A 56,106-nucleotide genomic window follows, 5' to 3' on the forward strand; every position below is an offset into this window, starting at 1 on the left:
GTCGACAACATCCTGCGCCCCGTGCTGGTGGGCAAGGACACGCAGATGCCCGACTACATCGTGCTGATGTCCACCATCGGCGGCATGGCGATCTTCGGCATCAACGGCTTCGTGATCGGGCCGGTGATCGCGGCGCTGTTCATGGCGGCCTGGAGCCTCTTTGCGGACTCGGGCCATGTGGGCACGGGGCACGCGGTCGAAGAGGCCGCGCAGGCTCCGAAGGACGGGCAGGACAAGGCCTGACACCGGTCGCGGCCCTTCCCGGGCCGCGGCGTTCACTCCCTCTGCGCGCATTTCGCGCGCGCATTCGCGCATTCCGTCGCATGGCGCTGGGCACCGCCCGGCGACTGCGGGATCGTCGGGCCCTCCACCCACCACGAGGCCTGCCATGCACCTTCCCGCTTTCCTCTCCCGCCCCGCCGCGCGCGGCCTGATCGCCGCTGCCGCGCTCGCCCCGCTCGGCGCCCTGGCCGCCGACCTGAACCTGCGCATCGCCGACGGCCCGGCCGCCGGCGCCACGCTCTACGTCGCGCTGTACAACGACGCCGCCAGCTACGCCGAGAGCAAGGCCCTCGCCTCGCAGACCGCGCCCCTGCGCGAAGGCAAGGCCCGCTTCGTCTTCACCGACCTGGCGCCGGGCCGCTACGCGCTGCGCGTGTTCGCCGACGAGAACGGCAACGGCAAGCTCGACACCAACCTGGTGGGCATGCCGATCGAACGCTACGGCTTCTCGAACGACGCCAAGGGCAACCGCGGTGCACCCGACTTCGAGGCCGCGGCGCTGCGCATCGACGCCGACGCGCAGGCCGTCATCCACCTGCGCTGAGGAGACACGGCCATGGAACGACGCGAACTCCTGCACCTGCTGGCCACGGCCGGCGCCCTGCCCCTGCTCGCCCCGCTCGCACGCGCGGCCGGCACCACCGACGACTGGCAAGCCCAGTTCGAAGCCGCCGACGCGCCCTGGAAGATCGGCTTCGCCACGCCCCCGGGCGACCTGCCCCTGACCCGCGCCACCGTGCGCGGGCGCTTTCCCGACGCCGTCGCCGGCACGCTGTTTCGCATCGGCCCGGCCGGCCACGACCTGGGCGGCGAGCGCTACCACCACTGGTTCGACGGCGACGGCATGGTGCACCGCTTCGTGATCGAAGGCGCCGACGTGCGCCACCAGGGCCGCTACGTCGCCACGCCCAAGCGCGTGGCCGAGGTGAAGGCCGGCCGCCACCTCACCGAAGCCTTCGGCACCATGCCGCCGGGCGTGGAGCCGCCCACCTCGGCCGACGCCATCAACGTCGCCAACACCAGCGTGCTGCCGATGCAGGGCGAGGTGCTGGCGCTGTGGGAAGGCGGCTCGGCCACGCGCATCGATGCGCGCACGCTCGACACGCTGGGCGTGAAGACCTGGCGCGCCGACCTCGCGGGCATGCCCTTCTCGGCCCACCCCAAGGTCGACCCGGACGGCACGGTGTGGAACTTCGGCGTGAGCTCGGGCCAGAGCCTGCTGGCGCTGTACGAGATCGCGCCCGGCGGCGCGCTGCGCCGCGCGGCCGTGGTGCCGGTGCCCGAGCTGCCCATGGTCCACGACTTCGCCGTGACCGCGCGGCACCTGGTGTTCCTGATGCCGCCGCTGGTGTACGACAGCAAGCGCAAGGAGGCCGGCGCGAGCTTTCTCGACGCCCACGTCTGGCGGCCCGAGCTCGGCATGCGCGCGCTGGTGGTCGACAAGCAGGACTGGGACAAGCGCCAGCTGTTCGAGCTGCCCGCCGGCTTCCTGTTCCACGTCGGCAATGCCTGGGAAGAAGACACGTCGCGCGGTACACGCATCCACATCGACTACGTGCGCACGCAGAACGCCGAATCGGTGTTCACCAGCAACCGCGAGGTGATGCGCGCGCGCCGCGTGCGCCGCAACGAGCCGCGCCTGACCGTCGCCACGCTCGACCTGGGAACGGGCAAGGCCACGCAGCGCGAACTGCCGCTGGAAGCCGAGTTCCCGCGCATCGACCCGCGCCGCGTTGGCCTGCGCCACCGCCAGGTCGTGCACGCCACGCAGACGCGCGCCGACATGCCCGGCTTCGGCGCGGTCGCGCGCACCGACATCGAGAGCGGACGCAGCCAGCGCTTCAGCTACGGCGCGCAGGCCATCGTGGAAGAGCACGTCTTCGTGCCGGATGGCGCGAAGGCCGGCTGGGTGCTGGGCACGGCGCTGGACTTCGGCCGGCAACGGACGGTGTTGTCGTGTTTCGCCGCAGACCACCTTGCGGCGGGTCCTGTAGCGCAGGCGACGCTGCCTTACGCGCTGCCGCTGGGGTTGCACGGCGCCTTCGTGAAGGCCTGAACGACTGACCGCTGCAGCCACGCGCACGCGGGGCCTGCAGCGCTCTCGCGTTCAGGCGGCCTTCGCGATCGGGATCGTCATGCCCCGGTGCACCTCCACCTCGCCGTGCCTGGCCAGCAGCTGCATCAGGTGCTTGCGGATCAGCATGCCCGGCCGATCGGACTCCATCGAATACTCCACGCCGCGCCGGCGCGTGTCGACCAGCGCATCGGGGTCGGTCGATTCGAGGATGTCCTTGTCCTCGCGCGTGATCTCCTCGTCGAAGTCGATCAGCATCTGCGCCGCGCAGTCGGCCTCGGTGTCGTTGCGGAACAGCCACTGGCACAGCTGCATGCGCCCGTCGTCGATGGGCGTGAAGCAGTTGATGATGATGTGGCGGATGCCGCTCGGGTACTCGATGTCGAGGCGGCGCGCGAACGGCAGGAAGTAGGCGTTGCGCATGTGACGCGTGGTGATCGCATCGGTCACGCCGCTGATCGCGTGGAACTTCACCGGGTTGGTCGCTTCGATCACCGTTTCGGCGTAGAAGCCCGACTCGTTTTCCACCAGCTCGTACTTGCTCGGCTTCGGGCTTGCGGCCACGCCGAAGGTGGCGCGGTGCACGAAGCTGAAGTGCGAGTTGTCGAAGGAATTTTCGAGCGCGCGCATCGGGCTGGTCTGCCACTCCTCGTAGAACTGGAAGATGGTGCGGTAGCCCGGGTCGTCGAACTCGGGAATGGCCGGGATGTCGGCAATGGGGTCCTCCAGCGCCACCCAGGCGTAGCCGTAGCGCGCGGTGCAGGGGTAGGCGGTGGTCTTGTACTCGGGCGAGATCTTGCGGTCGGGCTCGTACTGCGGGATGCGCACCACCTGGCCGCTGCGGTCGTAGGTCCAGCCGTGGTAGCCGCACTGGATCGCGCCCTGCCCGCAGGCCTTGCCTTCGCCGTCCACGCACCAGCCCTTCGAAAGCTTCGCGGTGCGGTGGCAGCAGCGGTCGCGCAGCGCAGCCGGCTGGCCGTCGGCGTCGAGAAAGAGAACGATGTCTTCGCCCAGCAGCCGGAAAGGCTTGGGGCCATGGGCCAGTTCGGTGAGCGGCATGACGGCATGCCAGAACTTGCGGAAGACGGGTTGTCGGGTGACGAGCATGGGCGAACTCCTTCGTTGTTGCGTGGGGGGACGAACGTGAAAGAGCAATTTCCTGCTTCGTCGGCATGCCGGATGAAAGGCATGCACGAGGCTGAACGCTTCTACTCTGCGCCGATCGACTTGCAATTAGCGCGCCCGGATTGTGGCGCGCCCTTGTCGCGCGTCCAACCCCCACGCCGCCATGCCCGAGCGCCGCACCCTGGCATGCCTCATGCAAGACAGCGAGCAAGAGTAGAAGCGTTCAGCAGCGCACGCACCATCCCCGTGCGCCCGCCCGGAAATTGCTCTTGAGGCGCCTCCCGCCCGCGGTGGGAGGCATCCGTCAAGACCACCGACTCCGAGGCCCCACCATGCAACGCCGATCCTTTCTTGCCGCCGCTGCCGCCACCCTCGCCGCCCCTGCCGTGTTCGCGCAGGGCGGCAAGCTCACACCGCTGAAGTTCACGCTCGACTTCCGCATCAACGGCCAGACCGCGCCCTTCTTCCTGGCCCAGGCCAAGGGCTACTACCGCGACGAAGGGCTGGACGTGACGATCGACACCGGCGCCGGCTCGGTCGCGTCGATCACCCGCATCGCGAGCGGCGTGTACCAATTGGGCCTGGGCGACATCAGCTCGCTGGTCGAGTTCAATGCACAGAACCCGGGCACGCCGGTGGTGCAGGCCGTGTACCAGTACTACAACCGTGCACCGTTCGTGATCATCGGGCGCAAGGACCGCGGCGTGACGACCGACTTCAAGAGCCTCACCGGCAAGAAGGTGGCGGCCGCCGCCGTCGAGTCCACGCGCCGCGCCTGGCCGATGGTGGCGCGCAAACAGGGCATGCGCGGCGACGCCTTCCAGTGGCAGACCACGGACTTCAGCGCGCGCGACAACGTGATGGTGCGCGGCGACGTCGATGCCGCCACCTACTTCCACGACTCGGCCGTCTCGCTCTTCGCGCGCATGAAGGCCGACGAGCTCTCGGTGCTCAAGTACGCGGACGCGGGCGTCAACCTGTACGGCAACGCGATCCTGGCGAGCAGCAATCTCATCGCGCAGAACCCGAAGGTGGTGGCGGCTTTCTTGCGCGCCACCAACCGCGCCATCGTCGAGACCTTTGCCAACCCGGTGCCCAGCATCGCGGCCATGCGCCAGCGCGAACCGATCCTGGACGAGAAGGTCGAACTCGAACGCTGGGGCCTCACGGCGCAGTACGTGGGCGCGGCGGACACGCGCGGCCACGGGCTGGGCGACATCCGCAAGCTCACGCTCGAACAGCAGGTCGACGAGGTGGCCGACACCTTCGGCCTGAAGACGCGGCCCTCGGCCGATGCCCTCTTCAATAGCTCGATGCTGCCTGCGCGCAGCGAGCGCCTTCTTCCCGCACCCAAGGCATGACCCCTCCTGAAAACCCCACTCCTTCCCTCCCCGAAGAAACCACGCTCGACGAGCGCGACGGCCGCTACCTGCGCAAGGCCATCGTGTGGTCGCATGCCGCACGCCGGCGCGGCAACCGGCCCTTCGGCTCGGTCATCGTCTCGGCCGCCGGCGAAGTGCTGGCCGAGGCCGCGAACAGCAACGCCGAGACCGGCGACTGCACCGCGCACGCCGAAGTGAACGCGCTGCGCGCATTGGCCGGCCGCGGCCTCACGCGCGAGGAACTGGCCGGCGCCACGCTCTATGCCTCGGGCGAGCCCTGCGTGATGTGCGCGGGCGCGATCTTCTGGTCGAACATCGGCCGCGTGGTGTTCGGCATCGACGCGCAGCGGCTGCGCGTGTTCCGCGGCGAGCGGCAGGACCAGCGCGACGCAGAACTGTCGTGCCGCGACGTGTTCCGCGCCTCGCCGCATGCCATCGAATGCATCGGGCCGGCATTGATCGACGAAGCTGCCGCCGCGCATGACGGCGCCTGGAAGACCTAGACTCCCCGCATGCCCTGGCACGCCCGTCTCCACCTCGCCTACCAAAAAGAAGCCGACCGCAGCGTCGCCCGTTTCCGCCACGACGGCCCGCTGCGCATCCTGCAGAGCCTCTACCCCGAGGGCGATGCCGTGTGCCACAACGTGCTGGTGCACCCGCCGGGCGGTCTCGTGGGCGGCGACACGCTCGACATCGACATCGAGGCCGCCGATGGCAGCCACGGCCTGATCACCACGCCCGGCGCTTCGCGCTTCTACCGCTCCGAAGGCGAGACCGCGCTGCAGCGCACGCGCATCCGCCTCGCACCGGGCGCGCGACTCGAATGGCTGCCGCTCGAAGCCATCTGCTACAGCGGCTGCCAGGCCGAGAACCGGCTCACGCTCGAGGTCGCACCGGGTGCCGAGATGATCGGCTGGGACGTGTGCGCACTCGGCCTGCCCAACGCCCACCAGCCCTTCGAACGCGGCACCTACCTGCAGCACATCGAGGCGCCCGGCGTGTGGCTGGAGCGCGGGCGCATCGACGCGAGCGACCACCGCCTGCTGCAAAGCCCGCTGGGCCTGGGCGGCCACCGCTGCCTCGCCTCGCTGTTCGTCGTGGCCGGCTCGCCGATGGCCAAGGCACGGCGTGAAGCCCTGCTGGCACAGGCGCGCACGCTGCTCGACGCGCACGAACTGCACGAGAGCGCGGGCGCGACCAGCCCGCATGCGGAAGTGGTGGTGCTTCGCGTGCTCGCGCCGGTGGTCGAGCCTGCGATGCAGCTGCTGCGGCAGGTCTGGCAGGCGTGGCGCAGCGAGCTGTGGCAACTGCCTGCGGCCACGCCGCGCATCTGGGCGACCTGAGAAGCGGGCGGCGGTCGCCGCTACTTTCGTGTCTTCAGGCGGTAGGTGCCGTTGAACGGATACGGGGTCGAACTGCCCTGCCCCACCGCCTGCACGTCGACCGTCAGCGTGTTGCCCGAGAAAACGAGCGCGCCCGTGAGACGCGGCCTGCGCTCCTTCTCGTAGTGCTCCCGCAGCCGAAGATCGACAGGGTGCGTGGAAGGCGCCTTCTTCTCGGCCGCCTTGTCGAATTCGCTCACCTCGTACACCGAGGCCTCGGCTGCGTCGACGCGTCCTTCGATCGACGGCACCCGGATGCGGGATTCGAGTTCGTAGCTGCGGTGGAAGATCAGCGACACAGGGTCATGCACCATCAGGCCCCGGGTGGCGTAGAGCGTGACCTCGTAGCCGTCGGCGGTCCGGGTGACGGTCGCATCCGGCTTGTTGCCTGTTGCCGTGCACCCGGCGAGCGCGAGCACGAACAGGAACCAGGACATGGCGCGCATGCGTCGGTCCGCGGGGGAAGGAGTGGGCATGCAACGGCGCGCTCGTGAAGGAGCGCCGAGTATGGCCGCGCCGCACCCGCCATCAACCGCAGGCGATCTTTCCGGACGGCGCGCTGCGCAGCCTGTTGAGAAACGCCAGCTGCACCCTGGCCGTTTCGCTGCCCTGCCCGGCGGCGCGCAGCATCCACGTGCGCGCCTCGCAGCGGTCGGCCTTCACGGCCGGGCCGTACAGCGTGGGCCCCGTCAGCAGCACCATGCCCAGCATCTCCTGCGCCTCGGGATGGCCTTCGGTGGCGGCCTGGCGCAGTTGCTCGAGCATCGTGCGGTAGTCGCGCGCGGCCTGCGCTTCGAGGGCGAGTTGGTAGCGCTGCTCGGTCTGCAGGTCGACGTTCGCGTCGAAGGGCTTGGCCGCCGCGATGGCGGCGACGAGGCACAGCACGCCTGACAAGACAATGCGCCAGCGCAGCGACCAACTGGCGATCTGGTTGAGTTCGGATGACATCGGTTTTTTCTCCACGGGTTGCGTGGCACCGATGGTCCCGCGAAGGCGCGCGCAGGAGAAACTGGAATTCACGCAGGACGCCTCAGGCGGCGCCTGAGCCCTGCGCAAAATTCGTTCAGAACATCGCCAGCACGGCCGCGTTCACCGCATAGCCGCCGGCCGTCAGGAACACGAACAGCAGCGCCCCGAGCTTGAGCGGTTGCGCCCCGGCCTTGCGCAGGCTCGCGGCGCTGGTGCGCAGGCCCATCGCGGCCATGGCGGTAGCCAGCAGCAGCGTGTCGAGCTGCACAAGCCCGGCGACGAGTGCATGCGGCAGCACGTCGAGCGAATGCACGGCGCTCACGACGATGAACAGCACGGCGAACCATGGCACGCGCACCTGGCGCCAGCACGCGCCCAGGCTCGCCGCGCCCGGCGTCGAGGCCGCCACACGGAACGACAGGCCCATGAGGAACGGCGCCAGCATCATCACGCGCAGCATCTTCTCGACCACCGCCGCGTTGGCCGCGCCCGGGCTCACGGCCTCGCCGACCGCGACCACCTGCGCCACCTCGTGGATGGTGGAGCCCGCGAAGAGGCCGAAGGCATGCTCCGTGAGCCCGAGGTACGGATAGAGCAGCGGGTACGCCACCATCGACAGCGTGCCGAACACCACCACCGTGGCGACGGCGATCGACACCTTGTGCTCTTCGCCGCGCACCACGGGCTGGGTCGCCATCACGGCGGCGGCGCCGCAGATGGCGCTGCCCGCGCCGATCAGCGCGGCGGTCTCGCGGTCCAGCCCCAGCCAGCGCGTGCCGATGCGCACGGCGAGGCCGAAGGTCAGCGCCACCATCGCCATCGCGATCAGCACGCCGGGCCAGCCGACGGCGCCGATGTCGCTCAGCGAGATGCGAAAGCCGTAGAGCACGATGCCCGCGCGCAGCAAGGCGCTGCGCGCGAAGTCCACCCCCGCGCCGGTGCGCTCCGACACCGCGGGGAACACCGTGTTGCCCGCCACCATGCCCAGCGCGATGGCCAGCGTGAGCGCGCTCAGGCCCAGGTGCACCATCGGCGGCCACTCGGCCAGCAGCGCGGCGCCAGCCGCCAGCAGTGCAGACAGCAACACGCCGGGGCCGCAGCGGCGAACGAAGGAGAAACCGGGCAGGGAGGCGGCAAGGGAGGACATGGACCCGAGCTTAGGAATCGACACCCCATGAGTCAAAGACATAAACTTCACCGATGCATGAAGTTAAGTTATGACCCTGAACCTGCACCTGGTGCGCCTGTTCGTCGCCGTGGCCGAGGCGGGCAGCTTCTCGCGCGCGGCCGAGGGCCTGTGGATCAGCCAACCAGCGGTGTCCAAGGGCATCCGCGAGCTGGAGCACCAGCTCGACCTGACGCTCATCGAGCGCGGCGCGGGCAAGGGCTTGCGGCTCACCGAGGCGGGCGCGTCGCTGCTCACGCATGCGCGCGGCATCTTCGCGATGGAGCGCGCGGCGCTGGACGACGTGCGGGCGCGCGTCGGCGTGCAGCGCGGCAGCCTCACGCTGGGCGCCAGCACCACGGTGGCGAGCTACTGGCTGCCGCCGCAGATCGCGGCCTTCTGCGCCGCCTACCCGGCGGTGGTGCCGCGCGTCACGGTCGGCAACACGCAGTGGGTGTGCGAGCAGCTGCTCGAATGCCGCATCGACCTTGCGCTGGTCGAGGGCCGCGTGGACGAAGAGCGCGTGGACGTGCGCGAATGGACCACCGACCCGCTCGCCATCGTCGCGCCGCCCGATGCCGCCCTGCCCCGGCGCGGCGTGACGGCCGCGCTGCTGGGCCGGCAGAACTGGATCCTGCGCGAGCCGGGCTCGGGCACGCGCCAGGCCACCGAGGCGCTGTGCACGGCGCACGGCATCGACGCGCCGCCGTGGATGGAAATGGCGAGCAACGAAGCCATTGCGCGCACCGTGGCCAGCGGCGTCGGCATCTCGATGCTGCCGCGCGTGGTGGTGGCCGACATGCTCGCACTGGGCACGCTGCGCGAGCTGAAGCTGCCGGGCGCGGTGCTGTCGCGGCCGCTGTACCGGTTGGCGCTCAAGAACCGGCCGCTCTCGCCGGCGGCGCTGCGGATGGCACAGATCCTCGACGCCTCCTGAAATGAAAAAAGGGCGCATCGCATGCGCCCTTTTCTTGTTGTCGGCCGGCTGCCGCTAGCAGCAGCGGCCCTTGCCCGCGCCATAGCGCGCCTCGAGCCGCTCGCGGAAGAATTCCTCGTAGCTCATCGGCGCCCGGTCCGGGTGGGTGGCCGCCATGTGCGTCAGGTAGACGTCGTAGTCGGGCAGCCCGACCATGAGCCGCAGCGACTGCTTGATCGAGCGGGCGATGTAGCGCCCGGCTTCCGGCATGGCGAGGCCCATGGCGTTCTTGCGTCCGATCAGTGGGCGGCGGACGAGGCCGCGCCCATCGCCTCGAACGGCGTCTCCTGCGTGGTCGGCCGGTTGGCCGCACGGGCCGCCAGGCAGGCCTTGATGCTGTAGACCAGCACGCTCAGCACCACGAAGATGAACAGCGCGCACAGCGCCGCGTCGAGCCGGTCGTTGAAGACGATGCGCGACATGGCTTCGGGCGTCTTGGCCGGCGCGATCAGCACGCCGTTGGCCAGGCCGTCGGCGTACTTGGCCGCGTGCGACAGGAAGCCGATCTTCGGATCGCTCGAGAAGATCTTCTGCCAGCCCGCCGTCAGCGTGCAGGCCAGCAGCCACACGGCCGGCGCCGCCGCCACCCAGGCGTAGCGCTCGCGCTTCATGCGGAACAGCACGACCACGCCCAGCATCAGCGCCACCGCGGCCAGCATCTGGTTGGAGATGCCGAACAGCGGCCACAGCGTGTTGATGCCGCCCAGCGGATCGACCACGCCCTGGTACAGGAAGTAGCCCCAGGCCGCCACGCACAGCGCGGTGGCGATCAGGTTGGCCGGCAGCGAGTCGGTGCGCTTGAGCGCGGGCACGAAGCTGCCCAGCAGATCCTGCAGCATGAAGCGGCCGGCGCGCGTGCCGGCGTCCACCGCCGTGAGGATGAAGAGCGCCTCGAACAAAATCGCGAAGTGGTACCAGAAGGCCATCATGGCCTGCCCGCCGATCACTTGGTGAAGGATGTGGGCCATGCCCACGGCCAGCGTCGGCGCGCCGCCGGTGCGCCCGAGGATGGTGGTCTCGCCCACGTCCTTGGCCGTCTGCAGCAGCATCTCGGGCGTGACGACGAAGCCCCAGCCCGAAATGGTGGCGGCGGCCTGTTGCACCGTGGTACCGACCAGCGCGCCCGGGCTGTTCATCGCGAAGTAGATGCCCGGCTCGATGCACGAGGCCGCCACCAGCGCCATCACGGCGACGAAGGATTCGGCCAGCATGCCGCCGTAGCCGATGAAGCGCGCGTGGCGCTCGTTGTCGAGCATCTTGGGCGTGGTGCCCGAAGAGATCAGCGCGTGGAAGCCCGAGACAGCACCGCAGGCGATGGTGATGAACAGGAACGGGAACAGGCTGCCCGACCACACCGGGCCGTTGCCTTGCGCGAACTGCGTGATGGCGGGCATCTGCAGCGTCGGCATCACGACCACGATGCCGATGGCCAGCGCGATGATCGTGCCGATCTTCAGGAAGGTCGAGAGGTAGTCGCGCGGCGCCAGCAGCAGCCACACCGGCAGGCTGGCGGCCACGAAGCCGTAGCCCACGAGCATCCAGGTGAGCGCCTTGCCGTCGAAGGTGAAGGCCGGGCCCCACACCGGGTGCTGGCTGACCCACTGGCCGCCGAAGATGGCCGCCATGAGCAGCACGAAGCCGATCACCGACACCTCGCCGATGCGGCCCGGGCGGATGTAGCGCAGGTACACGCCCATGAACAGCGCCACCGGAATCGTCGCGGCCACCGTGAAGCTGCCCCAGGGCGATTCGGCCAGCGCCTTCACCACGATCAGGGCCAGCACCGCCAGGATGATGATCATGATCATGAAGGTGCCGAACAGCGCGATCATGCCGGGCACCACGCCCATCTCCTGCTTGACCAGGTCGCCCAGCGAGCGGCCGTCACGGCGCGTGGAGATGAACAGGATGATGAAGTCCTGCACCGCCCCCGCGAACACCACGCCCGCCAGCACCCACAGGAGGCCGGGCAGGTAGCCCATCTGCGCGGCGAGCACCGGGCCCACCAGCGGGCCGGCGCCCGCGATGGCCGCGAAGTGGTGGCCGAACAGCACGTTCTTGTCGGTCGGCACGTAGTCCAGGCCGTCGTTGTGGCGGTGCGCGGGCGTCTTGCGGTTGGCGTCCAGCCCCAGCACCTTGTCGGCGATGAACAGGCTGTAGTAGCGGTAGGCGATCAGGTAGGTGCAGAGCGCGGCGGTCACGACCCAGAGGGCGTTGATGCTTTCCCCCCGGCTCAGGGCGACGGTGCCCAGCGCAAAAGCGCCGAGCACGGCCACGGCCAGCCACACCAGATGGCGGCGAATGTTGGGCATGCGGATGTCTCCTCGATATGAACCGGGCGAGTGTTCCCCGCCCGCCGCCGGGCCGCATCCGTCGGACTGCGCGGGCCGGGCGGGTGGAATTGCCTAATGGATAACCCCTATCCGCGCCCAAATCGCCTCCGCCCGACAGCCATCAGAAGCGCCGCAAAACCGTTGCGCTCACATTAGATGTGATAAATTCACATTCACTAACAATGTGAAACATCTCTGACGAGTCCACGATGACCCAGCATTCGCAGGCACGCGCCCCCCGCGGCTTCACATTGATCGAGGTCATGATCACGGTGGCCATCGTGGCCATCCTGGCGTCGATCGCGCTGCCCAGCTACCAGCAGTACATCGTGCGATCGAAGCGCTCGGCGGCCCAGGCGCAGATGATGGACATCGCCAACCGGCAGCAGCAGTTCCTCATTGCCAACCGCGGCTACGCCGACAAGACGGCACTGACCGCCAGCGGCTACAGCCTGCCCGCCGAGGTCAGCAGCAACTACAGCTACGACGTCGCGCTGCAGGAATCCGGCCCGCCCACCTTCACGATCACCTTCACCGCGATCGGCAGCCAGCAAAGCGACGGCAACCTCGGGCTCACCAGCGAAGGCGTGAAGACGCCGTCCAACAAATGGTGAGCCCCGCCCTGCGGCGCCAGCGCGGCGCCACGCTGATCGAGGTGCTGGTCACCCTGCTCGTGCTGGCCTTCGGCCTGTTCGGCCTCGTGGGCCTGCAGGCCCGGCTGCAGGCCTCCGAGATGGAGTCGTACCAGCGCTCGCAGGCGTTGATCCTGCTCAACGACATGGCCAACCGCATCGCCATCAACCGCCGCGTGGCGGCCAGCTACGCCACCAGCGCACCGCTGGGTGGCACCGATGCCTGCCCCACCGGCACCGGCACGCGCCAGCAGATCGACGCCAGGGAGTGGTGCAACGCGCTGCAGGGCGCCGCCGAGTTCTCGGGCAACGACAAGCTGGGCACCGTGATCGGCGGGCGCGGCTGCGTGGAAGACATGGGCAACAACGAGTACCTCGTGACCGTCGCCTGGCAGGGCCTGGGGCCGATCTCGGCGCCGCCGGCCGGCGTGGCCTGCGGCAAGGACCTCTACGACACCGGCACCAAGTGCATCAACGACCTGTGCCGCCGCACCGTGACCACGCTCGTGCGCATCGGATCGCTCTCATGAACCCGCGCCTCACCGCACGCCGCGCCCAGCGCGGGCTGACGCTGATCGAGCTGATGGTGGCCATCACCATCATGCTCATCGTGATGGCCGCGCTGCTCACGCTGTTCCTCAACGTGAGCGGCTCCCAGCGCGAGATGGAACGCGTCAACCGCCAGATCGAGACCGGGCGCCTGAGCATCTTCGTGCTCGAGAACGAGATCTCGCACGCGGGCTTCTGGGAAAACTACATGCCCGAGTTCGACGACCTCACGGTCAGCGCCGCGCCCACGCACGTGCCCACCGGCAACGTGCCCGACCCGTGCCTGGCCTACTCGGCGGCGAACTGGACCGAGGACTACAAGCGCCAGCTGCTCGACCTGCCCGTGCAGGTCTACAGCAGCGTGCCGGCCACCTGCACCGACCTGCTGACGCACCACAAGACCGGCACCGACATCCTCGTGGTGCGCCATGCCGAAACCTGCCTGCCCGGCGCGCCCCATTGCGACGCCGACGTGGCCGGCGCGATGTACTTCCAGTCGTCGCTGTGCGGCACGCAAAAGCCCTCGTCGTTCGACCTCTCGACCGGCGCCTTCGACCAGATGTTCCTCAAGGACTGCACCACCCCTTCGCCCAAGCGCAAGCTGGTGGCCGACATCTACTACGTGCGCGACTACGCCGAGGCCGAAAACGACGGAATTCCCACGCTGGCACGCTCGCGCTTCGACCTGGTGGGCGGCACGCTCGCGCAGCAGCCGCCCACGGCGCTGATCGAAGGCGTCGAGGGCTTTCGCGTCGAGCTCGGCCTGGACACGCTGAGCAAGACCGGCGCCGCCGTCAACTACACCCAGGCCATCGCCTGGGCCGATCCGGCGAACAAGTCCACCCCGTCCAACCGCGGCGACGGCAGCCCCGACGGCGCCTTCGTGCACTGCGGCGCGACCTGCACCGCCGACCAGCTGGTCAACGCGGTGGCCGTGAAGCTGTATGTGCTCGCGCGCGCCACCACCATCTCGCCGGGCCACACCGACACGCGCAGGTACCAGATGGGCGCTGCGACGCTCGCGCCGTTCAACGACCACTACAAGCGGCACGCGTTCGCGACCACCGTGCGCCTGACCAACGTCACCGGCCGGAGGGAAACGCCATGAAGCCACGCGTGCGCGCCGGCCGCTCCACCCAGACCCAGCGCGGCGCCGCGCTGATCATCGGGATGATCATGCTGCTGCTGATCACGCTCGTGGTCACCGCCGCCTTCAACCTCAGCGGCGCCAACCTCAAGGCCGTGGGCAACCTGCAGACCCGCAACGAAGCCGTGGCCGCCGCCAACCGCGCGATCGAGGAGGTCGCGGCCAGCCTGCTGGTGCCCGGCAGCGACGGCACCCCGTCGCTCGCGCCGCCGCAGGGCACCGTGAGCATGGTCGACATCAACAACGACGGCGTGGACGACTACAAGGTCACCGTCGCCCCGCCCGTGTGCGTGCGCGCCACCAAGGCCGTCGACAGCGGCGGCGGCGGCAGCACGGGCCCAGGCGGCATCACGGGCGGCGCCTCCAGCAGCGGCTCGGGGCTCGCGGCCCTGCCCGACCAGTACAACGCCGTGTGGGACATCAGCACCACCGTGACCGACACCACCGCCGGCGCCACCGGCACCACCACCTCCGTGCGCCAGGGCGTGCGGGCGCTGCTCAACAAGGCGCAGTTCGAAGCGCTGTGCGCGCCGCCGCCGGTCGCGCCAGCCGAACCCGCGCCGGCCGCCTCTTGAACCACGACGATGAACGGGTCCCCGCCATGACAAGGAAACTACTCACCACGCTGTGGGCCGCCGTGCTGCTCGCGCTGCCGATACAGGCTGCGCAGGCGGAGGACATCGATCTCTTCGTGGGCTACAACCCCGTCGCCGCGCAGTCCCCCAACGTGCTGTTCGTGCTGGACAACACGGCCAACTGGAACCAGCCCTTCACGGCCGAGATCGCCGCGCTCTCCAACGCATTCGCCAGCCTGAAGGACGCCCGGTTCAAGGTCGGCCTGATGATGTTCACGGAGACCGGCCAGGGCAACTCGAACACCGACGGTGGTTACGTGCGCGCCGCAGTCCGCACGCTCGATGCGCCCACCAAGGACAAGTACAGCGCCATGATCAGAGGCCTCGACAAGGTCGGCGACAAGTCCAACGGCGGCAAGGCCGGCAAGACCATGGCGGAGGTCTACCGCTACCTGTCCAGCGGCGCGCCGATCGCCGGCAACGGCAAGGTCAAGACCGACTACGCCGGCAACGTGAGCGGCACCGCGGCATCGAAGGCCATCTATGCGCTGCCGCGCAACGCGCTCGCCAGCTTCAACGCCAACGCCTACGTCGGCCCGAGCACCGAGAACTGCACCGGCACGTTCGTCATCTACATCAGCAACGGCGCGGCGCAGGACAACAACAACGACAACCAGCTGTCGAACGAGGCGCTGCGCGCCGCCGGCGGCAGCACCGCCCAGATCACCCTGGGCACCAGCGGCTCGCAGGACAACACGGCCGATGAATGGGCGCGCTTCCTGCAGACCAACATGGGCGTGAAGGTCTACACCATCGAGGCCGCCAAGGCCGACCAGGGCCAGGGGCCGGGCTGGACCGCGCTGATGCAGAGCGTCGCCAAGGAGAGCAAGGGCGAGTACTACGACATCACCGGCAAGCCCGAACTCGGCGCCGCGCTCGGCGAAGCGCTGGACGACATCTTCAGCAAGATCCAGTCGGTCAACAGCGTGTTCTCCTCGGTGAGCCTGCCCGTGAGCGTGAACACGCAGGGCACCTACCTGAACCAGGTGTTCGTCGGCATGTTCCGCCCCGACCAGGACGCGTTTCCGCGCTGGAACGGCAACCTCAAGCAGTACAAGCTCGGGCTGGACAGCAGCAACCAGCTGGTCCTGCAGGACGCCGTTGGCGCCAACGCCATCAACAACCAGACCGGCTTCGTGGCACCGTGCGCGCGCGCCTTCTGGACGCCGGCCCCCAGCACCACCGACACCTACTGGAGCTTCCGCAAGTCCGGCGACTGCATTGGCAAAGAGGCCGCAGACAGCCCCGACGGCAACGTGGTGGAGAAAGGCGCGCAAGGCTACATGCTGCGCGGAATTTTGCCGGACAGCCGCAACATGAAGACCTGTGCGCCTGGTGGCTGCACGGCGCTCACAGCGTTCAACGCCGGCAACACCGACATCACCCGCGCCGCCCTGGGCACGGCCGACGCCACCGAGCATGCGAAGCTGATCAACTGGGTGCGCGGCCTGGACAACCTGGGCGACGAAAGGCCCAACGCCCAGGGCAACCCAGTGCCCTCGAGCGCCATGCGGCCTTCGGTGCACGGCGACGTGGTGCACTCGCGCCCGGTGGCCATCAACTACGGCACCGACGCCGCACCTCAGGTGGTGGTGTTCTACGGCGGCAACGACGGTGTGCTGCGCGCCATCAACGGCAACCGCAACACGGCCATCGGCGGGGCCGCCGCAGGCTCCGAGCTGTGGTCGTTCATGCCGCCCGAGTTCTACGGCAGCCTCAAGCGCCTGTACGACAACAGCACGCGCATCAACTTCCCCGAGCTGCCCGTGAGCATGGGCGCGGTGGCGCCCAAGCCCTATGGCATGGACGGTCCCGTGGCCGCCTACCGCCAGGGCAGCAACACCTGGCTCTATGCCAGCATGCGCCGCGGCGGCCGGCTGATCTACGCCTTCGACGTGTCCTCGCCCGCAACGCCCACGCTCAAGTGGCGCAAGGGCTGCCCGAACCAGAACGACGACACCGGCTGCGACACCGACTTCGACGGCATCGGCCAGACCTGGTCGGCCCCGAAGGTGTTGCGCGCCAACGGCTACGGCAGCGCAAACAGTCCGCTGCTGATCTTCGGCGGCGGCTACGACAAGTGCGAAGACGTCGACACAAACAGCGCCGCCCAGGCCTGCGGCAGCGGCGTGAAGGGCAACCGCATCTACGTGCTCGACGCCGACACCGGAGCGCAGCTCAAGATGTTCACCACGGCACGCCCCGTGGTCGGCGAAGTGACGGTGGTCACCGACGCGCTCGGCGTCGCCAAGATCGCCTATGCCGCCGACCTGGGCGGCAACGTGTACCGCATCGCCATCGGCAGCGCGGCACCGTCCGCCTGGGGCATCACGAAGATTGCTTCGCTCGGCTGCGACACCGTGACCACCTGCACGCCCAACCGCAAGTTCATGTTCGCGCCCGACGTGCTGGAAGACAACGGCGCGTACGTCGTGCTGCTCGGCTCGGGCGACCGCGAGAAGCCGCTGCGCTACTACAACGTCGCGCTCGGCGTGTCCAACCGCTTCTACATGCTCGTGGACAAGCCCACCGCCGGCACCTGGCTGACCAGCGAGGCCGACCGCTGCGGCACCGGCAACGAGGTGCTGTGCCATGCCTCGCTGCAGGCCATCACCACCGCCGAGAACCCGACGTCCACCGACCTCGCCACCAAGAAGGGCTGGTACCTTGCACTGGCCGCGGGCGAGCAGGTCGTGACCGGCTCGGTCACCGCCTACGGCACCACCACCTTCAACACCCACACGCCCACCGCCCCCAACACGCAGACGTGCAAGGCCGACCTCGGCACCGCACGCGTCTACAACGTGTCGTATGTCGATGCCGCCGCCCAGGGCACCAACGGCCGTTTCCAGAACGTGGTGGGCGGCGGCCTCGCGCCCTCGCCTGCCGTATTCCGCGTGCAGCTCGATGGCAACGGCGGCATGCGCGACGTGGTGATCGGCGCCAACCCCGACTCCTTCCTCAGCCCCAAGGGCACCGCCCCCAAGGCCGCCTTCAAGCAACCCAAGGGCCGGGTCTACTGGTTCATCCAGAAGTAAAACCGTGCACCCGCGCATGCGCCACCACCACCCCAGGCAGGCCCGCACCCGGCCGCGCGGCTTCACGCTCATCGAGCTGATGGTCACGCTGGCCGTGCTCGTGGTGCTGATCGCCATCGCCGTGCCCTCGTTCGACGGCATCCGGCTGTCCACCCGCCTGAGCAGCTACAGCACCGCGCTGGTCGCGGGCAGCCAGCTGGCGCGCAGCGAGGCCATCAAGCGCAACGCCCCCGTCACCCTGTGCGCCTCGGCCAACGGCACCAGCTGCAGCACCAACGGGCAGTGGGAAGCCGGCTGGATCGTGCGCAGTGACACGCAGGTGCTGCGCGTCGAGCCCGCGGCCGCCAGCGGCTACCGGCTGCGCGAGGCCGATGGCGCCAGCGCCATCGTGTACCAGGCCACCGGCCTGGGCGCCGGCCGGAGCAGCATCACCATCTGCCGCGCCACCCCGAGCGCCGACCAGTCGCGCGCCGTGAGCATCAGCGCCACGGGACGCACCACCGTCACCCGGTCCAGCGGCGGCACCTGCGCCGCGACCTGACCCGGGCCGGCCGAGGGGGTCCGCCGGACGAACGACAATAGGGCCCTGTGGCAAGCCCGGGCGCCGGTCCCGCCTCTCTTGCCTTGACGACCTTCACCAGGAACAACGCTCCCGCATTCATGGAACACCGGCTGGACTGGGCCCTTGCCGCCTGCGCTCGCATCCTCAGGCCCGTGGTCCGGCTGGCGCTGGGCATGGGCGTCAAGCACCCGCACCTCGAAGCCCTGCTGCGCGACCTGCTCATCGAGGAAGCCCAGCGCACCTGGCGCGCCCAGGGCGTGACCAAACCCAACCTCAGCCAGATTTCGGTCACCACCGGGCTGAACCGCAAGGTCGTCACCGCCAAGGTCCGCGCCACCGTCGACCCGCTGCCGCACACCGAGCTGTCAGCGGCTGCCAAGACTTTTACGTTGTGGTTACAGATGACCACCGACGACGACACCCTGCGCCGCCTGCCCATCGTCACCGAGGGTGACGGGCCGTCGTTCGAGCGCGTGGCCCGCCTGGCCAGCCGGGGCAATGTGCACCACCGCACCATCCTCGACGAGCTGGTGCGCCTGCAGATGGTGGCCGAAAGCGACGGTAGCGCCGAACTCACGGCCGACGGCTTCGTGCCGGTGGAAGACCTGCAGTCGATGCTCGCCTTCCTGGGCGACAACGGCCGCGACCACCTGCTGGCCGCCGTCTCCAACACCCTGGGCGAGACGCCCCGCATGCTCGAGCGCGCCGTGTACGCGCGCGGGCTCACGCTGGCCGACTGCACGGCCATCGAACGCCTCGTGCGCGAACGCTGGGCCGGCCTGCACCACGAGCTGGCCCGCGAGATGACCGAGGCCGTCGACCGCGTGCCCCCCGAGGCCACCGCGAAGGCGCGCATCCGCGTCGGCATCTACACGTATTACGAAGACGAAGAAGGCGCGCCCGCCCCCGGCGCGCCCCAGCACAACGAGTCCCCCCGATGAACACGCCTCCCCTCTCCTTGCGACTCGTGCGCGGCCTGCTGATGGCCGGCGCCATGGCCCTGCTTCTGTCCTGCGGGGGAGGCGGCGGTGGAGGCGGCGGCACGCCGGGCTTCGGCACCGCCGGCACCACGGCCACCGGCAACGGCGGTGGGGGCGGCGACGGCGGCTCGGGTGACGCCGGCTCCGGCAGCGGCACGGGCAATGGCAGCACCGGAAGCACCGGTGGCGGCGGCGACAGCACCGCCGGCAACACCAACGGCGACGGCTCGGGCGTGGGCTCCGGCGGCACCGGCGTGACCGCGGACGCCGCCGGCATCGGCGCGGCCGACGGCCTGGGCAGCGTGATCCTCAACGGCCTGCGCTACAACACCGACAGCGCCACCTTCAGCCTCGAGGACACCACCGAGCTGCAGATCGGCATGAGCGCGCGCATCGCCGGCAAGGTCGACGCCGACTTCAACAACGGCATCGCCGCCACGGTCGTCTCGGCCGCCGAGTTGCGCGGCGCCGTGTCGGCCATCGACCTGAAGGACGGCAGCTTCACCGTGATGGGCGCCCGCGTGACCACCGACAACGCCACCGTCTGGGGCGACGCCAAGGGCGCCGCCGACCTCGTGGACACCGCCGTGGTGCAGGTGTGGGGCCTGCCCGCCGCCCCGGGCATCCTGCGCGCCACGCGCGTGCTGGTGGCGCCCGCCACCACCGCCCCGCTGGTGACCGGCACCGTGCAGAACCTCGACCGCGGCGGCCAGCAGTTCACGCTCGGCCTGCTGACTGTCGACTTCGGCGGCGCCGCCTTCGGCCCCGGCATCGATGCCGCGAGCCTGGCCAACGGCGCCATCGTGCGCGTGCGCGGCACGGCGGCGCCGGCCGCCGGCCGCTTCACCGCCACCCAGGTGCAGGGCTGGTACGCCATTCCCTCGGCCGACGGCATCGCGCTGCAGCTGGCCGGCGTGATCACCGACTTCGCCGCGCTGGGCGACTTCCGCGTGCTGGGCAACAAGATCGACGCGCGCAACGCCCAGATCACCGGCGGGCCGAGCGGCTCCATCGGCAACGGCGTGAAGGTCGAGGTCGACGGTTTCCTCTCGGGCCAGGTGCTCGTGGTCAAGAAACTGCGCATCCGCCACGTGCCCGGCACCGGCGGGCCGGTGTCGTTCACCGTCATCGGCGCCATCGGCGGTTACGTGTCGGCCGCCGACTTCACCGTGCGCGGCCAGCGCGTGGATGCCAGCGGCTCCGGTACCATCTTCGAAAACGGCACCGCCGCAGACCTGGGCAACGGCAAGCGCGTGACCGTCGTCGGCGACCGCGTGGTCGACGGCGTGCTCATCGCCCAGCGCGTGAGCTTCACGCAGCCCTGAGGTCCGGGCCCCGGCGGTCCGGCCGCGCAGTGCATGCACCCAGGGTGCACGCACCGCGCACCCCACAGGCCACGCCACCCATGGCGCGACCGGATCGATCGGAGCCATGGACACCCACACCACCTCTGCGCCCGCTCCCACCACGTCGCCCCGCTGCTGCATCGCCGGCGGCGGCCCGGCCGGCATGGTGCTGGGCCTGCTGCTTGCGCGCGCGGGCGTGCCCGTCGTCGTGCTCGAGAAACACCTCGACTTCCTGCGCGACTTCCGCGGCGACACCGTGCACCCCTCGACCCTCGAAGTGCTGCACGAACTCGGCCTGCTCGACGCCTTCCTGCAGCGCCCGCACAACCGCATCGAAGAGCTGCGCGGCACCTACGAAGGCCGCGGCGTGACCATTGCCGACTTCAGGCGGCTGCCCACGCACGCACGCTTTCTGGTGCTCATGCCGCAGTGGGAGTTCCTGGACTTCATGTGCGACGAGGCGCGGCGCTACCCCGGCTTCGAGCTGTGGACCGACGCCGAGGCCGTCGGCCTGCTGCAGGACAAGGGCCGCGTCAACGGCGTGAAAGTGCGCGTCGGCGCCCGGCGCCCCGACAGCGGCGGCCCGAAGGACATCGAGCTGCACGCCTCCCTCATCGTGGCCGCCGACGGCCGCCACTCCACCCTGCGCGACGCGGCGGCGCTGCCGCACATCAGCTACGGCGCGCCCATCGACGTGCTGTGGATGCGCATTCCCAAGCTCCCCGGTGACCCCGAAGCCACTGGCGGCCACATCGCGGCGGGCCACCTCCTGGTGACGCTCAACCGCGGCGACTACTGGCAGTGCGCCTTCGTCATCCGCAAGGGCGGCAGCGCCGAACTGCAGTCGCGCGGCATTGCCGCCTTCCACGCCGAGATCGCGCGCATCGCGCCCTTCTTCGCCACGCGCCTGCCCGAGGCCCTGCCCGACTGGGAGGCCGTGAAGCTGCTCGAAGTGACCGTCGACCGGCTCGAATCGTGGTCGTGCCCCGGCCTGCTGTGCATCGGCGACGCCGCGCACGCCATGTCGCCCGTGGGCGGCGTCGGCATCAACCTCGCCGTGCAGGACGCCGTGGCCGCCGCCAACCTGCTGGCCGCGTCGCTGGCCGGCAGCGCCACCGACAAGGAGATCGACAACCTGCTGCCCCAGCTGCAGCGCCGCCGCGAATGGCCCGTGCGCGTCACGCAGGCCGCGCAGCGCCTCGTGCAAGACCGCGTGCTGATGCCCGTGCTCAGCCGCAGGGCAGCTGCATCGACCGCGCCCCGCCCCATGCCCTGGGCCCTGCGCCTGCTGGGGCGCTGGCCGTGGCTGCGCACCCTGCCGGCGCGCGCCGTGGGCATCGGCGTGCGGGCCGAGCACGTGCAATCGCCGCGCGCGTGACGCGCGAATCGGGTTCGCCGGATCAGCCGGGCCGGCGCGCCTGCGTCGGCTGCCGCGACCAGTACACGCCGTCGAGCCGATCGAGCCGCACCTCGCCGCCCGTGGACGGCGCATGCACGAAACGCCCGTCGCCCACGTAGATGCCCGCATGCGTAGGCGACGCCGAGCCGAACAGCACCAGGTCGCCCGAGCGAAGCTCCGACATCGGCACCGGCCGGCCGAAGCCCGCCATGCGCGACACCGTGCGCGGCGGCACCTGCCCCACGCTGTGGCGGTACACGTAGCCGATGAGCCCGCTGCAATCGAACCCGCCTTCGGGCGAGTTACCGCCATAGCGGTACGGCGTGCCGACCAGCCCCAGCGCATGGATCGTGATGCTGTTCGACTGCTCCGGCGTCAGCGGCGGGATGTTGCTGCTGGGCACCGAACCACCGGGCGTGCGCGTCGGCGGCGGGCTCGCGCAGCCGATGGCCAGAAGGCAGGCGGTGACGGCGGGGATCAGTCGGAACAGGAGCCGCTGCTGCAGCAGCGACAGCGATGCGGGGGAATGAGGAGGCGTCGGCAATGGTGTGTCGAGCATGGGCGCAGGCCGGTCTTGCGGACGTGGCCCGACTCTAGCGCGAGTGGGCCGGATCGCAATACAGCGCCCCTTGGCGGGCGACAACGCCCTCGCCCTTCATCGCCATCAACTGAAGCCGAAGACCAGCAGCAGGTTGTTCGCAGGCATCGCGTGCCGCTCGCGCAATGCGAGACCGACGCGACGCGCCTCTGCCACCACGTCGTCGAGCCGGCGAATGCCCCAGGCGGGATTGCGCGCGCGCAGGTCTTCGTCGAACGCCAGGTTGCTCGGCGCCGTGGGACCGTGCTGCGCTTCGTCTTCGAAGTACGGCCCGTAGGTGATCAGCACGCCAGTGCCGGCACGCAGATGCCGCGCGGCACCGGCCATCAGCGCGGCGCAGGTGGGCCAGGGTGCGATGTGCAGCATGTTGGCGCAGTAGATGGCGTCGAACTTTTCTTCCTCTTCTTTGCCTTCTTGAGCGAACGCAGGGCCTTGCGAGGGCCACTGCGACGCCATCACGTCGAGCAGCAGCGGCAGGCGCAGATTGGGCAACGCGGCTTGCTCGACACGGCTGGCGATCGCGGGGAGCGAGCGGGCTTCTGCGTCGGTGGGCTGCCAGGTCCATGAGGGCATGGCGGCGGCGAACCAGGCGGCGTGTTGGCCTGTGCCGGAGGCGATTTCCAAGGCGGTGCCGCGCTCATCGAGGATGCGGGTCAGGGCATCGAGGATGGGTTGCTTGTTGCGGTCGGCTGCGGGGCTGAAAGCTATGGCGCACATTGAGTTTGAAAAAATGCATCTTCGACAGAGGACTCGGGTACTCAACGAAGCTCTTCTTGCTACAAGACGGCGGATATTTGCATTGGCGAAATTCCTAGTGATTTCGATGCAGCGCGGTCAGCCGCCACTCCTTGCAATTGTCATCGAATCCCCTGTTTTGGGGATAAGTAATCTAAACAACTGTCGCTACGATGTTGGATATACCAAGACCTTCTTCGCAACTGAAGATGCTCACTAGTTTTTGAATTACTCACCCCACACATCAAATGGATCATGCTGAAATCAACACTATCCGTGGGCAATATCAGGCGGGGATGTGGCCACAGTTCCTCCAGATGGTTCAGATTGAAGGGCTTCGAGGTTGGACAGGACAGGCAGTCGAGTTCAATTTTCCTGTAGTTGCAATCGTTGGCGAGAACGGAAGCGGGAAGAGTACCCTCATGAAGGTTGCCGCCTGCGTCTACGACAACAAGGAAAAGGAGAAGCGGTTCTATCCATCCACCTTTTTTGTCGAAACCCATTGGGACACGATTCAGGGTGTGAAGATCGACTATCGAGTAAAGCGAGGGCCGAACGTCGAGAGTTTTCGAATCACAAAACCGACAGCAAGGTGGCGCGTACCAGAAAATGGGCCTAAGCGAGAAGTCTTCTTGTTGGATATCGCAAGAACTTTGCCGTTGGATGCGTCTGTTGGGTACGCCAAGATTGCTCGATCGGCCGCGGCGGAAGTAGAAAGCGCTGATATCAGCGATGCGTTTCGTGAACGACTTTCTCACGTGTTAGGTCGCAACTATACGAAAGCACGCTTCGCAACATCTGACGTCGACAAGAAGCGCCAAATTGGACTTCTAGAACGAGAATGGGGCGAACTCTCGCAATTCCACCAGGGTGCAGGTGAAGATGCAACGCTTGACCTATTTCGAACTCTGCAAGGTTTGCCAGAAAACTCTCTGCTGCTTATCGACGAAGTTGAAGCATCTCTGCATCCTCGTGCGCAGCGACGCCTAGTTAGATTTCTGCTCTGGCTATCTCGCCAACGCCGTATCCAAGTGGTTCTTTCGACCCACAGCCCCTTCGTACTTCAAGAGCTCCCGCAAGAGGCACGCATTCTTCTACTCCCTGGCCCTCAGGGTTTAAGCGTTGTCTATGGCGTCTCCGCAGACTTCGCAATGAGCCGGCTCGATGATGAAGTTCATCCGGAGGCGCATGTTTTTGTCGAGGACCGAGAGGCTGAAATACTGCTGAGAGAAATCTTGGCATCCGATCAAGACACGTCCAAGGTACTCCCGCGCATTGAAATTAGTCCAGTCGGTCCGGCAAATGTTGTCGCAATGCTCGGGACCCTTGGGAAAGCGGGCAAGCTTCCATACAAATCACTTGCTGTCGTAGATGGCGATCACGCTGACCCAAACTGCTTTCGGCTACCGGGCACAGTCGCTCCGGAGAGAATGGTCTATGCAGACTTGAAGGAAAAAGGTTGGCCGAACCTTGCACAGCGATTCGGCATCGGAGCAGGTTCTCTCCTGACGGCTCTCGAAGATGCAATGCTTGAACCTGATCACCATAGATGGAATGCCTTAGTTGGCGATCAGATCGTGAAGAGTTCTGTAAGTGTTTGGGAAGTGCTCGCCAACGAGTGGTGTAAGTCTTGCCTCGATCCCCAGGACCGAAAGTCGTTAGCTGAAGCCCTGACCGCGGCGGCGGATGGAGGCTAATCGCTACGCTCTGAAAACGGCCTCGAGGGGCTCATGACCCCCCTCTACATACATCACCCTCCCCCACTCTCCTGAAACAACGCCGCCGCATCCCGCGCCAAATCCGAAGCGATCCAAAGCAGGTTGTCCCGATGCCCGGCCCCCGCCTCTTCGAACCATCCATCGCCGGCGCCGTGGCAGCACCACAGCAGTGAGTTCAGTTGTTCCAGCTTGCACTCCAGCAGGTCTGCTGCGCTGGGGGTGGTTGCTTGGGGAGAAGTCGGCCGGGGAGCCCGAGCCATAATTCGATCAGCCATTGATGTGCTCGCTTTCCAAAGTTATTGCACGTCATTTGGTTAGACGGTCATGGTGTTCGCGCAGCGTGGCCGTCGCCTTTTGTGCCTCACGTTCGCATCGATCGGTCTGCATCGATGGCCCGCCGTGAGGCGAAGCTGTTCATTCACTCAATCAGTCAGTCGGTGGTCCGTGGTGTGGTGTGTGCTGCCCTCCTCGCCCACATGGCGGGTCGTTTCATCACAGGGGCATTCACTGTGGAGAAGTCCTGCCCGGCACAGAGAGAAATTTCGCCGAGGAATGCGCGGTTCGCGCAAGTAATCGCGCTGCGGCAACGGCGATTCACAAAGCCCTGACAGTCGGGCCCTGAAAGCAGAGCCCGAGCCCCGCATCGACAGCAGCGCCTCAGCCCTGCCCGCCGAACTCCCGCGCGTGCTCCACCGCGTACTTGATGAGCTCCGCCTGCCCTTCGATGCCCAGGCGCCGCTTGATGCTCTGGCGGTGCGCCTCCACGGTGCGCACGCTCAGGCCGAGGTCGCGCGCGATCTGCTTGCTCGATTCGCCGCGGCCGAGCGCGCTCAAGATTTCGCTCTCGCGCGGCGTCAGCAGCGGGCGCGGGGTCTGGTTGCGAAAGAGTTTCTTCGACACGGCCGGGCTCAGGAAGGTGCCGCCCGCCGACACGGCCTCGATGGCGGCCACGATCTCCGCGGCCGGCGCGTCTTTCAGCACGTAGCCGCGCGCGCCGACCTGCAAGGCCTTCTGCACGTACTCGGGGTTGTCGTACATGCTGAGCATCACGATGTGCGGCGCGGGCTTCTGGTGCTGCGGCTGTTGTTGCAGCAGCAGCGCCGCCAGCTCGATGCCGTTCATGTCCTTCATGCCCACGTCCATGAGCACGAGGTGCGGCTGCGCAGGGCCGATGAGTGCCAGCGCCTCGGCCGCGCTGCCGGCCTCGCCCACGATCTCCAGGCCGGGCATGGCGCCCAGGCGCGCGCGCAGGCCGTCGCGCACCAGCGGGTGGTCGTCGACCAGGAACAGGCGCACAACCACGGGGGCAGCGGGAGCAGCGGCGGGGTTTTCGTTCATGGCCGCTATTCTGGCTTTGCGCGCCGCACGGGCACTTCGGCCACGATGGAGGTGTGGCCGCGGCCCGAGCGCATGCGCAGCCGGCCTTCGATGGACTCCATGCGCTCGCGCATGTTGCGCAGGCCGATGCCGCGCTGCGGGTCGAGCTGCATGGCCTCGACGTTGAAGCCGACGCCGTCGTCGCTGATCTCCAGGCGCACGGCCTCTTCGTCGAAGCCCAGTGCGATGTGCACCTGTTGCGCACGCGCGTGTTTGCGCACATTGGTCAACGCTTCCTGCGTGACGCGAAAGAGCGCGGTCTTGGCTTCTTGCGACAGCTCGAAGGGTTCGCCCTCGACCATGATGGATGCGTCCACGCCGCCTTCTTCACCGAACTCGGCGCCCAGGCGCTCCAGCGCGGCGGGCAGGCCCAGGGTGTCGAGCAGCGCGGGGCGCAGCCGGTGCGAGATGCGGCGCACCTCGGTGAGCGAATCGTTCAGCCGCTGCAGCGCCTTGCCGAGCGCGGGCGGCGGCGACTGGTGCGCGCGGTCGAGCTGCTCCACCGCCGATTCGATCAGCAGCTTGGCCGACACCAGCGTCTGGCTGGTGCCGTCGTGCAGTTCGCGCGCAAGGTGGCCGCGCTCTTCTTCCTGCGACTGCACCACGCGGCGCGCGAGCAGGCGCAGCTTGGCTTCGGCGGTGCGGTGCTCGCTGAGGTTGAGCAGCAGCCCGGCCGCACTGACCACGCCCAGGCACAGCGCGGCGATGCCGGCGATCCACAGCAGCGTGGCGGTGACGTTGGCGTTCATCTGCCGGTCGAGGGTGTCCATGGTCGACTGGATGTCGTCCAGGTACAGGCCGGTGCCGACCATCCAGTTCCAGCGCGGCAGCGCGGTGACGTAGCCGAGCTTGGGCGCCATCTGCGCGCTGGAGGGCTTGCGCCACTCGTACTCGACGTAGGCGCCGCCCTTGTCGCGCGCGCCCTTGATCAGCTCCTGGATGGTGAAGCGGCCATGCGAATCGCGCAGGTTCCACAGGTTCTGGCCCACCAGCTCGGGCTGGCGCGAATGCATGAGCGAGTTGCCGTCCATGTCGTAGACGAAGAAGTAGCCGTCGTCGCCGTAGTTGAGCGTGGCCAGGCGGCGCAGCGCCTCGGTGCGCGTGGCCTCGTCGTCCAGCCCCGACTCGTACAGCGGCAGCAGGTTGCTCACGGCCAGGTCGACGTAGCTGCGCAGCTCGCTGCGGCGCTGGGCCATGTAGCTGCGCTCGATGAGCGCCCGCTCGCGCTGGGCCAGGTCGTGCTCCTGGTGACGCACAGCCAGGGCCACGAGCACCAGCGCGACCAGCAGGGGCGCAACGGCCAGCGCGACGATCTTGGTGCGGAGGTTCATCGGGGAGGGAGACTACCACTGGGGGTGGGCAGGGAGCTGGCCTCGCGGCTTCGCGGAGAAATTCCGGGGAAGAAGGACCGGGTGACGTTGGGTGACAGTGTGCAGCGCCGAACCGGCCTACAACGCGGGGACATCAACAAACGGAAGAGGGAGCACGTATGCGCAAGACGCAAAAGACGACGGCAGCCGAGACAGAGAATGAAGGCTGGAAGCGCGGCATCGACAACGCCGACGACAAGTGGAACAGCCACGACTGCGAGATCCGCTCGGCCGTCCATGAATACGACATGCACCTCTCTCGAACCAAGGGCTACGTCCCGTTGGACTGGCGCCTGGTGAAGGCCATGCTGTGGGTCGAAACGGGGGCCAAACGGCCGCAGTGGAAGACCCGCCCGATGCAGATCGGCAATACAGGAGATCTGGGCCTCCAGGCGCTGCTGGGTGGCAAGGACGGCGGTGACCTGATCCTCCCGCCCTCTTACCGCAGAAGCCTCTCCGTCGACGGCGTACGCCGCGCGCCTGCCGACAACATCCGGGCGGGCATCGGCTATCTGCTGCTGCGCATGGCCAATTTCTCCTTTCAGAGCGTGCCCGATGCAGACACCCGCACCCATCAGGTCGTCGTGAAAGCTGGCGATACCCTGAACAGCATCGCCAGAGCGAAAGGCAGCACGCCAGAGGTGATGAAGCGGCTCAATCCGTCCGCACACATGCTTCGGCCCGGCGAGGTGCTGCACTACCAGAGGGCCTCGGTTCAGAGGGTCATCACAGGCTGGAAGCCCATCACGGTATCGGGAGCGGCAACTTACTACAACGTGGATGGCGATGCGACGTATGCAGACAAGCTCGGCTATGCCTTGGCGGCCGTTCGCAGAGGCTCCGAGGCAACCGCATGCAAGTAGGCCGAAACATCGGGCGGCGTCTCCTGGCACTCGCCTGCTCAGCAGTTATGGCTGGTCCCGCGCACGCCCACACATTCACCGGGAAGTTCACCGGCACGGGCCGGGCATGCAACGGTGTACTCCATGTGCGCAGCCAGACCATCGAATGGCGATCGAGTTTCAGCCGCTGCGCACGCAGCAGCTATGAGGTGCTGGACATGAGCCGCCCCGGCGAACCCGGGCGGATGGCTTTTCGCTTCAAGGCACGCGACGCCAAGTGCCTGTACGAAGTGGTCGCGCTCGAACAGGTGGACGGCACCGACTGGACGGCGGACGGCTATCCCTCGCTGGAGGCCTACCGAAAGAAGGACGTACCCGGCTGGCAGGACTCACCCCTGCCCGCCCGGCTCGTTCTGGAGTGCCCAATGACACAACAGCTGCGATGAGCAGCTGCGAAGCAGGTCAGTGCAGGCTCGTCGGTCGCCCCGACGCCACCCACGCATCCAGCCCTCCCGTCAGCGGCAGCGCCCGCCGCGCCCCGCGCGCCAGCAGCACGCGCGCAGCCTGCGCGGCCGAGACTTCGTTGGGGCAGTTGCAGTACAGCACCACGTCGCGGTCGGGGTCGATGGTGAGGTCCAGGTTGCGCTGCTGCAGCGCCTTGAGGGTGTACGACAGCGCGCCCGGAATGCGGCGCGGGTCGACCTGCACGCCGGCTTCGCCGCGCACGTCGATCACCAGCGGCGGCACGTCGCCGCTCATCAGGTCGAACAGCTCGTCGACGCTGATGCGCGGCATGCCGGTGAGGCGCGCGAAGGCGCGGCGGCGCCAGTAGCGCACGGCGAGCATCACGAGCAGCACCACGCCCAGCGCGGCGGTGGCGATGCCGCCGGCCTGGGCCAGCACGGCGAGCACCTGCTGGATCTGGTCGCGAAAGAGCCAGCCCAGGCCAAGGAACAGGCCCGTCCAGACCAGCGCGGCCACGATGTCGAAGCCGACAAAGCGCCGCACCGACATGCCCAATGCGCCGGCCATGGGCGGCGCCACCACGGACACGCCGGGCACGAACTTGGCGGCCACGAGCGACATGCCGCCCCAGTCGGAAATGAGCGATTCGCCGCGCCGCACGCACGAGTCCTGCGACAGCGAGATGCGGCACAGCAGCCGCATGAAGCGGTAGCCGAAGCGGCGCCCGGCATAGAACCACGCGCCGTCGCCCAGCAGGTTGGCGATCACGGCGGCCAGCACCACGCCGACCACCGACACGTCGCCCGCCGCCAGCAGCGCGCCGGTGACGACCAGCACGGCCGCGGCCGGCACGGGCAGGCCCAGGCGCGCGGCGAAGCTGGCGGCAAACACCACCAGGATCGCGTTCTGCACCAGCAGCGACATCAGCTGTGCCATGCGGGCCGCCGTTCGGTCGTTGCCGCGTGCCGCAGGGCGGCGCACCGGAAGGTGGTGTGGGAAGTCGTCATGCCGGCCGCGATTCTCCTGCATGGCCCAAGCACGTACTGCGCGCAGGCCATCCTGGGGCGCCGGCAGGCGTTCGTTCAGCGGGGGGCGTCGCCCTTGCGGTACTCGGCCGTGAGCGCGTCGAGCTTCTGCTTGAGCGCGGGGTCGAGCATGTAGCTGGCGGCAGCCACGGTGGCGTCGAGCTGTTCGGGGCGGCTGGCGCCCAGCAGCGGCGCGGTGATGAGTGGGTTGGCCATGACCCACGCCACGGCCAGCGTGGCCAGCGGCACGCCGGCTTCGTCGGCCAGCGCGTGCAGCTGGGTCACGGTGTCGAAGCTGCGGTCGTTCCAGTAGCGGTCCTGGTACATGCCGCCGGCGGTGCCGAGGGTGAAGCGGGTGTTCTCCTCGGGCTTGGCGCCGGGCTTGTACTTGCCGGTGAGCAGGCCGCCGGCCAGCGGGTTGTAGGGAATCACGCCCAGGCCCTCTTCGGCCGCGAGCGGCAGCAGCTCGCGCTCGATCTCGCGGAACAGCAGGCTGTAGCGCGGCTGCACCGACACGAAGCGCGTGAAGCGGTGCAGCTCGGCCTTGCCCAGCGCGCGCGCCAGGCGGTAGGCCAGGAAGTTCGACACGCCGATGTAGCGCGCGCGGCCCGACTTGACGATGACGTCGAGCGCCTCGAGGCTTTCTTCGAGCGGGGTCTCGCGGTCGTCCATGTGCAGCTGGTACAGGTCGACGTGGTCGGTCTTCAGGCGCTTGAGCGAGAGGTCGATGGCGTCGAGCAGGTGCTTGCGCGAGGCGCCCTGGTCCCAGGGGTTGGGGCCGACCTTGTTGACGGCCTTGGTGGCGACCACGAAGCGGCGGCGGCCGGCGGGGCCCTGCTTGTCGAGCCAGTTGCCGATGATCTCTTCGGTGCGGCCGGTGGTCTCGATGGTGCCGCCCAGCGGGTACACGTCGGCGGTGTCGAGGAAGTTGATGCCGGCGTCGGCGGCCTTGTCCAGGATCTGGTGCGACACGGCCTCGTCGGTCTGCAGGCCGAAGGTCATGGTGCCCAGGGCCAGGCGGGACACGGTGAGGCCGGTACGGCCCAGGCGGGTGGTGGGGATGCTCATGCAGGCTCGCTCCGAGAAGGTGGGAGAGGGAGGAAAAGAGGCGGCGGCCATCATAGGCACGGCCGCGCATTCCTGCAGGCGCTGGAGATTCAGGTGGATTCGAGGTGCACGCCGGGCGCGCCGCGTTCGACCGAGAAGCGGGCCATGGCCGCCACGGCGGAGTCGGCGTTCTTCTCGTCGTCCACCGCGCGGAACTCGACCGCGCAGCCGCGCGCGTCGAGCGTCATGAGGCCGTAGCCGCGCTTGTCGGCGCGGCCGTAGCGCAAGTGTTCGTTCTTCGCGCGCATGTGGGCCACGCTGGCGGCGCTGGGCCCTTCGGAGGTGATGGCGCCGCCGACGAACTCGGTCGCGACGACGGGCCCCTGCGGCGCGCGGCGCAGGTCGGCGGCCCAGAAGGCGTGCACGTCGCCGCCGAGCACCAGCGCATCGCCACCGCGCGACGGGTTGGCGGCCAGCGCGTCGAGCAGGCGCGTGCGCGCGGCGGCGTAGCCGTCCCAGCCGTCCATCCAGTAGCCGTGCCCCGCGCCGCGCTGGCGGTCGGCTTCGGCGAGCAAGGTCGGTTGGGCGATGACGGTCCAGCGCGCCGGCGGCGTGGCGAGTTCGTTCGCGAGCCAGGCTTCCTGCTGCATGCCGAGCAGGCTGCGCTCCGGGGCCAGCCGGTCGGCGCAGTCGACCAGCGGCTTGGTGCTGCGGCCCGGGAGGCAGGCGTGGTGCGAGCGGTACTGGCGGCCGTCGAGCAGCATCACGTCGAGCATGCGGCCGAAGCGATGGCGCCCGTAGATGGTCGCGCTGGCGCCGCGCGGGCGCATGGAGGCGGGCACGGGCATGTGCTCGTACCAGGCTTGGTAGGCGGCGGCGCGGATCGCGAGGAACTGCGCCGGGTCGGGCGTGCGCGGCGAGACGTCGTCGGTGTAGTCGTTGGCAACCTCGTGGTCGTCCCAGGTCACGAGCCACGGGAAGGCCGCGTGCGCGGCCTGCAGGTGCGGGTCGGTCTTGTAGAGCGCGTAACGGTTGCGAAAGCCGGCCAGGTCGGTGGGAATGCCGCCCTCGTGGCGGCGCACGTTGTGCGAGCCGCGCGTGCTTTCGTAGATGTAGTCGCCCAGGTGCACGACGAAGTCGAGCGGCTGCGTGGCCATGTCGCGGTAGGCGGCGTAGTAGCCCTCCTCGTACTGCTGGCACGAGGCGAAGGCGAAGCGCAGCGGCTGCACGGCGGCGTCATCGTCGGCCGGCGCGGTGCGCGTGCGGCCGACGGGGCTGCACACGCCGGCGGCTGTGAAGCGGTACCAGTAGGGGCGGCCCGGGCGCAGGCCCTGCACTTCGACGTGCACCGAGTGCGCGAGGTCGGCCTCGGCGCTGGCGATGCCCTTGGTCACGATGCGACGAAAGCGCTCGTCCTCGGCTATCTCCCACTGCACCGCCACGGGCGCGTCGCCCATGCCGCCGCCCTGCAACGGCTCGGGCGCGAGCCGTGTCCACAGCACCATGCCGTCCGGCCGTGGCGCGCCCGAGGCGACGCCGAGCGTGAACGGGTCGCGCGCGGCCGAGGGCTGGGCGCGCAGGTGCAGGAAGGGATGGCCGAGCGCGGCGGCGGCGAGGCCGGTGTGCAGCAGGCGTCGGCGGGTGAAAAGCGGAGTGGTCATCGGGCGTCTTTCTTGGCGCGTCGCTCGGCGATCTCGAGGTCGATCGATGCCTGCAGGCGCGCTTGCCGGTCGAGCTGCCTCTGCCGGGTGTCGACGCTCGTGTACTCGCGGTCGATCAACGCCTGCAGGCGCGCCAGCTGCGTGAGATCCATCTCGCGGGTGTTGGCGCTCGCGTGCTCGAAGTCGATCGACGCCTGCGGGCGCACTGGCCGCTCGGGATCTTTCGGATGGGTGTCGACGCCCCTTGTGCGCAGGTCTTCGCTCGACTGCGAAGAAGCACCGCCGGAGCGTCCCTCCCAGATCACCAATGCGCCTACAAGAAAGAGCACCGCGAACATGAATTCCATGGCGACGGGGTTCAGGTCGTCCTTGAGGATCGGCTTGAGCGAGCCGTCCAACCGATCTTTCGGAGGCAGCAGGACCGCGACCTTCTTGCCCACGGGGCGTGCATCGAACTTGCCGCCGCTGCGTGCGTACAAGACAGCCCGTCGGCCGTCGGGCCGGACGTAGTCGACCCGGACCTCTGTGTTGCCGGCGCCGGTGACGACACCCTCGACCTTGTCGTAAGAAGAAAGAATGACCGCGGCATCAAGCGCCGACAGCAGCGCGACACACAGCATGGCGACGCCCATCGCCGCGAGGCACACCGCCACAAACACTCGAAGGATCTGCATGGACTCCAGCCGTCAGGAACGTGCCTGATTCTGGCGCCCTTCTCTTACAGCACCGCCACTGCAGAACGGCGTCTCAGCCCGCCGACCCTTCGCAAACCACAGCCACCGGCCGCCGCGCATCCGCACGCGCGCTCGCGACCGCCCAGGCGAAGATCCCCACGCCCGCCAGTGCCAGCAGCGCGCCGACCCAACCGGTCGAGGTCCAGCCCAGGCCGGCCGCAATGGCCACGCCGCCGAGCCAGGCGCCGAGGGCGTTGGCCATGTTGAAGGCCGAGTGGTTGAGCGCGGCGGCGAGCGTTTGCGCGTCGCCGGCCACGTCCATCAGGCGGATCTGCAGGGCCGGGCCGATGGCGACGGTGGTGCCGATGAGGAACACGGTGAAGGCCGCCGTCACGACGTGGTGCGCCGCGAAGGTGAAGCTGGCGAGCACCAGCGCCGCGTAGACGAGCACGCCGCCGATGGTGCGCATGAGCGACTTGTCGGCCAGCCGCGAGCCCACGAGGTTGCCGGTGACCATGCCCAGGCCGAACAGCGCGAGCACGAAGGGCACGCCGCCCAGCGGCAGACCGGCCACCTCGATCAACGTGGGCTTGATGTAGCTGAACACGGCGAACATGCCGCCAAAGCCGATGGCGCCGATGCCCAGCGTGAACCACACCTGCTTGCGCTTGAGCGCGCCGAGTTCGCGCCAGGGGCTGGCGCCGGCGGCGGGTGCGATGTCGGGCACGTCGCGGCGCAGCAGCGCCACGGCGACGAGCGCGATGACGCCCACGAACACGAAGGCCGCGCGCCAGCCGAACAGCTGGCCCAGCCACGCCGCGATGGGCACGCCGACCAGCGTGGCGCCGGTGAGCCCCAGCATCACGAGGCCGACCGCGCGTGCGCGCCGCCCCGGTGGCGCGAGCGTGGCGGCCACGAGCGCGGCCACGCCGAAGTAGGTGCCGTGCGGCAGGCCGGTGGCAAAGCGCAGCAGGTTGAGCGACAGGTAGCCGGGCGCCATCGCGCTGGCGAAGTTGCCGGCCGCGAACACGGCCATCAGCGCGATCAGCAGCGCGCGGCGGCCCCAGCCGGCGGCCAGCACCGCGAGCACGGGCGCGCCGATGACCACGCCCAGCGCATAGGCGCTGATGACGTGGCCGGCCTGCGGGATGGTGACGGCGATGTCTTTCGCAACCTCGGGCAGCAGGCCCATGATGACGAACTCGCCGGTGCCGATGGCAAAGCCGCCGACGCCGAGCGCGAGCACCGCGCGCAGGAACTGGGCGGACGAGACGGACGGTGCAATGGCGGTGGTTTCCGCGCCTTCGCGGGCGGACGGTGAGGCGTTCAAGGCCGGGCTCCTGGGGGGTGCCCGGCGGACGCGGGCAAGGCCCGATTCTAGGGTAAACCCTTAAATTGTGAAGATGCTCTCGTGCGGCGCGTCGGTACCGTCTTGCAATTCAGATCGCAACCAGCTGCCGCACGCCCTGCGCTTCCATGTCCTTGCCCAGGCCGCGCGCAATGACTTCGCCGCGCTCCATCACGAGGTAGTCGTCGGCCAGCTCCTGCGCAAAGTCGTAGTACTGCTCGCACAGCACGATGGCCATGTCGCCGCGGTCGGCGAGCATGCGGATGACGCGGCCGATGTCCTTGATGATGCTGGGCTGGATGCCCTCGGTGGGCTCGTCGAGGATCAGCAGCTTGGGCTTGGGCGCGAGGGCGCGGGCGATCGCCAGTTGCTGCTGCAGCCCGCCGGAGAGGTCGCCGCCTCTTCGGTTGATCATCTGCTTGAGCACCGGGAACAGCTCGAACAGCTCCGCAGGAATGGGCGTGCCGCCGCTCTTGTAGGCCAGGCCCATGCGCAGGTTCTCCTCGACCGTGAGCCGCGCGAAGATCTCGCGGCCCTGCGGCACGAAGCCGATGCCTGCTCTGGCCCTGTCGTAGGGCGTGGCCTTGTGGATCGGCTTGCCTTCGAGTTCGATGCTGCCGCTCTTGATGGGCACCAGGCCCATGAGCGACTTCAGCAGCGTGGTCTTGCCGACGCCGTTGCGGCCGAGCAGGACCGTGACCTTGCCGAGCGTGGCCTGGAAGCTCACGTCCCGGAGGATGTGGGAGCCGCCGTAGTACTGGTGGATGTTCTTGACTGTCAGCATGACTGGATGCCTTCCTTGGTCTTTATCGGGGGCGCCCGGTGGGCGGCACGGCGCGGTCGGCCCCACTGTGCCGGCCCTTCGGGCTGCCCTGCGGTGCTCGCGTTTCGCGGGGTCTCGCAGAACTCGCTGCGCTCAGACAGCTGCGAGCCCTGATCCGCGAAACGCTGCGCTCCTCGGCGGCACAGAGGGGCCGCCCACACCGCACCGCCCACCGGGCGCCTGGGGTGGGTTGGGCGTCGGCTGCTTCGTTGTCGGGAGAAATCAGCGGCCAAGGTAGACCTCGATCACTCGCTCGTCGGCCTGCACTTCGTCGAGCGTGCCTTGCGCGAGCACCGAGCCGTCGCACAGCACGGTCACGATCTCGGAGATGGTGCGGATGAAGCTCATGTCGTGCTCCACCACCATCAGCGAATGCTTGCCCTTGAGCGTGAGGAACAGCTCGGCGGTGCGCGCGGTTTCCTCGTCGGTCATGCCGGCCACGGGCTCGTCGAGCAGCAGCAGCTTCGGGTCCTGCATGAGCAGCATGCCGATTTCGAGCCACTGCTTCTGGCCGTGGCTCAGGTTGCCGGCCAGGCGCGAGACGCTGTCGGCCAGGTGGATGGTTTCCAGCACCTCGGCCAGGCGGTCGCTCTGCGCCGAGTCGAGCTTGAACAGCATCGAGGCGCGCACGCCCTTGTCGGTCTTCAGTGCGAGCTCGAGGTTCTCGAACACGGTGAGGTGCTCGAACACCGTCGGCTTCTGGAACTTGCGGCCGATGCCCAGCTGCGCAATGTCGGCCTCGCGGTGGCGCAGGAGGTCGATGGTGCTGCCGAAGAAGACGGTGCCCGAATCGGGCCGGGTCTTGCCGGTGATGATGTCCATCATCGTGGTCTTGCCCGCGCCGTTGGGGCCGATGATGCAGCGCAGCTCGCCCGGCGCGATGTCGAGCGAGAGCTTGTTGATGGCCTTGAAGCCGTCGAAGCTCACGCTCACGTCCTCGAGGTACAGGATGCGGCCGTGGGTGATGTCGACCTCGCCCGGCGTGACATGGCGACCGAAGTCGGCGGTGCGGCCGCCCGATTCGGTCTGGCCCGTGGCCGCGTGCAGACCGGCTGCGCGTGCGGCGCGCTCGGCGCCGGCTTCCATCAGGTCGGGCGTCATGCGCGGGCTCCCTTCACATCGGCGACCAGGGGCGCCTGCACCGTCGCTTCGGGCTCGGTATGCGAGGCGGCGGACTCGCGCCGCGCTTCCTTCGTGGCCGGCGCCGCGGCCTTCTGCGTCTTCTCGCGCGAGAGCCACTTGCGCACCAACCCCACGATGCCGTTCGGCAGGAACAGCGTGACAGCAATGAACAACGCACCCAGAAAGTACAGCCAGTACTCGGGGTAGGCCACGGTGAGCCAGCTCTTGGCGCCGTTGACGATGAAGGCGCCGATGATCGGCCCGATCAGCGTGGCGCGCCCGCCGACTGCGGCCCACACCGCGATCTCGATGGAGTTGGCCGCGCTCATCTCGCCCGGGTTGATGATGCCGACCTGCGGCACGTACAGCGCGCCGGCCACGCCGCACATCACGGCGGAGATGACCCAGATCGTGAGCTTGTACGGCAGCGGGTTGTAGCCCGAGAACATCACGCGCGTTTCGGCATCGCGAATGGCCTGCAGCACGCGGCCGAACTTGCTGCCGATGAGCCACTTGGCGAACAGGAAGAAGCCCAGCAGCGTGAGGCCGGTGAGCGCGAAGAGCGTCATGCGCATCTCCTGCGTGGCGATCGGGATGTTCAGGATGCGCTTGAAGTCGGTGAAGCCGTTGTTGCCGCCGAAGCCGGTCTCGTTGCGGAAGAAAAGCAGCATGGCCGCGAAAGTCATGGCCTGCGTGATGATCGAGAAGTACACGCCCTTGATGCGCGAACGGAAGGCGAAGAAGCCGAACACGAAGGCGATGAGGCCGGGCACCGCCACGATCAGCAGCAGCGTCATGCCGAAGCTGCCGCTGAAGGTCCAGTGCCAGGGCAGTTCCTTCCAGTCGAGGAACACCATGAAGTCGGGCAGGTCGCTCTTGTAGTTGCCGTCGCGGCCGATCTGGCGCATGAGGTACATGCCCATCATGTAGCCGCCGAGCGCGAAGAACAGGCCGTGGCCCAGCGAGAGGATGCCGGTGTAGCCCCAGATCAAATCCATGGCGAGCGCGCAGATGGCGTAGCACATGATCTTGCCGACCAGCGCCACGGCGTAGTCGCTCATGTGCAGCGGGCTGTCGGCCGACACCCACATGTTGAGCACGGGCGCCACGGCGCACACCACGATCAGCGCGACGAAGAAGGCCGTCCAGCCCTTGCCGCTCAGCAGCGGCCCCTTGGTTGGCAACGTGACCTTGCTCATGCCTCTGCGCTCCGGCCCTTCATCGCGAAGATGCCTTGCGGGCGCTTCTGGATGAAGATGATGATGAAAACGAGCACCGCGATCTTCGCGAGCACCGCGCCCGCCCAACCTTCGATGAACTTGTTGAGGATGCCCAGCCCCAGCGCCGCATACACGGTGCCCGCGAGCTGGCCGACGCCGCCCATCACGACCACCATGAAGCTGTCGACGATGTAGCTCTGGCCCAGGTCGGGGCCGACGTTGCCGATCTGGCTCAGCGCGCAGCCCGCCAGGCCCGCGATGCCGGAGCCGAGCGCGAAGGCGTAGGTGTCGATGCGCGCAGTGTTGACACCCATGCAGGAGGCGATCGGGCGGTTCTGCGTGACGCCGCGCACGAACAGGCCCAGGCGCGTCTTTCCGATGAGCCAGCCCATCGCGAGCAGCACCAGCGCCGCGAAGACGATGATGCAGATGCGGTTCCACGGCAGCGTGACGTTGCTCAGCATGGTGAAGCCGCCGCTCATCCAGCCGGGGTTTTCCACGCCGACGTTCTGCGCGCCGAAGAGCGAGCGCACGAGCTGCTGCAGCATCAGGCTGATGCCCCAGGTGGCGAGCAGCGTTTCGAGCGGGCGGCCGTAGAGGAAGCGGATCACGCCACGCTCGAGCACCGCGCCCACGAGCGCCGATGCGAGGAAGGACACGGGAATGGCGGCCACGAGGTACCAGCCGAAGGCCGCCTCGGGCATGTACTTCTGGAAGATGCCCTGCATCACGTAGGTGGCGTAGGCGCCGATCATCATCAGCTCGCCGTGCGCCATGTTGATGACGCCCATGAGGCCGTAGGTGATGGCCAGGCCGAGCGCGGCGAGCAGCAGCACCGAGCCCAGGCTGATGCCGCTGAATACCGCGTTGATGCGGTCGCCCCAGACCAGCGCGCCGTCGATGTTGGCGATCGATGCGGTGATGGCTGCCTTGACGTCGGCTTCGGTTTCGTCGGCCAGGCGCTGGTTGAGCAACAGCTTGGTGTCGGGGCTGCGGTTGTTGCCCAGCTCCTTGGCCGCGGCCAGGCGCCTGGCCTTGTCGGCGCTCGTGAGCATGCTGGCGGCGCGCACGAGTTCGAGCTGCGCCTTGATCTTCGGGTTGGTCTCGGCGGCCAGCGCCTTCTCGACCATCGGAATGCGCGACTCGTCGGGCTCCTTGAAGAGCGCCTGCGCGGCCTCGGCGCGCACCGCGTCGTCGGTGCTCGTGAGCTTGAGTGCGGCCTGCGCGGCATCGAGCGCGCCGCGCATGAGGTTGTTGTTGACGACGTCTTCGGCGGTGTCGGGCACCTTCAGCTCGGCGCCCGTCACGGGGTCGAAACCCTTGTCGTCCTTCATCACGAAGACCTTGTCTTCGGTGTACTTCACGGCATCGTCGGCCATGGCCTGGATGAAGGCGGCGGTCTTCTCGTCGGCGGTGAGGACGGCCTTGTTGAGCGCGGCGATGCGGGCTTCGGATTCGCCGGAGGCGATGGCCTTGGCCTCGTCGGTGGTCAACGCATGGACGGGCGCTGCTGCCAGCAGCAACAGCGCCGTCGTGCAGGAACAAATTGAGCGCAGTAATGGATGCACAGCGGTTCTCTCATTCGGGAACACCGAGGAACCGGCTTTGCCGGGCCTCAGGTGTTGCCCCCGGTAGGGGGTTGGCGAAGCGACACGAAGTGCGCGCAGCCTGGGGGCGAGCCCCAGTTACATCGACTTGCCAGCGGGGTAATCCGGCTTCTTGTCGTTGCCTTCGATGTACGGGCTCCACGGCTTGGCCTTCACAGGACCCGGCGTCTTCCACACCACGCTGAACTGGCCGTCGGCCTTGATCTCGCCGATGAACACGCTCTTGTGCAGGTGATGGTTCTTCTCGTCCATCTTCGAGACGATGCCCGACGGTGCCGTGAAGGTCTGGCCGGCCATCGCCGCGATCACCTTGTCGGTGTCGGTCGACTTGGCCTTCTCGACCGCCTGCTTCCACATGTGGATGCCGATCCAGGTGGCTTCCATCGGGTCGTTGGTGAGCGGCTTGTCCTTGTGGCCGGCGATGTTCTTGGCCTTGGCGTAGTCGCTCCACTGCTTGATGAACGCGGTGTTGGTCGGGTTCTTGATCGACATGAAGTAGTTCCATGCCGCGAGGTGGCCCACGAGCGGCTTGGTGTCCACGCCGCGCAGTTCTTCCTCGCCGACCGAGAAGGCCACCACCGGCACGTCCTTGGCCTTCAGGCCCGCGTTGCCCAGTTCCTTGTAGAAGGGCACGTTGGAGTCGCCGTTGATGGTCGAGACCACCGCCGTCTTGCCACCGGCCGAGAACTTCTTGATGTCGGCGACGATGGTCTGGTAGTCGCTGTGGCCGAAGGGGGTGTACTTCTCGTCGATGTCCTTGTCGGCCACGCCCTTGCTCTTGAGGTAGGCGCGCAGGATCTTGTTGGTGGTGCGCGGGTACACGTAGTCGGTGCCCAGCAGCACCCAGCGCTTGGCGCCGCCGCCTTCCTTGCTCATGAGGTAGTCGACGGCCGGAATCGCTTGCTGGTTGGGTGCGGCGCCCGTGTAGAACACGTTCTTCGAGAGCTCTTCACCCTCGTACTGCACGGGGTAGAACAAGAGGCCGTTCATTTCCTCGACCACCGGCAGCACGGACTTGCGCGACACCGAGGTCCAGCAGCCGAAGATCACCGAGACCTTGTCCTGGCCGAGCAGTTGCTTGGTTTTTTCGGCGAACAGCGGCCAGTTGGAGGCCGGGTCGACCACCACCGGTTCGAGCTGCTTGCCCAGCACGCCGCCCTTCTTGTTGATGTCGTCGATGGCCATCAGCACCGTGTCCTTCAACACGGTTTCCGAGATGGCCATCGTGCCCGACAGCGAGTGCAGCACGCCGACCTTGATGGTGTCGGCGGCGAATGCGGGCGCAGCAGAAATGCTGGCCAGCGCGACGGCGGCGGTGAGCGCCTTGAGTGTGAAACGACGTTGCATGTGGACTCCTGCTCCGGGTGGGTTGAACCTTGTCGACAGCGCGGGGCTGGCGATGGAGAGGAGTCTGCGGAACGCACCACAAAGGGGAAATACGCCGGGTGGCGTACACGGAGGTACTCAGGCGGGTGGCGGGGCCGGGTACTTCACGGCGTTGGCGAGCATCTTGCGCTTGGCCGCCTCGACCGGATCGATGCCGAGCTTGTCGGCCAGCTGCAGCAGGTAGAGCAGGACGTCCGCGATCTCGGTGCCGATCTGCGCGCGCTGGTCTGCGGGCAGCGCCCGGCTCTGCGCTTCGGTGAGCCATTGAAAATGTTCGAGCAGCTCGGCCGCTTCGACCGACAGCGCGGCGGCGAGGTTCTTGGGGGAGTGAAATTGCTCCCAGTCGCGGGCTTGTGCGAAATCGCGCAAGGCCTGGGTCAGTGCTTGAAGTTCGGTGGCCATGTCAATCCTGCGGGGGTCTGCCGCGAGTTTGGCATGGCCGCCCGGCTACGCCATGCGACTTCCCCGTCCATGCAGCACCGCCACCAGCAACGCCGACACCATCAGATTGGACACCAGCGGCGCCATCACCATGCCGAGCCCCGCGCCCTGCACGAACAGCAGCGGCACCATCCACGCCACGACATGCGCATGGCCCGGCCAGCCGGCCACGTTGGCGCACTGCAACGCATGCCCCGCCGCGAGCACGAGGGCGCCGAGCGCGATCGGGGGCGTGCCGCCGAAGCGGCGGGCGATGCGGGCGCCGGCCATCGAGGTCGCGAAGAAGCCCACGGCCAGCGCCGTGAAGACGATGCCCGAGTGGAGCGCGCCCAGCCCCATCCCCTGCTGCAGGTACAGCGCGAGCACGAAGTAGAACGAGGCGTTGCCGGCATAGAAGGCCAGCGTGGTGAACAGCCCGGTCACGAAGCGGCGGTTGGCGAGCAGCACCGGCGCCACCAGCGGCGCACCGCCGCGTGCCGCAAGGCGGCGCTGCTGCCCGGCGAAGAGGCCCCACAGCGGCACCGCGGCGGCCAGGCACAGCCAGCTCCACAACGGCCAGCCCTGCTGGCGCCCTTCGACCAGCGGCAGCACCACGGCCACCGAGCCGGCCGCGACCAGCGCCATGCCGGCAAGGTCGAGCCGGCTGTCGCCCCGGCCCTGCGCCAGCGGCGGCACCACGCGCGGCGCGAGCAAGAGCGCCAGCAGGCCGATGGGCACGTTGATGAGAAAGCAGCTGCGCCAGCCGAGCCCCGCGAGGTCGGCATGGATCAGCGCGCCGCCCACCAGCTGCCCCAGTGTGGCCGCCAGGCCCAGCGTGAGGCCGTAGGCCGCGAAGGCGCGCGTCCGGTCTTCGCCCGTGTAGGCCAGGCCGATCATCGCGAGCACCTGCGGCTGCAGCAGCGCGCCGGCCAGGCCCTGCAGCAGGCGCGCGGCCACGAGCAGCCCGGCGTTCGGCGCCACGCCGCAGGCGGCCGAGGCGAGCGTGAACAGCAGCAGCCCGAGCATGAACATGCGGCGCCGGCCGAACAGGTCGCCCAGCCGCCCGCCCGTGACCAGGCCCGCGGCGGTGGCCAGGCCGTAGCCCGCGACCACCAGCTGCAGCGTGCCCGCGCTGGCCTGCAGGTCGTGCTGCATCGATGGCAGCGCGACGTTGACGATGAAGAAATCGAGCACCACCAGGAAGGTGCCGCTGAGCATGACCCACAGGCCCAGCGGACCCGGTGCGGCGGACGTGATCGATGGGGCAGAAGAAACGGCAGGGTTCGACGAGGTCATGGCCCCCACTGTCGGCACCGGCCGGCATCGCGGCAATGACCTGCGAGGTCATGCGCGCAGGGCGCCGCGCGCTCAGCGCTTGTCGAACTGCGCGGACGCAAAGGCCCAGGTCATGCGCGTGGCGTCGGGCCCGAGCGGGTCGCTGAACAGCTGCCCCCGCGACCCGCCGCTCCACGAGTGGCCGAGCCCCGCGATCTCGCACAGCGTGACCAGGGTGCGGCCCTGGCGCTTGAAGTCGGTCACGCGCATGGCACGGCGCTGGCCGCGTTGCAGGTCGCGCGCCATGCCGGCATGCGCGCCCACGGCGGTGGCCCAGACGGCCGCGCTGCTCATGGCGTTGCTGGGCGCCACCACGGCGTCGGCGTCGCCGTGCAGCACCAGCATCGGTGGCAGCGTCGCGAAGACGGCCGCGGCGCCCATCGCCTTGCCGACCGCGGTGACGGGCATCGGCGGCACGTGCTCGCCGCGCATCGCGCCGAGCGCGGTGGCCGGCGACTTCGCGGCGCCGGGCGCCACGCCCGAGTGCATGACCACGGCGCGAAAGCGATTCGGGTAGCGCGTGGCCAGCAGCGCCGCCATGCTCGCGCCCGCCGACAGGCCGGCCACGGCCACGCGGTCGCGGTCGGCGGGGTACAGCATGCAGGCCTGGTCGACGGCGGCCATCAGCGTGGCGGCCTCGGCGTCGGCCTTGCCGGAGCGGCGCTCGTACCAGTTCCAGCAGCCCTGCGGATGGGCGATGCGGTCCTGCTCGGGATAAAGCACGAGAAAGCGCTGGCGCACGGCGAGCGCGTTCATGCGCGTGCTGGCCGCGAAGTCGCGTCCGGTCTGGCCGCAGCCGTGCAGCATGACGATGAGCGGGAGTTTCTCGCCGGGCTGCAGCACCAGGTCGGCCGGACGGAACAGGTGATAGCCGCGCGCCCCACCCGCGCCCATCGCCATGCCGCTGATCCAGTCGCCCTTGCCGGGCGGCGGCTTGAGCCGCTTGGCGGTCGCGCGTTGCACCTGGCCGGCCACGCGCTTGCCGTTGCTCAGCGTGAGCTTGGTGAGCGCCTTCAGGTTGCGCTCATAGGCGCGGGCGAAGAAAGAAGCGGTGGAGCGACGGGCCATGGCGCAGTGTGCAGGCAAAGCGCCGGGCGGCCAAACGGCCGCGAAGCCTTCAGTAGATTTCCGGCACGATCATGGTGGCGGGCACGGGCTGGCGCAGGTAGTCGTCATGCCGCTCGCGCGCAGGCAGTTCGACCGGCGCGTGCGCCACTTCCTGGTAGGGCAGCTGGCCCAGCAGGTGGCTGATGCAGTTCAGGCGCGCCTTCTTCTTGTCGACGGCCTGCACCACCCACCACGGCGCCTCGGGGATGTGGGTGCGCTCCAGCATGATCTCCTTGGCCTTGGTGTATTCCTCCCAGCGGCGGCGGCTTTCGAGGTCCATGGGGCTGAGCTTCCACTGCTTGAGCGGGTCGTGGATGCGGCCCAGGAAGCGCATGTGCTGCTCGTCGTCGGTGATGGAGAACCAGTACTTGATGACCTTGATGCCCGAGCGCACGAGCATCTTCTCGAATTCGGGCACGGTGCGGAAGAACTCCTCGTACTCGTCGTCGCTGCAAAAGCCCATCACGCGCTCGACGCCGGCGCGGTTGTACCAGCTGCGGTCGAACAGCACCATCTCGCCGGCCGCCGGCAGGTGCGCCACGTAGCGCTGGAAATACCACTGGGTGCGTTCGCGGTCGTTGGGCGCGGGCAGTGCGGCCACGCGGGCCACGCGCGGGTTCAGGCGCTGGGTGATGCGCTTGATGACACCGCCCTTGCCCGCCGCGTCGCGGCCCTCGAAAAGAATGACCACCTTCTGCTTGCTGTGCTGCACCCAGTCCTGCAGCTTGACCAGCTCGCCCTGCAGGCGAAAGAGTTCCTTGAAATAGGCCTGGCGCGCCGCCTTGTCGGACACGGAAGACGCGGCCGAGCCGGGGTCGAGCCCGTCGAGGTTGCGGTCTTCGATCTCCAGTTCGAGCTCTTCGTCGTAGCTGTCGATCAGGTCGCGGGCGATGCGTTGCATCAGGTCTTCGTGGTCGGGAAGTGCGCTCGTCAGCATGATGAAAAGGGGCAAGAGTGGCGGGTAGACAAAAAGCATGCTGCACTCGCCGCATGACGGCGGCGTGACGGTTTTGCGGCTGTTTTCTGTAAGCCGACACGCCGTTGTCACATGACACGAACACCATCCGGGGCACGCTGGCAGCCCGCCAAACGGGCGTCTGCCTGTTCACATGTCTTTTCTGACCACGCACCTTGTCGGTATTTCATGACCTCGCCGCGCAGTCCTATGGCGGCGACGAAGCCGGGCTGATCTGCGGCTACCTGTTCGACGCCGCGGCGCCGGAGCCCGCGCGGGCCATCGATTCGGCGCAGGCCGCCGCGTGGCTGGCGGATGCCGGCCAGCTCGGCGACAGCAACGCCTACGTGTGGCTGCACTTCAACCTGAGCCATGCGCACGCCGAACGCTGGCTGGTGCGGCACGCCGCCCTGTCGGACACCTTCTACGAGACGCTGCACGAGGGCTTGCCCTCCACGCGCATCGAGCGCGCCGACGACTCGCTGATCGCGGTCATCAACGACGTGCACTTCGAGTTCAGCTTCGAGCCCTCGGACATTTCGACGCTGTGGATCAGCGTCGGCCCGCGCCTGGTGGTCACGGCGCGCACCAAGCCGCTGCGTTCGGTCGACGCGCTGCGCACGGCCGTGAAGGCGGGCGAGGCGCCGCGCTCGAGCACCGAGCTGCTCGAGCACCTGCTGCGCGCGCAGGCCGACGTGCTGGTGAAGATCGTGCGCGGCGTCACCTCGCGCATCGACCGCATCGAGGACGAGCTGCTGGCCGGTCGCCTGGACCACAAGCGTGCGCGCCTGGGCGTGCTGCGCCGGCTGCTGGTGCGGCTGCAGCGGCTGCTGGCGCCCGAGCCGGCCGCGCTGTTCCGCCTGCTGCAGGGCCCGCCGGCCTGGATGGCCGAGCCCGACGTGCAGGAGCTGCGCGGCTCGACCGAGGAGTTCTCGGTGGTGCTGCGCGACATGCAGGCGCTGCAGGAGCGCATCAAGCTGCTGCAGGAAGAAATCGCCGCCAACGTCAACGAGGACAACAACCGCAGCCTGTTCGTGCTGACAGTGGTCACGGTGCTGGCGCTGCCGATCAACATCCTGGCCGGCCTGTTCGGCATGAACGTGGGCGGCATTCCGCTGGCGGAGCACAGGCACGGGTTCTGGATCGTGGTGGCGATCGTCGCCACCTTCACCGCCGTGGCCGCCTGGACGGCCTTCCGCAAGAAGCGCTGAGGCGCGGCCGCGTCCGCCCAGTCAATCCGACGGCAGCGGTGCGGCGGCCGCGTCCTGCATGCATTGCAGGAAGACGCGCGTGGGCGTGTTCATCGCCTCGCTGCGCAGGCGGAAGGCGCACATGGGGCCGCGCAGCAGTTCGCCCGGCATGGCGATGCGGCGCACGAGCCCGCGCCGCTCGAAGTCTTCGGCGTAGTGGTTGGCGGTGGCCCACAGCAGGCCCGAGCTGCGCACAAGGTGCAGCGCGAGCGGGGCCGAGTCGGCCTGGATGTCGGCCGGATGCGGCCCGCCCGGGCGGCGGTGCACCGACAGCATGCGGTCCAGCTTGGGCCGCAGCGGCGTGCGGTGCGGCGGCAGCACCCAGCGCTCGTTGGCGGCCTCGGCCCAGGTCGGCGCGCGCTTGAGCGCCAGCCGGTGCCGCGGCGCCGCCACGATGCTGCTGAACTCCTCGTACAACGGCGTGACCTCGACGCGGTTGAGGTCGACCGTCCACTCCGCGTGCGCGAGCATGAGGTCGATGCGCCCGTCCTGCAGCGCGCCGTGCAGGTCCTCGATCTCCAGCGTCTGCACCATCGGGCGCACGTGGGGCAGCATCTGCGAGGCCTGCAGCAGCGCAGCCGCGAGCCGCTGCGCCGAGAACACGGGCAGCACGCCCAGGCGCAACTCGCCGCTCACGCCCACGCGCAGGTCGCGCAGCGACTCCTCGGCCAGCATCAGCTCGCCCAGCACGCGGTCGGCGTGCCGGACCATGCTCAGCCCCGCCGCCGTGGGTGCGATGCGCTTGGTGGTGCGCTCGAACAGGCGCACCTGCAGCGTGGCCTCGAGCTGGGCCAGCGTGCGCGACAGCGCGGGCTGGGTGGTGTTGAGCAGCTCGGCCGACTTGCTCAGGCTGAGCGTGCGGCCCAGCTGGCTGAGCAGCCGCAGCTGGCGCAGCGTGAGGTTTCGTTCCAGGAAGGAGGCCATGGTCATTTATATCGGCAACGGTATGAGTACGCTCGGATTTCTCATTTGTCGCCCTCCCCCGGCCTGCCCAGAATCCGCCCACCGCCCTGGCACCCCGGAGACCCGCGATGACCGAACCGACGAAGCGATCCCTTTGCGCCGCCCTCATGGCCGCCGCCCTGCTGGCCGGGCTGCTGCCCGCCGGTGCGGCGGCCCAGGCGTACCCGTCCAGGCCCGTGCGCCTGATCGTGCCGTGGGCGCCCGGCACGCCGGCGGACGTGGCGGGCCGCGTGGTGGCCGAGCGCATGGCGGGCGGGCTGGGCCAGACCGTGTTCGTCGAGAACCGGCCGGGCGCGGCCGGCACCGTGGGCCTGGGCGAGGTGCTGCGCCAGCCGGCCGACGGCTACACGGTCTACATGCTGTCGTCGGCCTCGCTGGTGGCGCCGCTGCTGTTCCCCGGCCAGTCACTGGACCTGCTCAAGAGCCTGGAGCCGGTCGGCATGACGGCCTGGAGCTACAACGTGCTGGTGGCGCCCGCCGCCTCGGCGCTGGGCTCGCCGCGCGAGCTGGAGGCCGCGGCCAAGGCCCGGCCGGGCACGCTGAGCTTCGGCTCCGGCGGCAACGGCACGCCGGCGCACCTGGCCGGCGCGCTGTTCGCCCAGCAGACCGGCAGCCAGCTCACGCACGTGCCGTACAACCAGTTCCCGATGGCGGTGGGCGACCTGCTGGCCGGGCGCCTGGACACCATGTTCCTGACCGCATCAGCCGCATTGCCGCAGATCCAGGCCGGCAAGCTGCGCGCGCTCGCGGTGACCGGCGCGCACCGCCTGCCGGCCCTGCCCGCCGTGCCCACGATGATCGAGCAGGGCTACGCGGGCTTCGAGCTGCGCTCCTTCGACGGTATGACGGTGCGCAGCGGCACGCCGCGCGAGATCGTCGAGCGGCTCGGCGACGCACTCGCCAAGGCGCTGGCCGCCCCCGAGGTGCGCGATCGCCTGGCCATGCTGGCGCTCGAGCCGGAGCCGATGACGCCCGCGCGCTTTCGCACCGTGCTGGCGGCCGAGTCGGACAAGTGGCTGCGCCTGGGCCGCGGCGCCGGCATCAAGGCCGACTGAGCGCGCACGATGCAGGCGGACATCGTGATCGTCGGGGGCGGCTCGGCGGGCTGCGTGCTGGCCGCCCGCCTGAGCGAAGACCCCGCGCTGCAGGTGGTGCTGGTCGAGGCGGGGCGCCCCTCGCGCAACCCGTGGCTGCGCATTCCCATCGGCTACTTCAAGACGGTGGGCCACCCCCGGCACGACTGGCGCTTCGAGACCGACCCCGAGCCCGACATGGCGCAGCGCCGCCTGCCCTGGCCGCGCGGGCGGGGGCCGGGCGGCTCCAGCCTCATCAACGGCATGCTGTACCTGCGCGGCCACCGCGCCGACTACGACCAGTGGGCCGCGCTGGGCAACCCGGGCTGGGACTGGGACAGCGTGCGCCCCTACTTCGACCGGTCGCAGCCCGCGGCCGACGGCCCGCTGTGGGTGTCCGAGCTGCCGCGCGATGCGTTGTCGGATGCCTTCATCGCCGCGGCGGCGCATGCCGGCATCGCACCCACGGCCGACTTCAACGGCGGCGACAACAGCGGCGCCGGCTACTTCCGGATGACGACGCGCCACGGCCGGCGCATGGACACCGGGCGGGCCTTCCTGGCGCCGGCGCTGGGCCGGCCCAACCTGCGCGTGCTGTCGGGCGCGCAGGCGACCCGCGTGTGCTTCGAGGGGCAGCGCGCCGTCGGCGTGGACTGTGTGCGCGACGGCAAGGCCGAACGCGTCTCGGCGCGGCACGAGGTGATCCTCAGCGCCGGCGCCATCCAGTCGCCGCAGCTGCTGCAGCTCTCGGGCGTGGGGCCGGCCGGGCTGCTGGGCCGCCTGGGCCTGCCGGTGGTGGCGCCGCTCGAGGGCGTGGGGCGCAACCTGCAGGACCACCTGCAGGTGCGGCCCAGCTACCGCTGCCAGGGCATCGAAACGCTCAACGACATCGCCCACAGCCGCTGGCGCAGCGCGCGCGAGTTCATGCGCTACCTGCTGACGCGCGGCGGCGCGCTGAACGGCGGCGTCTACCGCGCCGGGGCCTTCTTTGCCGCGGGCGACGAGGCCGCGGGGTGGCCCGATGCGCAGATCCACTTCGGGCTGGTGAGCTTCGAGCGGCCGCACCAACCGCCGCATCCGTTCCCGGGCGTGACGCTGTCGGCCTGCCTGCTGCGCCCGCACAGCCGCGGCGAGATCATGCTGCGCTCGGCCGATCCGCTGGCGCCGCCGTCGATCCAGCCGCGCTACCTGTCGCACGAAGCCGACCGCGCGCTGGCCGTGCGGCTGGTGCGCAAGATGCGCGAGATCGCCGCCGCGCCGCCGCTGGCGCGCTACCTGGCGCAGGAGCACGAGCCCGGGCCCGCGCTGGCCAGCGACGCGCAGTTGCTGGACTGGGTGCGCCGCCGCGGCAGCAGCATCTTCCATCCGGTGGGCACCTGCGCCATGGGCCCCGCCGACGACGGCGCCGCGGTGGTCGATGCCCGCCTGCGGGTCCATGGCCTGCAGGGGCTGCGCGTGGTGGACGGCTCGGTGATGCCGCGGCTGGTGTCGGGCAACACGAACGCGCCGATCATCATGATCGCCGAGCGCGCCGCCGACCTCGTCAGGCACGACCTGCGCGCCTGAGCGCCCACGGGACGGCACGCGCCAAGCCGCTTGGGCGATGAGGTTAATGCTATTTATCTAGTAGCACCGCAAAGCATCCACACGCCGGTGTCGGCGGACGAGAGCGCCTAGAATCGGCCGGTGTCTTCTACTCTCAATGCCGATCTTCACTGCCACTCCGTGGTCTCCGACGGCACATTGACGCCCGAAGCGCTGGCCGCCCGCGCCGCCGCCAACGGGGTCGAGCTCTGGGCCCTCACCGACCACGACGAGGTCGGCGGCCAGCACCGCGCCGCCGCGGCCGCGCGCGAAAACGGCATGCGCTACCTCACGGGCACCGAGATCTCGGTGACCTTCGCGAACGAAACCGTGCACATCGTCGGCCTGGGCTTCGACCCCGACGACGCCGCCATGTCGCAGGGCCTGTACGACACGCGCGGCGGCCGCGGCAAGCGCGCGCAGGAAATGTCCGCGGGGCTGGCCAAGGTCGGCATCCACGGCGCCTACGAAGGCGCGCTCAAGTTCGTCGGCAACCCCGAGCTCATTTCGCGCACGCACTTCGCGCGCTTCCTGGTCGAGCAGGGCCACTGCCGCGACACCCCCGAGGTGTTCCGCAAGTTCCTCACCGAAGGCAAGCCCGGCTACGTGCCGCACCGCTGGGCCTCGCTGAAGGACGCCGTGCACTGGATCACCGCCGCCAAGGGCATGGCCGTGATCGCGCACCCGGGCCGCTACAAGTTCACGGCCAACGAGGAGTACGCGCTGTTCCTCGAATTCAAGGCGCACGGCGGCCAGGCGATCGAGGTCGTCACGGGCAGCCACACGCCGGCCGAGTTCGTCGAGTACGCCGACAAGGCGCTCGAGTTCGATTTCGCCGCCTCGCGCGGCAGCGATTTCCACAGCCCCGACGAGAGCCACTGCGATCTCGGCAAGCTGCCACCGTTGCCCGGCAGCCTCACGCCGGTGTGGGAACTGCTCGGCCACCGCATCCAGCAGTGAGCCAGAGCCCCGGGCCCGGCATCGACAGCGCGGCCACCGCCGCGCTCGCCCAGGCACGCGCCGCAGCGCAAACCCGCCGCCGCACCGAATCCGAACGCATCCTGGCAGGCATCGGGCTGGTCATCCTGGCGGTGGCCTGCTTCGCCACGCTCGATACCGCCACCAAGTATTCGACGCTCGCCGTGCCGATCCTCATGGGCGTGTGGTTCCGCTATGCCTTCCAGGCCATCGCCACCACGCTGGTGCTGCTGCCGCTGCGCGGCACGGCCCTGCTGCGCACGCAGCACCCGCGCTACCAGGCGCTGCGCGGGGCGCTGCTGCTGGGCTCGAGCCTCTTTGCCTTCCTGAGCCTGCGCTACATGCCGCTGGCCGAGTTCACGTCGATCGTGCTGATCGCGCCGCTGGTGATCACGCTGCTGGCGGCCACCACGCTCAAGGAGCAGGTGTCGCCGCTGCGCTGGACGCTGGTGGCCGGCGGCTTCATCGGCACGCTGGTCATCCTGCGTCCGGGCGGCGGCAGCTTCAGCTGGGCCGTGCTGCTGCCGCTGGGGCTGGTGCTGACCAACGCCTGGTTCCAGGTGCTCACGAGCAAGCTCGCTCAGACCGAGAACCCGCTGACCATGCACTTCTACACCGGCTGGGTCGGCACGCTGCTGGCCTCGGTGGCAGTGCCCTTCGCCTGGACCGCCCTGCCCTCGTGGGAATGGTGGGCGCTGCTGTGCCTCATGGGTTTCATGGGCACGGTGGGACACTTCATGCTGATCCTGGCCTACCAGCGCGCGCCGGCCTCCACGCTCACCCCGTACCTGTACGCGCAGATCGCCTTCGCGATGCTGGGCGGCTGGCTCATCTTTTCCCACGTGCCCGACCGCTTCTCGCTGATCGGCATGGCGATGATCGCCGTGTGCGGCGCCGCCGGTGCGTGGCTCACCGTGCGCGAGCGGCGCGTGCCGATCGAACCGGCGGAATCCTGATCAGGAGCAATTCACCATGGCCCAGTACTTCGAAGTCCACCCCGAGAACCCCCAACAGCGCCTGCTGAAGCAGGCCGTGGCGCTGCTCGCGCGCGGCGAGGTCGTGGCGGTGCCCACCGACTCCAGCTACGCGCTGGCCTGCCACCTGGACGACAAGGACGCGGTCGACCAGCTGCGCCGCATCCGCCAGGTCGACGACAAGCACCACCTCACGCTGCTGTGCCGCGACCTGAGCGAGCTGGCCAACTACGCGCGTGTCGACAACAAGCAGTACCGCCTGCTCAAGGCCGCCACGCCCGGGCCCTACACCTTCCTGCTCGAAGCCACCAAGGAAGTGCCGCGCCGCGTGAGCCATCCGCAGCGCAAGACCATCGGCCTGCGCGTGCCCGACCACAAGGTGCTGCTGGAGCTGCTGGAACTGCACGGCGCGCCGCTGCTGGCCACCACCCTCATCGCCCCCGGCGAGACCGAGGCGCTGAACGACGCGCAGGAAATCCGCGAGCGCTTCGAGAAGCAGATCGGCGCCGTCATCGACGCCGGCGCCTGCCCGTCGCAGCCGACCACCGTGGTCGACCTCACGCCCATGGGCTCGGGCGACGACCCGGTCGTGGTGCGCCAGGGCCGCGGTGCGCTCGCGGTGCTTGGCCTCTGACGAACGGCTCGGCCGCCCCATTCCTCTCTGACACAATCGCGCAGTGGATATTTCCAATCTGATACAGACGGTTCTGATTTACGCACTGCCGGTGATCTTCGCGATCACCGTGCACGAAGCGGCGCATGGCTACGTGGCGCGCCACTTCGGGGACAACACCGCCGCCATGATGGGCCGCGTGACGCTCAACCCCATGAAGCACATCGACCCCATCGGGACCATCCTGATGCCGCTGATGCTGTACTTCGCGACCTCGGGCGCCTTCCTGTTCGGCTATGCCAAGCCGGTGCCGGTCAACTTCAACCGCCTGCGCCATCCCAAGCGCGACATGGTGTGGGTCGCGCTCGCGGGCCCGGCCTCCAACTTCATCCAGGCCATCCTGTGGGCCGTGCTGCTCATCGTGATCGTCGCGGCCGGCGTCAGTGAAACCTTTTTCATCAAGATGTGCCAGGGCGGCGTGCTGGTCAACCTCGTGATGTGGGCCTTCAACCTGTTCCCGCTGCCCCCGCTCGACGGCGGCCGCGTGCTGGCCGGCCTGCTGCCCAGCGGCCCGGCGCAGAATTTCCTGGCGCGCATCGAGCCCTACGGTTTCTTCATCGTGATGGCGCTGGTGCTCGCCGGCATCGTCAGCAACTACTGGCTGCGCCCGCTGATGGATGCCGGCTACTTCGTGGTCAACCTGCTCATCACGCCGCTCAAGGCAATGCTGCTCTAAGTTTCTCTTCCGTCCCATGGCTTCGTCTTCTCCAGCTCCCCTGCGCGTCCTGACCGGCATCACGCCGTCGGGCACGCCCCACCTCGGCAACTATGTCGGCTCCATCCGCCACTCGGTGCGCCAGAGCGTCGCGGCCGGCGTCGAGAGCTACTTCTTCCTGGCCGACTACCACGCGCTCATCAAGGTGCAGGAGCCGGCGCTCATCCAGCGCTCCACGCTCGAGATCGCCGCCAGCTGGCTGGCCTGCGGCCTCGACCCCGAACGCGTCACCTTCTATCGCCAGTCGGACATCGCCGAGATCACCGAGCTCACCTGGTTCCTGACCTGCGTCACCGGCAAGGGCGTGCTCAACCGCGCGCATGCCTACAAGGCCCAGCTCGACAAGAACATCGCCAAGGGCGAGGAGCCCGACGCCGACGTGACGGCGGGCCTGTTCATGTACCCCGTGCTGATGGGCGCCGACATCCTGATGTTCAACGCCCACAAGGTGCCCGTGGGCCGCGACCAGGTGCAGCACATCGAGATGGCGCGCGACATGGCGCAGCGCTTCAACCATCAGTACGGCGAGCACTTCACGCTGCCCGACGCCGAGATCGACGATGCGGTCGCCACCTTGCCCGGCCTCGATGGCCGCAAGATGAGCAAGAGCTACAACAACACGATCCCGCTGTTCGCGCCGCGCGCACAGCTGCAAAAGCAGATCGCCAGCATCGTCACCGACTCGCGCGCGCCCGGCGAGCCCAAGGACACCGAGGGCTCGGCCCTGTTCCAGATCTACCAGGCCTTTGCCAGCGCCGAAGAAACCGAAGCCCTGCGCAAGGCGTACGCCGACGGCATTGCCTGGGGCGACGCCAAGCAGGTGCTGTTCGAGCGCATCGACCGCGAAGTGGCGCCGCTGCGCGCGCGCTACGAGGCGCTCATGAACGACCCGGCCGAGATCGAGCGCATCCTGCTGCTGGGCGCCGAGAAGGCACGCAAGCTGTCGCGCCCCTTCATGACCTCGCTGCGCCACGCGGTCGGCCTGCGCAACCTCGCGGCGGGCCGCGACGGCGCCGGTGCCAAGGCCGCCAAGGTGGCGAAGCCCAGCTTCAAGCAATACCGCGAGAAGGCCGACGGCCTGTTCTATTTCAAGCTGCTCGATGCGCGCGGCGAAACCCTTTTGCAAAGCCGTGGATTCGCGTCGCCGCAGGAAGCGGGCCGTACCATCGCCGACTTGCAGGCGCAACGCGGCGCGGCGCTCACGGCACTGGCCGCGCAGCTCGAACCGGTCGACGCGCAACAGGCTCGCGCCGCCACCGAGGCGCTGGAGGCACTGGCGGAGGCAACGTCCACCACCCAGGGACATTGATCCGGCAACAACCCGCGGGCCATCCGCCGGCGGGTGTGACAAGAGAGAAGACGGTGCGATCACAAAGGAAGAAAACATGAGCATTTATGTCATCGACGACCACCCCCTGATGCGCGACGCGATCGTGATGGTCCTGCGTCGCCTGCGCCCCGCCGAGAACATCGTCGAGCTCGAGCGGCTCGACAAGCTCGCCAGTTCGGTCCAGCAGCGTGGCGCGCCCACTCTCTTCTGCCTGGACCTGAAGCTGCCGGACACCAATGGCGTCTCGGGCGTGATCGCGGTCAAGCAGGTCTATCCGAACGTGCCGATCGCCGTGTACTCGGCAGCCCCGGCCGCCGACATGGAAGATGCGTGCATCGAGGCTGGCGCCGACACCTACATCGAGAAGTCGGCCAGCTCCAACGAGCTGGCAGCCGCCCTGCGCGGCCTGCTGATGGCCGGGTCGGAAGACGACACCGAGGAGATGCCGGCCGCCAACAGCGGCAAGCTCTCCAAGCGCCAGACCCAGCTGATCGCCATGCTCGACAAGGGCATGAGCAACCGCGACATCGCCACCGACCTGGAGATCAGCGAACACACGGTGAAGGTGCACCTGTGGCGCCTATTCCGCCGTCTGGGCGTGAAGAGCCGTACGCAGGCCTTGCACTATGCAAGAACGAATGGCCTGTTGTCTGGCTAACCCCCAGGCTTCGCGCACTTCGTGTCGCTACGCCAACCCCCTTGCAGGGGGCAACACCTGAGGCCCGGCAGAGCCGGTTCCTCGGTGTTACTGGAAGGAAAAAACCGCGCAACAGCGCGGTTTTTTTATGGGCGCGTCGCTCTCGTGCTCAGCCGCCCGACGCACTCACCCGCGCCTGCGCCACCGCTTCGTCGGCATCGTGCAGCGCCACGCGGAACACGCTGCCGCTGCCCAGGCGCGAACGCACGCTGACCGGGTGCCCCAGCACGTGCGACAGCCGCGCGACGATGGCCAGGCCGAGGCCGAAGCCGTCGGAGGTGCCGGCGTGGTCGGCGACCTTGTAGAACTCGAGGAACACGTCGCGCAGGTGCTCGGGCGCGATGCCGATGCCGGTGTCCCACACCTCCACGCGCATGCCCTCGCGGGTCTGGCGCGCAGCCAGCAGCACGCCGCCTTCGGTCGTGTACTTGATGGCGTTGGCGAGCAGGTTGCCGATCATGCGGCGCACGCGGATCGGGTCGGTGAGGAACGAGCCCTCGGTCACGTGCACCCGGAAGTCCAGGCCCCGGCTCTCGGCCACGGGGCGGTACTGCAGCTCCAGGTCGTGCAGCAGCTCGGCCACGTCGACGCGCTCGATGTGCAGGCGCACCTGGCCCGCGTCGATGCGCGCCAGGTCGAACATGGAGTCGAACAGCGCGTTCACCGCATGGGTGGCGCGCACGATCTTCGGCGCCAGTTCGAGCACCAGCTCGGGCTCGTTGCGCAGCCAGTCGGCGTACAGCGACAGCGCCAGCACGGGCTGGCGCATGTCGTGCGCGGCGCTGGCCAGGAAGCGGTTCTTCATGGCCACGGCCGACACGGCCGCCTGCCGCTGCTGCGTGAGCGACTTGATCAGGATGTGGTTGTGGAACAGCAGCTCCAGGCTGTTGCGCGCGGTCTCATGGATGTTGCGGCCGGCGCGCAGCAGCAGGAACCAGTGCAGCGCCGGCAGCAGCGGCATGAGGTAGCCGTACTGGAAATGCGGGTGCTGCATGGTGACGGCCACGAGGCGCACCAGCACCGCGCCCAGCATGGTGATGAACAGCGTGTTGACGTAG

Annotated in this window: 54 protein-coding genes (2 of these 54 only partly in view); 28 read left to right on the forward strand and 26 right to left on the reverse strand. The window is 68.8% G+C overall.

The genetic code is table 11. The annotated features are described in order from the left end of the window. The 3 genes from VHAB30_RS18050 to VHAB30_RS18060 form a co-directional block, all read left to right on the forward strand. On the forward strand, nucleotides 1-243 hold the 3' end of the coding sequence (locus VHAB30_RS18050) for an AI-2E family transporter (protein WP_062472098.1). It extends 867 nt beyond the left edge of the window; the window shows 243 of its 1,110 coding nt (coding positions 868-1,110); its start codon lies beyond the left edge, outside the window; the stop codon is at nucleotides 241-243. 145 nt (nucleotides 244-388) lie between these two features. Continuing rightward, nucleotides 389-826: a DUF2141 domain-containing protein gene (locus VHAB30_RS18055; RefSeq protein ID WP_159278020.1), complete on the forward strand. Its 438-nt coding sequence runs from the start codon at nucleotides 389-391 to the stop codon at nucleotides 824-826. A gap of 12 nt (nucleotides 827-838) precedes the next feature. Next, the gene (locus VHAB30_RS18060) at nucleotides 839-2,338 is read left to right on the forward strand and encodes a carotenoid oxygenase family protein (protein ID WP_159278021.1); all 1,500 of its coding nucleotides are present in this window, start codon (nucleotides 839-841) and stop codon (nucleotides 2,336-2,338) included. 51 nt (nucleotides 2,339-2,389) lie between these two features. Here the strand turns inward: VHAB30_RS18060 and VHAB30_RS18065 are convergent, their stop codons facing one another. Continuing rightward, complete coding sequence (locus VHAB30_RS18065; protein ID WP_159278022.1) at nucleotides 2,390-3,463, reverse strand: aromatic ring-hydroxylating dioxygenase subunit alpha; 1,074 nt, start codon at nucleotides 3,461-3,463, stop codon at nucleotides 2,390-2,392. Nucleotides 3,464-3,813: 350 nt separating this feature from the next. Here VHAB30_RS18065 and VHAB30_RS18070 point away from each other — a divergent pair, with 350 nt between their 5' ends. Genes VHAB30_RS18070 through VHAB30_RS18080 form a run of 3 tightly spaced genes read left to right on the forward strand, consistent with a single transcriptional unit; the run spans nucleotide 3,814 to nucleotide 6,206 of the window. After that, nucleotides 3,814-4,842 carry an ABC transporter substrate-binding protein gene (locus VHAB30_RS18070; RefSeq protein ID WP_159278023.1) on the forward strand — a complete coding sequence of 343 codons (1,029 nt, stop codon included), beginning with the start codon at nucleotides 3,814-3,816 and terminating at the stop codon, nucleotides 4,840-4,842. Further along, on the forward strand, nucleotides 4,839-5,366 hold the full coding sequence (locus VHAB30_RS18075; protein ID WP_095744142.1) for a nucleoside deaminase: 528 nt from the start codon (nucleotides 4,839-4,841) through the stop codon (nucleotides 5,364-5,366). The genes VHAB30_RS18070 and VHAB30_RS18075 overlap by 4 nt, the downstream gene beginning before the upstream one ends. A 9-nt stretch (nucleotides 5,367-5,375) precedes the next feature. After that, entirely contained in the window at nucleotides 5,376-6,206 is an 831-nt protein-coding gene (locus VHAB30_RS18080; RefSeq protein ID WP_159278024.1) for an urease accessory protein UreD, read from the forward strand. Nucleotides 6,207-6,226: 20 nt separating this feature from the next. Here VHAB30_RS18080 and VHAB30_RS18085 read toward each other — a convergent pair whose 3' ends face one another. From VHAB30_RS18085 to VHAB30_RS18095, 3 genes are all read right to left on the reverse strand, one after another. Further along, entirely contained in the window at nucleotides 6,227-6,691 is a 465-nt protein-coding gene (locus VHAB30_RS18085; RefSeq protein WP_159278025.1) for a hypothetical protein, read from the reverse strand. An 82-nt stretch (nucleotides 6,692-6,773) separates the two neighbouring features. Next, nucleotides 6,774-7,193 carry an SEL1-like repeat protein gene (locus VHAB30_RS18090; protein WP_159278026.1) on the reverse strand — a complete coding sequence of 140 codons (420 nt, stop codon included), beginning with the start codon at nucleotides 7,191-7,193 and terminating at the stop codon, nucleotides 6,774-6,776. A gap of 115 nt (nucleotides 7,194-7,308) precedes the next feature. After that, on the reverse strand, nucleotides 7,309-8,361 hold the full coding sequence (locus VHAB30_RS18095; protein ID WP_159278027.1) for a YeiH family protein: 1,053 nt from the start codon (nucleotides 8,359-8,361) through the stop codon (nucleotides 7,309-7,311). A gap of 70 nt (nucleotides 8,362-8,431) precedes the next feature. On the opposite strand from VHAB30_RS18095, the gene VHAB30_RS18100 reads away from it, so the two are divergent. Next, entirely contained in the window at nucleotides 8,432-9,316 is an 885-nt protein-coding gene (locus VHAB30_RS18100; protein WP_216850721.1) for a LysR family transcriptional regulator, read from the forward strand. Nucleotides 9,317-9,370: 54 nt separating this feature from the next. On the opposite strand, the gene VHAB30_RS18105 is transcribed toward VHAB30_RS18100, so the two are convergent. Together VHAB30_RS18105 and VHAB30_RS18110 are read right to left on the reverse strand one after the other, a co-directional pair. Then, the gene (locus tag VHAB30_RS18105) at nucleotides 9,371-9,577 is read right to left on the reverse strand and encodes a YbdD/YjiX family protein (protein ID WP_062472123.1); all 207 of its coding nucleotides are present in this window, start codon (nucleotides 9,575-9,577) and stop codon (nucleotides 9,371-9,373) included. Between the two features lie 17 nt (nucleotides 9,578-9,594). Next, nucleotides 9,595-11,667 carry a carbon starvation CstA family protein gene (locus VHAB30_RS18110; RefSeq protein WP_095744137.1) on the reverse strand — a complete coding sequence of 691 codons (2,073 nt, stop codon included), beginning with the start codon at nucleotides 11,665-11,667 and terminating at the stop codon, nucleotides 9,595-9,597. 230 nt (nucleotides 11,668-11,897) lie between these two features. Between VHAB30_RS18110 and VHAB30_RS18115 the strand changes: the two genes are divergently transcribed. The 9 genes from VHAB30_RS18115 to VHAB30_RS18155 all read left to right on the forward strand — a co-directional run bounded on the left by VHAB30_RS18115 (nucleotide 11,898) and on the right by VHAB30_RS18155 (nucleotide 21,955). Beyond that, on the forward strand, nucleotides 11,898-12,302 hold the full coding sequence (locus tag VHAB30_RS18115; RefSeq protein WP_095744136.1) for a type IV pilin protein: 405 nt from the start codon (nucleotides 11,898-11,900) through the stop codon (nucleotides 12,300-12,302). Then, nucleotides 12,296-12,850, forward strand: a complete 555-nt coding sequence (locus VHAB30_RS18120; RefSeq protein WP_159278028.1) for a prepilin-type N-terminal cleavage/methylation domain-containing protein — start codon at nucleotides 12,296-12,298, stop codon at nucleotides 12,848-12,850. Before VHAB30_RS18115 ends, VHAB30_RS18120 begins: the two co-directional genes overlap by 7 nt. Beyond that, nucleotides 12,847-13,977, forward strand: coding sequence for a PilW family protein (locus VHAB30_RS18125; RefSeq protein WP_159278029.1), 1,131 nt, complete (start codon nucleotides 12,847-12,849; stop codon nucleotides 13,975-13,977). Before VHAB30_RS18120 ends, VHAB30_RS18125 begins: the two co-directional genes overlap by 4 nt. Beyond that, the gene (locus tag VHAB30_RS18130) at nucleotides 13,974-14,591 is read left to right on the forward strand and encodes a pilus assembly PilX family protein (RefSeq protein WP_159278030.1); all 618 of its coding nucleotides are present in this window, start codon (nucleotides 13,974-13,976) and stop codon (nucleotides 14,589-14,591) included. Before VHAB30_RS18125 ends, VHAB30_RS18130 begins: the two co-directional genes overlap by 4 nt. Before the next feature lie 26 nt (nucleotides 14,592-14,617). Then, entirely contained in the window at nucleotides 14,618-17,689 is a 3,072-nt protein-coding gene (locus VHAB30_RS18135) for a pilus assembly protein (protein ID WP_159278031.1), read from the forward strand. Between the two features lie 4 nt (nucleotides 17,690-17,693). Continuing rightward, a complete protein-coding gene (locus VHAB30_RS18140) occupies nucleotides 17,694-18,230 on the forward strand; it encodes a GspH/FimT family pseudopilin (RefSeq protein ID WP_235926734.1) in 537 nt (178 codons plus the stop codon). Between the two features lie 119 nt (nucleotides 18,231-18,349). Further along, a complete protein-coding gene (locus VHAB30_RS18145) occupies nucleotides 18,350-19,192 on the forward strand; it encodes a DUF6502 family protein (protein ID WP_159278032.1) in 843 nt (280 codons plus the stop codon). Then, nucleotides 19,189-20,556, forward strand: a complete 1,368-nt coding sequence (locus tag VHAB30_RS18150) for a DUF5666 domain-containing protein (RefSeq protein WP_159278033.1) — start codon at nucleotides 19,189-19,191, stop codon at nucleotides 20,554-20,556. The genes VHAB30_RS18145 and VHAB30_RS18150 overlap by 4 nt, the downstream gene beginning before the upstream one ends. A 106-nt stretch (nucleotides 20,557-20,662) precedes the next feature. Beyond that, complete coding sequence (locus VHAB30_RS18155) at nucleotides 20,663-21,955, forward strand: FAD-dependent oxidoreductase (protein WP_159278034.1); 1,293 nt, start codon at nucleotides 20,663-20,665, stop codon at nucleotides 21,953-21,955. 22 nt (nucleotides 21,956-21,977) lie between these two features. On the opposite strand, the gene VHAB30_RS18160 is transcribed toward VHAB30_RS18155, so the two are convergent. Together VHAB30_RS18160 and VHAB30_RS18165 are read right to left on the reverse strand one after the other, a co-directional pair. Further along, a complete protein-coding gene (locus VHAB30_RS18160; RefSeq protein WP_159278035.1) occupies nucleotides 21,978-22,535 on the reverse strand; it encodes a C40 family peptidase in 558 nt (185 codons plus the stop codon). A 105-nt stretch (nucleotides 22,536-22,640) separates the two neighbouring features. Continuing rightward, nucleotides 22,641-23,291: a DUF938 domain-containing protein gene (locus VHAB30_RS18165; RefSeq protein ID WP_159278036.1), complete on the reverse strand. Its 651-nt coding sequence runs from the start codon at nucleotides 23,289-23,291 to the stop codon at nucleotides 22,641-22,643. Nucleotides 23,292-23,557: 266 nt separating this feature from the next. Between VHAB30_RS18165 and VHAB30_RS18170 the strand changes: the two genes are divergently transcribed. Next, nucleotides 23,558-25,006, forward strand: a complete 1,449-nt coding sequence (locus VHAB30_RS18170; protein ID WP_159278037.1) for an ATP-dependent nuclease — start codon at nucleotides 23,558-23,560, stop codon at nucleotides 25,004-25,006. A gap of 678 nt (nucleotides 25,007-25,684) precedes the next feature. Here the strand turns inward: VHAB30_RS18170 and VHAB30_RS18175 are convergent. Further along, entirely contained in the window at nucleotides 25,685-26,365 is a 681-nt protein-coding gene (locus VHAB30_RS18175) for a response regulator transcription factor (protein ID WP_159278038.1), read from the reverse strand. Nucleotides 26,366-26,370: 5 nt separating this feature from the next. Then, nucleotides 26,371-27,735 carry a cache domain-containing protein gene (locus VHAB30_RS18180; RefSeq protein ID WP_095744124.1) on the reverse strand — a complete coding sequence of 455 codons (1,365 nt, stop codon included), beginning with the start codon at nucleotides 27,733-27,735 and terminating at the stop codon, nucleotides 26,371-26,373. 158 nt (nucleotides 27,736-27,893) lie between these two features. Between VHAB30_RS18180 and VHAB30_RS18185 the strand changes: the two genes are divergently transcribed. Both VHAB30_RS18185 and VHAB30_RS18190 read left to right on the forward strand, forming a co-directional pair. Continuing rightward, nucleotides 27,894-28,637: a LysM peptidoglycan-binding domain-containing protein gene (locus VHAB30_RS18185; RefSeq protein WP_139702767.1), complete on the forward strand. Its 744-nt coding sequence runs from the start codon at nucleotides 27,894-27,896 to the stop codon at nucleotides 28,635-28,637. 125 nt (nucleotides 28,638-28,762) lie between these two features. Then, nucleotides 28,763-29,062, forward strand: coding sequence for a hypothetical protein (locus VHAB30_RS18190; RefSeq protein WP_235926743.1), 300 nt, complete (start codon nucleotides 28,763-28,765; stop codon nucleotides 29,060-29,062). A 16-nt stretch (nucleotides 29,063-29,078) separates the two neighbouring features. On the opposite strand, the gene VHAB30_RS18195 is transcribed toward VHAB30_RS18190, so the two are convergent. The 14 genes from VHAB30_RS18195 to ppk2 form a co-directional block, all read right to left on the reverse strand. After that, entirely contained in the window at nucleotides 29,079-30,017 is a 939-nt protein-coding gene (locus tag VHAB30_RS18195; RefSeq protein ID WP_070061610.1) for a VTT domain-containing protein, read from the reverse strand. A gap of 146 nt (nucleotides 30,018-30,163) precedes the next feature. Next, nucleotides 30,164-31,174: an aldo/keto reductase gene (locus VHAB30_RS18200; RefSeq protein ID WP_159278039.1), complete on the reverse strand. Its 1,011-nt coding sequence runs from the start codon at nucleotides 31,172-31,174 to the stop codon at nucleotides 30,164-30,166. Nucleotides 31,175-31,263: 89 nt separating this feature from the next. Further along, nucleotides 31,264-32,814: an alkaline phosphatase D family protein gene (locus VHAB30_RS18205; RefSeq protein WP_159278040.1), complete on the reverse strand. Its 1,551-nt coding sequence runs from the start codon at nucleotides 32,812-32,814 to the stop codon at nucleotides 31,264-31,266. After that, nucleotides 32,811-33,473, reverse strand: a complete 663-nt coding sequence (locus tag VHAB30_RS18210; protein WP_159278041.1) for a hypothetical protein — start codon at nucleotides 33,471-33,473, stop codon at nucleotides 32,811-32,813. The genes VHAB30_RS18205 and VHAB30_RS18210 overlap by 4 nt, the downstream gene beginning before the upstream one ends. An 88-nt stretch (nucleotides 33,474-33,561) precedes the next feature. Next, nucleotides 33,562-34,818 (reverse strand): MFS transporter, encoded by a 1,257-nt coding sequence (locus VHAB30_RS18215; RefSeq protein WP_159278042.1) that lies wholly within the window; start codon nucleotides 34,816-34,818, stop codon nucleotides 33,562-33,564. Nucleotides 34,819-34,927: 109 nt separating this feature from the next. Further along, on the reverse strand, nucleotides 34,928-35,620 hold the full coding sequence (gene urtE / locus VHAB30_RS18220) for an urea ABC transporter ATP-binding subunit UrtE (RefSeq protein WP_159278043.1): 693 nt from the start codon (nucleotides 35,618-35,620) through the stop codon (nucleotides 34,928-34,930). 261 nt (nucleotides 35,621-35,881) lie between these two features. Beyond that, on the reverse strand, nucleotides 35,882-36,760 hold the full coding sequence (gene urtD / locus VHAB30_RS18225; RefSeq protein WP_062472201.1) for an urea ABC transporter ATP-binding protein UrtD: 879 nt from the start codon (nucleotides 36,758-36,760) through the stop codon (nucleotides 35,882-35,884). Further along, entirely contained in the window at nucleotides 36,757-37,980 is a 1,224-nt protein-coding gene (urtC, locus tag VHAB30_RS18230) for an urea ABC transporter permease subunit UrtC (protein WP_159278044.1), read from the reverse strand. The genes urtD and urtC overlap by 4 nt, the downstream gene beginning before the upstream one ends. Beyond that, nucleotides 37,977-39,524: an urea ABC transporter permease subunit UrtB gene (gene urtB / locus VHAB30_RS18235; protein ID WP_159278045.1), complete on the reverse strand. Its 1,548-nt coding sequence runs from the start codon at nucleotides 39,522-39,524 to the stop codon at nucleotides 37,977-37,979. The genes urtC and urtB overlap by 4 nt, the downstream gene beginning before the upstream one ends. 162 nt (nucleotides 39,525-39,686) lie before the next feature. Further along, entirely contained in the window at nucleotides 39,687-40,955 is a 1,269-nt protein-coding gene (gene urtA / locus VHAB30_RS18240; RefSeq protein WP_013543023.1) for an urea ABC transporter substrate-binding protein, read from the reverse strand. Between the two features lie 117 nt (nucleotides 40,956-41,072). After that, nucleotides 41,073-41,396: a nucleotide pyrophosphohydrolase gene (locus VHAB30_RS18245; protein ID WP_159278046.1), complete on the reverse strand. Its 324-nt coding sequence runs from the start codon at nucleotides 41,394-41,396 to the stop codon at nucleotides 41,073-41,075. Between the two features lie 45 nt (nucleotides 41,397-41,441). After that, a complete protein-coding gene (locus tag VHAB30_RS18250; RefSeq protein WP_159278047.1) occupies nucleotides 41,442-42,710 on the reverse strand; it encodes an MFS transporter in 1,269 nt (422 codons plus the stop codon). Nucleotides 42,711-42,782: 72 nt separating this feature from the next. Next, nucleotides 42,783-43,817, reverse strand: coding sequence for an extracellular catalytic domain type 1 short-chain-length polyhydroxyalkanoate depolymerase (locus VHAB30_RS18255; protein ID WP_159278048.1), 1,035 nt, complete (start codon nucleotides 43,815-43,817; stop codon nucleotides 42,783-42,785). 49 nt (nucleotides 43,818-43,866) lie between these two features. Continuing rightward, nucleotides 43,867-44,793, reverse strand: coding sequence for a polyphosphate kinase 2 (gene ppk2 / locus VHAB30_RS18260; protein WP_174250231.1), 927 nt, complete (start codon nucleotides 44,791-44,793; stop codon nucleotides 43,867-43,869). Between the two features lie 194 nt (nucleotides 44,794-44,987). Between ppk2 and VHAB30_RS18265 the strand changes: the two genes are divergently transcribed. Beyond that, nucleotides 44,988-46,022, forward strand: a complete 1,035-nt coding sequence (locus VHAB30_RS18265) for a transporter (protein WP_070061594.1) — start codon at nucleotides 44,988-44,990, stop codon at nucleotides 46,020-46,022. Between the two features lie 21 nt (nucleotides 46,023-46,043). Here the strand turns inward: VHAB30_RS18265 and VHAB30_RS18270 are convergent, their stop codons facing one another. Continuing rightward, nucleotides 46,044-46,985, reverse strand: a complete 942-nt coding sequence (locus VHAB30_RS18270) for a LysR family transcriptional regulator (RefSeq protein ID WP_159278049.1) — start codon at nucleotides 46,983-46,985, stop codon at nucleotides 46,044-46,046. Nucleotides 46,986-47,092: 107 nt separating this feature from the next. On the opposite strand from VHAB30_RS18270, the gene VHAB30_RS18275 reads away from it, so the two are divergent. The 8 genes from VHAB30_RS18275 to VHAB30_RS18310 all read left to right on the forward strand — a co-directional run bounded on the left by VHAB30_RS18275 (nucleotide 47,093) and on the right by VHAB30_RS18310 (nucleotide 55,009). After that, nucleotides 47,093-48,079, forward strand: a complete 987-nt coding sequence (locus VHAB30_RS18275; RefSeq protein WP_159278050.1) for a Bug family tripartite tricarboxylate transporter substrate binding protein — start codon at nucleotides 47,093-47,095, stop codon at nucleotides 48,077-48,079. A 9-nt stretch (nucleotides 48,080-48,088) separates the two neighbouring features. After that, a complete protein-coding gene (locus tag VHAB30_RS18280) occupies nucleotides 48,089-49,663 on the forward strand; it encodes a GMC family oxidoreductase (protein ID WP_159278051.1) in 1,575 nt (524 codons plus the stop codon). A 120-nt stretch (nucleotides 49,664-49,783) separates the two neighbouring features. After that, a complete protein-coding gene (locus tag VHAB30_RS18285; RefSeq protein ID WP_159278052.1) occupies nucleotides 49,784-50,641 on the forward strand; it encodes a 3',5'-nucleoside bisphosphate phosphatase in 858 nt (285 codons plus the stop codon). Next, nucleotides 50,638-51,615, forward strand: coding sequence for a DMT family transporter (locus VHAB30_RS18290; RefSeq protein ID WP_159278053.1), 978 nt, complete (start codon nucleotides 50,638-50,640; stop codon nucleotides 51,613-51,615). The genes VHAB30_RS18285 and VHAB30_RS18290 overlap by 4 nt, the downstream gene beginning before the upstream one ends. A gap of 16 nt (nucleotides 51,616-51,631) precedes the next feature. Next, complete coding sequence (locus VHAB30_RS18295) at nucleotides 51,632-52,267, forward strand: L-threonylcarbamoyladenylate synthase (RefSeq protein WP_159278054.1); 636 nt, start codon at nucleotides 51,632-51,634, stop codon at nucleotides 52,265-52,267. 43 nt (nucleotides 52,268-52,310) lie between these two features. Continuing rightward, a complete protein-coding gene (locus VHAB30_RS18300) occupies nucleotides 52,311-52,982 on the forward strand; it encodes a site-2 protease family protein (protein WP_062482125.1) in 672 nt (223 codons plus the stop codon). 16 nt (nucleotides 52,983-52,998) lie between these two features. Beyond that, nucleotides 52,999-54,330 (forward strand): tryptophan--tRNA ligase, encoded by a 1,332-nt coding sequence (locus VHAB30_RS18305; protein WP_095744105.1) that lies wholly within the window; start codon nucleotides 52,999-53,001, stop codon nucleotides 54,328-54,330. Nucleotides 54,331-54,406: 76 nt separating this feature from the next. Beyond that, on the forward strand, nucleotides 54,407-55,009 hold the full coding sequence (locus VHAB30_RS18310; RefSeq protein WP_056578680.1) for a LuxR C-terminal-related transcriptional regulator: 603 nt from the start codon (nucleotides 54,407-54,409) through the stop codon (nucleotides 55,007-55,009). A gap of 148 nt (nucleotides 55,010-55,157) precedes the next feature. Here the strand turns inward: VHAB30_RS18310 and shkS are convergent, their stop codons facing one another. Then, nucleotides 55,158-56,106 carry the 3' portion of a surface-behavior sensor histidine kinase ShkS gene (shkS, locus tag VHAB30_RS18315; protein WP_070061585.1) on the reverse strand. 467 nt of this gene lie beyond the right edge of the window, so the window shows 949 of its 1,416 coding nt (coding positions 468-1,416); its start codon lies off the right edge, out of view; the stop codon is at nucleotides 55,158-55,160.

It is taken from the genome of Variovorax boronicumulans (genome assembly GCF_009811375.1).
GTDB classification, from domain to species: Bacteria; Pseudomonadota; Gammaproteobacteria; order Burkholderiales; family Burkholderiaceae_C; genus Variovorax; species Variovorax boronicumulans.

Coding starts and splice junctions, on each gene's coding strand:
- VHAB30_RS18055 (WP_159278020.1), top strand. CDS start 389: ATGCACCTTCCCGCTTTCCTCTCCCGCCCCGCCGCGCGCGGCCTGATC.
- VHAB30_RS18060 (WP_159278021.1), top strand. CDS start 839: ATGGAACGACGCGAACTCCTGCACCTGCTGGCCACGGCCGGCGCCCTG.
- VHAB30_RS18065 (WP_159278022.1), bottom strand. CDS start 3,463: ATGCTCGTCACCCGACAACCCGTCTTCCGCAAGTTCTGGCATGCCGTC.
- VHAB30_RS18070 (WP_159278023.1), top strand. CDS start 3,814: ATGCAACGCCGATCCTTTCTTGCCGCCGCTGCCGCCACCCTCGCCGCC.
- VHAB30_RS18075 (WP_095744142.1), top strand. CDS start 4,839: ATGACCCCTCCTGAAAACCCCACTCCTTCCCTCCCCGAAGAAACCACG.
- VHAB30_RS18080 (WP_159278024.1), top strand. CDS start 5,376: ATGCCCTGGCACGCCCGTCTCCACCTCGCCTACCAAAAAGAAGCCGAC.
- VHAB30_RS18085 (WP_159278025.1), bottom strand. CDS start 6,691: ATGCGCGCCATGTCCTGGTTCCTGTTCGTGCTCGCGCTCGCCGGGTGC.
- VHAB30_RS18090 (WP_159278026.1), bottom strand. CDS start 7,193: ATGTCATCCGAACTCAACCAGATCGCCAGTTGGTCGCTGCGCTGGCGC.
- VHAB30_RS18095 (WP_159278027.1), bottom strand. CDS start 8,361: ATGTCCTCCCTTGCCGCCTCCCTGCCCGGTTTCTCCTTCGTTCGCCGC.
- VHAB30_RS18100 (WP_216850721.1), top strand. CDS start 8,432: ATGACCCTGAACCTGCACCTGGTGCGCCTGTTCGTCGCCGTGGCCGAG.
- VHAB30_RS18105 (WP_062472123.1), bottom strand. CDS start 9,577: ATGGGCCTCGCCATGCCGGAAGCCGGGCGCTACATCGCCCGCTCGATC.
- VHAB30_RS18110 (WP_095744137.1), bottom strand. CDS start 11,667: ATGCCCAACATTCGCCGCCATCTGGTGTGGCTGGCCGTGGCCGTGCTC.
- VHAB30_RS18115 (WP_095744136.1), top strand. CDS start 11,898: ATGACCCAGCATTCGCAGGCACGCGCCCCCCGCGGCTTCACATTGATC.
- VHAB30_RS18120 (WP_159278028.1), top strand. CDS start 12,296: ATGGTGAGCCCCGCCCTGCGGCGCCAGCGCGGCGCCACGCTGATCGAG.
- VHAB30_RS18125 (WP_159278029.1), top strand. CDS start 12,847: ATGAACCCGCGCCTCACCGCACGCCGCGCCCAGCGCGGGCTGACGCTG.
- VHAB30_RS18130 (WP_159278030.1), top strand. CDS start 13,974: ATGAAGCCACGCGTGCGCGCCGGCCGCTCCACCCAGACCCAGCGCGGC.
- VHAB30_RS18135 (WP_159278031.1), top strand. CDS start 14,618: ATGACAAGGAAACTACTCACCACGCTGTGGGCCGCCGTGCTGCTCGCG.
- VHAB30_RS18145 (WP_159278032.1), top strand. CDS start 18,350: ATGGAACACCGGCTGGACTGGGCCCTTGCCGCCTGCGCTCGCATCCTC.
- VHAB30_RS18150 (WP_159278033.1), top strand. CDS start 19,189: ATGAACACGCCTCCCCTCTCCTTGCGACTCGTGCGCGGCCTGCTGATG.
- VHAB30_RS18155 (WP_159278034.1), top strand. CDS start 20,663: ATGGACACCCACACCACCTCTGCGCCCGCTCCCACCACGTCGCCCCGC.
- VHAB30_RS18160 (WP_159278035.1), bottom strand. CDS start 22,535: ATGCTCGACACACCATTGCCGACGCCTCCTCATTCCCCCGCATCGCTG.
- VHAB30_RS18165 (WP_159278036.1), bottom strand. CDS start 23,291: ATGTGCGCCATAGCTTTCAGCCCCGCAGCCGACCGCAACAAGCAACCC.
- VHAB30_RS18170 (WP_159278037.1), top strand. CDS start 23,558: ATGGATCATGCTGAAATCAACACTATCCGTGGGCAATATCAGGCGGGG.
- VHAB30_RS18175 (WP_159278038.1), bottom strand. CDS start 26,365: ATGAACGAAAACCCCGCCGCTGCTCCCGCTGCCCCCGTGGTTGTGCGC.
- VHAB30_RS18180 (WP_095744124.1), bottom strand. CDS start 27,735: ATGAACCTCCGCACCAAGATCGTCGCGCTGGCCGTTGCGCCCCTGCTG.
- VHAB30_RS18185 (WP_139702767.1), top strand. CDS start 27,894: ATGCGCAAGACGCAAAAGACGACGGCAGCCGAGACAGAGAATGAAGGC.
- VHAB30_RS18195 (WP_070061610.1), bottom strand. CDS start 30,017: ATGGCACAGCTGATGTCGCTGCTGGTGCAGAACGCGATCCTGGTGGTG.
- VHAB30_RS18200 (WP_159278039.1), bottom strand. CDS start 31,174: ATGAGCATCCCCACCACCCGCCTGGGCCGTACCGGCCTCACCGTGTCC.
- VHAB30_RS18205 (WP_159278040.1), bottom strand. CDS start 32,814: ATGACCACTCCGCTTTTCACCCGCCGACGCCTGCTGCACACCGGCCTC.
- urtE (WP_159278043.1), bottom strand. CDS start 35,620: ATGCTGACAGTCAAGAACATCCACCAGTACTACGGCGGCTCCCACATC.
- urtD (WP_062472201.1), bottom strand. CDS start 36,760: ATGACGCCCGACCTGATGGAAGCCGGCGCCGAGCGCGCCGCACGCGCA.
- urtC (WP_159278044.1), bottom strand. CDS start 37,980: ATGAGCAAGGTCACGTTGCCAACCAAGGGGCCGCTGCTGAGCGGCAAG.
- urtA (WP_013543023.1), bottom strand. CDS start 40,955: ATGCAACGTCGTTTCACACTCAAGGCGCTCACCGCCGCCGTCGCGCTG.
- VHAB30_RS18245 (WP_159278046.1), bottom strand. CDS start 41,396: ATGGCCACCGAACTTCAAGCACTGACCCAGGCCTTGCGCGATTTCGCA.
- VHAB30_RS18250 (WP_159278047.1), bottom strand. CDS start 42,710: ATGACCTCGTCGAACCCTGCCGTTTCTTCTGCCCCATCGATCACGTCC.
- VHAB30_RS18255 (WP_159278048.1), bottom strand. CDS start 43,817: ATGGCCCGTCGCTCCACCGCTTCTTTCTTCGCCCGCGCCTATGAGCGC.
- ppk2 (WP_174250231.1), bottom strand. CDS start 44,793: ATGCTGACGAGCGCACTTCCCGACCACGAAGACCTGATGCAACGCATC.
- VHAB30_RS18270 (WP_159278049.1), bottom strand. CDS start 46,985: ATGGCCTCCTTCCTGGAACGAAACCTCACGCTGCGCCAGCTGCGGCTG.
- VHAB30_RS18275 (WP_159278050.1), top strand. CDS start 47,093: ATGACCGAACCGACGAAGCGATCCCTTTGCGCCGCCCTCATGGCCGCC.
- VHAB30_RS18280 (WP_159278051.1), top strand. CDS start 48,089: ATGCAGGCGGACATCGTGATCGTCGGGGGCGGCTCGGCGGGCTGCGTG.
- VHAB30_RS18295 (WP_159278054.1), top strand. CDS start 51,632: ATGGCCCAGTACTTCGAAGTCCACCCCGAGAACCCCCAACAGCGCCTG.
- VHAB30_RS18305 (WP_095744105.1), top strand. CDS start 52,999: ATGGCTTCGTCTTCTCCAGCTCCCCTGCGCGTCCTGACCGGCATCACG.
- VHAB30_RS18310 (WP_056578680.1), top strand. CDS start 54,407: ATGAGCATTTATGTCATCGACGACCACCCCCTGATGCGCGACGCGATC.